The organism is Brevibacterium sp. LS14, from assembly GCF_012027885.1.
Classification (GTDB): domain Bacteria; phylum Actinomycetota; class Actinomycetes; order Actinomycetales; family Brevibacteriaceae; genus Brevibacterium; species Brevibacterium casei.
On sequence record NZ_SJXG01000049.1, the window covers coordinates 55,415 to 112,082 of the forward strand.

Consider the following 56,668-nt stretch of genomic DNA (forward strand, 5'->3'; position numbering starts at 1 on the left):
ACGCCTCGGCGATGAGCTGCATGTCCGCGTACTCGATGCCGTTGTGGACCATCTTCGCAAAGTGCCCGGCACCGTCGGTGCCGATGTGGGCGACGCACGGCACGGGCGCCTCGAGGCCGGCGACCTCGGCACGGGCGGCGATCGGAGTGAGCAGGGGACGGAGGCGCTGCCACGCCGCCTCGGAGCCGCCGACCATCATCGACGGCCCGAGCAGCGCGCCCACCTCGCCGCCGGAGATGCCGACCCCGACGAACTCGATTCCGGTGCCTTCGAGCTGCTCACCTCGGACGATGGTGTCGGTGAAGAGGGAGTTGCCGCCGTCGACGATGATGTCTCCGGGTTCGAACACCGCTGCGATGTCGGCGATCGCCGCGTCCGTGGCGGGTCCGGCATTGACCATGAGGATCGCCACCCGCGGGGTTGAGAGCATCTGTGCGAGCGCGGCCGGGGTCTCGGCGACGAGGAATCCGGCCTCGGGGTGGGCTGCGGCCACCGCGCGGGCGCGGTCGACGTCGAGGTCGTAGATCGCCACGCGGGTCTCAGGCTGCCGGGCGAGGTTGCGGGCGAGGTTCGAGCCCATCACTCCGGTCCCGATCACAGCGACATCGGCGTTCATCAGCAGTCCCTCCATCCGGACAGGGCGTCATCGTCCCGAGCTGTTGACACTCGCTCGAGTGTCCCATACGGTTCAATAACTCTGTTTTATTCTGCAGAGCATATCAATATCATCATATGTTTTCGAGAGGTTCTCATGGACCTGCCCCATTCCCTCCCACCGTTGGTCATCATGGGAGTGTCCGGGACCGGCAAGACGGCGGCGGGCCGCCAGGTGGCCGCCCTGCTCAAGGTGGCCTTCATCGACGGCGATGATCTCCATTCTCCGGCGAACAAGGCGAAGATGCACGCGGGCATCCCGCTGAACGATGCCGACCGGATCCCCTGGCTGCGGTCGATCGCCGTCGAACTCGCCCGCACCCCGCCCCCGCTCGTCGCCTGTTCGGCGCTCAAGCGCTCGTACCGGGACCTCCTGCGAGCCACGGCTCCGTCGACGTTCTTCATCCACCTCGACGGTCCGGCCTCGGTCATCACCGAGCACCTGGCCAAGCGGTCCCACGAATTCATGTCGCCGACGCTGCTTCAGTCCCAGCTCGCCACTCTCGAACCCCTCGAGCCGGATGAGGCGCACATGATCGTTTCGATCGAGCAGCCGCTCACCGAGGTGTGCCGGACCATCGTCGACCGCCTCCCCCACCATTTCGCGGCGCTGACACGCCCGAGTCCGACCCTCGACGACGAGGACGCATGACCGAGATCGACCTGGCCTGGACCCTTCCCGCACCCGCCCTCCTCGGCATCGCCGCCGCAGCGATCGGGCTCCTCCTCGTCCTCATCATCCGTCTGCGCCTCCACGCCTTCATCGCCCTCGTCGTCGTCAGCGTCCTCACCGCGCTTGCGGCGGGCATCCGCCCGGCCGACCTCGTCGACGTCCTCTACGACGGCTTCGGCTCGACCCTGGCCAGCGTCGCCCTCCTCGTGGGCCTCGGCGCCATGCTCGGTCGCCTCCTCGAGCTCTCCGGCGGAGCCGAAGTGCTCACCGACCGTCTCATCAGGGTCTTCGGTGAGAAGCGGGCACCGCTCGCGCTCGGGGTGACGTCCCTGCTCTTCGGGTTCCCGATCTTCTTCGACGCCGGCCTCGTCGTCATGCTCCCGATCATCTTCACCGTCGCCCGCCGCCTCGGCGGCTCCCTGCTCCTCTATGCCTTCCCTGCGGCGATCGCGTTCTCGGCGATGCACATCTTCGTCCCACCCCATCCCGGACCGGTCGCCGCCTCCGGCCTGCTCGGGGCCAACGTCGGCCTCGTCCTCCTCTGCGGGCTCCTCATCGCCGTGCCCTCCTGGTATCTGTGCGGCTACCTCTTCGGCCTCGTCATCGGCAGGCGCATCGACGTGCCCGTCCCGACGATCCTCTCCGGACGCTCAGATGAGTTCTCCGACTTCCGCTCCACGCCGAGGCTGGGCACCGTCATCGTCCTCCTCGCCCTTCCGCTCGTCCTCATCTCCTTCAACACTGGGCTCGGCTTCGCCGCCGAAGCCGGCTGGGTCGATCCGGAATCGACGCCGGTCACGGTGCTGCGGATGCTCGGTGAGACGCCGATCGCCCTGCTCATCACCGTGCTCACGGCGATGTGGCTGCTCGGGTGGCGCCAGCACAAGAGCCGTTCGCTCGTCGACACCGTCGTCGACTCCGCGCTCGGACCCGTGTGCTCGATCGTCCTCATCACCGGTGCCGGCGGCATGTTCGGCGGGGTGCTGCGCGCGAGCGGGATCGGCGACTCGATCGCCGACACGCTTGCCGCCCTCGGCCTGCCGGTCATCGTCGCCGGCTTCGTCATCGCCGCGATCGTCCGCGTCGCCCAGGGGTCGGCGACCGTGGCGCTGACGACCGCGGCCGCACTCCTCCAGCCGATCGTCGTCGGCAGCCCGGACTTCTCGGAGCTCCAGGTCGTCGCGATCGTCCTCTCGCTCGCCGCAGGCTCCGTCGTCGCCAGCCACGTCAACGACTCGGGCTTCTGGCTCGTCTCCCGCTTCTTCGGGATGGATACGAAGACGACCCTGAAGACGTGGACGGTCGGGCAGACGATCCTCGGCCTCGTCGGCTTCGCCTTCAGCCTCGCGCTCTTCGGAATCGTCAGCGCGTTCTGAGCGGCGGGCACCCCGTCACGGGCGGCGGGGTTCGCCCTCCCACACCGACGACATCTCGTCGTAGGCCTTGGCGACGATCTTCGCCATCGCCTCCCGTGCCCGCTGTGGCTGCTGCGAGCCGATCGCGTCGGCGACGTCGAAGTGCCACTGCAGCGCATCGGGGTGTGGGTACTGCGGCTGCAGGCCCTCGGCGGTGCGCCCGGCGAGGATCTCGGCGACGACCGTGTCGAAGGACGCGAAGAGCTCATTGCCCCCAGCGCGCAGCACCGCCCGGTGGAACGCCGCATCGGCCTCGAGGAAGGCCTCGACCTCACCGGTGCGCCCCGACGAGCGCATCCGGGCGGCAAGCCGCATGATCTCCTCGGCTTCGGCGGCGTCGGCGAAGGTCGCGGCGAGGCCCGCGGCCTCGGGTTCGATCGCCACCCGCAGCTCGGTGAGCGAGCGCAGCTGCCTGGCCGGGGTCTCGGCCATCCGCCAGCGCACGACGAGCGGGTCGAGGATCGTCCACTCGCTCATCGCGAGGATGATGAGCCCGAGGCGGCGCACCGGCCTGACCATCCCGAGGGACTCGAGGACACGCACGGCTTCGCGGACGACGGAGAGGGAGACGTCGTAGCGGGCGCGCAGCTCCTCGGCCTTGACGACGACACCGGGCGGCAGCTGCCCGGAGACGATGTCGCGTCCGATCGCGTCGAGGACCCGACCGTGGAGGTTCTCCCCCGCCCGGCCGGTCGGGGTCTCAGCCATCGGTGACCACGTGCGCGCCGGGTGCCGGTCCCGTCGTCCGCAGGGCTTCCTTGACCCCGCGGGTGGCCTGGAGGAGGACGGCCAAGTCAAGGGCGTGGCGGGCGTCGCGGGCGAGGAACCCGACGGTGGGACCCGACCCGCTGAGCAGAGGCAGCAACGCACCGGCCTCACGACCGGCCTCGATGACCTCGGCGAGTTCGGGGCGCAGGGACAGGGCCGCCTCGGTGAGGTCGTTGCCTGCGGCGGCGGCCAGCGTATCGACATCGCCGGCGGCGAGCGCCGTGAGCACCTCTGCGGGCACCTCGGCGGGGGCGGGATCGGGGGTGAGCTCGTCGAAGCGGCCATAGACCTCCGGGGTCGACAGCTGTCCCGCCGAGGTGGCCATGACCCAGTGGAACTGCCCGCGGGTGAGCACGGGGCTGAGCTCCTCCCCGCGGCCCCGGCCGATCGCCGTGCCCCCGCGCAGGAGGAAGGGCACGTCGGCGCCGATCTCGAGGGCGAGGTCGGCGAGGACCTCGGCGTCGACGCCGCCGATGAGGTGGGCGGCCCCGGTCAGGGCCGCCGCGGCGTCGGCGGATCCCCCGCCCATCCCGCCGGCCACGGGCACCTGCTTGTCGATGACGATGTCGAGGTCGCGCAGCACCTCGACGTCACGCTCGGCTTCGAACGCGGTGATGAGGAGGGTGATCGCGCGTCTGGCGAGGTTGGACTCCCCGACCGGCACGGTCTCGTCGGCGTACCGCCCCTGGACGAGGATCGTGCCCGTCCCACCGGGGATGAGGGTGAGCGTCTCGACCATGCCGAGGGCCTGGAAGACCGTGGCGAGTGTGTGGTATCCGTGCTCGTCGACGCCCCCGACGCCGAGGTGGACGTTGATCTTCCCCGGTGCCCGGACCGTGACCGGGGCCGGGGTTCCCGGGCGGAGCGGGGTCGGCGCACTCACGCGGTCTCCCCCGCCGCCTCGGCGAGGCGTTCGAAGTCGGACACGCTCAGGGCCTCACCGCGCGTGCGGGGGTCGATCCCCGCGGCGACGAGGATCTCCTCGGCCCGTTGGGGGCTGCCGGCCCACCCGGCCAGCGCCGCGCGCAGGGTCTTGCGTCGCTGGGCGAAGGCGGCGTCGACGAGGGTGAAGAGGCGGGTGCGGGACTCGGGGTCCCGGTCGGTGCGGGTCACGTCGATGCGCACGAGCCCGGAGTCGATGTTCGGGGCCGGCCAGAAGACGTTCTTCCCGATCCGCCCGGCCAGGGCCACCTCGCCGTACCACTGGGCCTTGACGCTGGGGACCCCGTAGGTACGGGAGCCCGGGGCCGCGGCGAGGCGTTCGGCGACCTCGAGCTGGACCATGACGAGGACGGTCCGCAGGCTCGGGAAGGTCTCGAGGAAGTGGAGGAGGACGGGGACGGCGACGTTGTAGGGCAGGTTCGCCACGAGCGCCTCGGGCGGGTTCGGCAGCTCGGTGACCCGCAGGGCATCGGCGCCCACGAGATCGAAGCGCTCGGCGGCCTCCGGGGCGAAGGCCGCGATCGTCGTCGGCAGGCGATCGGCGAGGACCTCGTCGATCTCGACGGCGGTGACGGCGTGGCCGGCCTCGAGGAGGCCCACCGTGAGCGAGCCGAGGCCGGGCCCGATCTCGACGACGTTCTGCGCCCCCTCAAGACCTGCCGCGGCGACGATCGAGCGGACGGTGTTGGGGTCGATGACGAAGTTCTGGCCCTTCTGCTTCGTCGGGCGCAGACCGATGTCAGCGGCGATGTCGCGGATGTCGCGAGCGGTCAGTAACGTCACACCCCACAACCTACCGCACGGATTCTCCGCCGCATCCGTCGAACACACCGGGTGGGTCGGGACGGGAATCCGACAGGGCAACCGGACGTCGGCCGGGGCGAACGGGACGATAGGCTGGCACGCATGGATCCGCAGACCCTCACCGAACTCCTCGACGTCACCGTCCTCGAGCGCCTCGAGACGATCGACGACCTTCCCGCGGACGATCTCGCCCGGTCCGCGGCCATGCGCAAAGAGGGCTTCTCCGCCGAGGTGACCGCGGCCCTGCTCACCCAGGCGCAGCTGCGGAAGGAGGCGGTGGTCAAATTCGGTCCCTACGCCGCCGAGATGCTCTTCACCCGCGACGGCCTCGCCCAGGCCACCCGCCTGCCCGTGGCAGCCCACCATGCCAGGCGCCTGTTGGCCGGTCACGACTCTGAAGACGTGCGCATCGCCGACCTTGGGTGCGGGATCGGGGCCGATGCGTTCGCGTTCGCCGGTCTCGGCGCCGAGGTGGCAGCCGTCGACGCCGACGAGGTCACTGCCGCGCTCGCGAGCTTCAACCTCCGCCACCTGCCCAGTGCCGAGGTCTCCCACGCCCGGGCCGAGGACGTCGACACCGCCGGCTTCGATGCCCTGTGGTTCGATCCCGCCCGGCGCCGGATCGGGCGGGCGAACGCCCGCGGGGCGACTTCGCGGATCTCCGACCCCGACGAATTCTCCCCGTCCCTGTCCTGGGTGCTTGAGACCGCGAGCGCGGCCCCGGCGGCCGGTGTCAAGCTCGGTCCCGCCCTCGACCACGACCTCATCCCCGCCGAGGCGGAGGCCCAGTGGGTCTCCCACGACGGCGACGTCGTCGAGGTCTGCCTCTACTTCGGCACCGCGAGGCAGCGTGCCGGACGCAGCGCGCTCGTCATGGGCGAGCGCACCCTCCTCGTCCACGAGGACGACGTGCCCGCGACCGACGAGGAGGGCATCGGCGAGCTCGGCTCCTACCTCCTCGAACCCGACGGTGCGATCGTGCGCGCGGGTCTCGTCACTGCGCTCACCGGTCCCCTGCAGGCCCGTCGCCTCCACCCGTCGATCGCCTACCTCACGACGGACACCGCCCCCACGGGACCGGCCGCTGCCGGGGTGAGCGCGTTTGAGATCGTCGATGTCCTGCCCGCGAAGATCCCGAGCCTGCGCAAGGAGCTCGTGTCCCGCGGCATCGGGTCCGTCGTCATCAAGAAGCGCGGTGCGGACATCGTCCCCGACCAGGCGCGCCGTCAGCTCAAGCTCCCCAAGGGGGACAAGGCGACGCTCGTCTTCACCCGCCTCGGCGACAAGCACATCGTCCTCCTCACCCGGCCGCTCGAGCGGTAGAGTCGAGACGCACAGACGCGAAGGAGATCCCATGTCCCGCTCCGATGTCCTCATCACCGCCGAGGAGCTCTCCGGGCTCACTGCCCGCCGGATTCCGCCGAGGCTGCTCGACGTCCGCTGGACGCAGCTCCGACCCGACGGGCGGGACGACTTCGCCCGTGGCCACCTGCCGCACGCGCTCTACGTCGACCTCGATTCTGAGCTGGCCGACCCCGACCGCAGCGATCCCCGCGCGGGACGCCACCCGCTGCCGAGTCCCGCCCGGTTCGAGGAGACCGTACGAGGTTGGGGCATCGACACGGGCACCGAGGTCATCGTCTACGACGACAACGCAGGCCTCGGGGCCGCCCGCGCGTGGTGGCTGCTCCGGTGGGCGGGGCTGAGCGCCCGTGTCCTCGACGGCGGCATCGACGCATGGGTGGCCGCCGGCGGTGACCTCGAGTTCGGTGCCGGTTCCCCCGTCGAACCCTCCTCCGTCGTCATCACTCCGGGGTCGATGCCCGTCATCGACGCCGACACCGCCGCCCAGTGGGACGGGGTGCTCCTCGACGCCCGCGCGCCCGAGCGCTTCCGTGGAGAGACCGAGCCGTTCGACTCCCAGGCCGGGCACATCCCGGGGGCGAAGAACGCTCCCGTGACGGAGAACGCCGAGGGCGGTCGCATCCTCAGTGAGGAGGCGCTGCGGGAGCGCTTCTCCGAGCTCGGGGCGCTCGACGATCCCGTCGCCGTCTACTGCGGGTCCGGGGTCACGGCCTGCCATAACGCGATGGTGCTCGCGAGCCTCGGAGTCGGCTCAAGCCTCTACCCCGCGAGCTGGTCGGGATGGTCGTCCGATCCCAGTCGCAGCGTCGCGACCGGGGCGTAGCTCACCCGCAGTCCGGGGCCTCGTCGCTGCCCTCGTACTCGACGGGCAGCTGTCCTGTGGCGCTGAGGTCGCCCTTGAGCCATTTCGCGACGGCCCCGAGCGCATACGGGTTCGAATCATAGGCCGTGACGGCGGACTTCGCAGGGGTGCCGCGCATCGTCCAGGGAGCGGCGGTGCCGACGGCCACCTCGGCGGAGGTGCCCGGGCTCAGGCTCACCGTCGTCCCCCCGCTGCCCACGCTCAGGCCCGCAGTCTCCGCGGCCCTGCGCAAGGCCGCCTTCTCCTTCTCGCTGCCGCCGACGATGGAGATCGCATCCGTGCCTGCGAACTCGCACTCGCCCTTGAGCACGGTGAGCGACTTCTCGGCGACCTCGGTGAGGACGGCCTCGGGATCGGCGGGGCTGGCGGCGGGGTCGTCCTGCTGCTGCGCTGCCGCGGTCGCGAGCTGCATCGCGACGACCCGTCGCGACTTCTCGACGAGGTCGTCGCGCTTGAGCGTCCCATCGCCGAGCGCCGCGGCGACCGCGTCCTGCGCGGCTGCCGCGTCAGGGGGCATGAGCGCGAGGTCGGCGCCGGCGGCGAGCGCGTTCACTGCCGCATCGCCGTTCGCGCTCTGTGTCACGGCCTCCATGTTGAGCGCGTCGGTGACGACGACGCCGTCGAAGCCGAGGTTCTCCCGCAGCGCCGTGTACGCCTTCGGGTTGAGGCTCGCGGGTGTCGTCTTCGCATCGGGCAGGCCGATGTGGCCCATCATCACCATGGGCACCCCCGCATCGACGGCCGACTGGAAGGGGAGGAGGTCGGAGTCCTCGAGTTCGTCGATCGACTTCTCCGACACCGGCAGACCCTCATGCGAGTCGACGGTGAGACGGCCGTGCCCGGGGAAGTGCTTCGCCGAGCTCGCCACCCCACCGGCGTCGTAGCCCTCGACGGCACGGGCGACCACCTCGGCGACGTCCTCGGCATCACCGCCGGCGGAGCGGACGTTGATGGCGACGTCCTTCGGTCCCACCGTGACATCGGAGTCCGGGGCGAAGTCGATCGTGAACCCGAGGTCTGAGAGGTTCTCCGCCTGCACCGTCGTCGCCGTCGTCGTCAGCTTCTCATCGTCCGCGGCGCCGAAGGCCATGAGCGGCGGGAACGGCAGGGCCGCGGTGCTCAGCCGGGAGACGGGCCCACCCTCCTGGTCGACGGCGATCGACACCGGCTGACCCTTCGTCCTCGCCCCGGCGATGGCCGTCGTCAGCTGCGTGACCTCCTCGGCGGTCGGAGTCTCGGAGAGGTTGTCCGCCATGACGATGACCCCGCCGAGGCTGTCCTTCTCCACCATGTCCACTGCGGTCTGCGGCCCCGTACCCGACCAGGTCCCGATGATGAGGGAGCCTGCGAGCTCGTCATCGGAGAAGGAGTCGACGATATCGGCGGCCTCGTCGGCGAAGTCGGCAGGAGTGGGGCTCGGGACGGCCTCGCTCGACGCAGGCGCGGACGTCCCCGAGCCCGCCGAAGGCTGCGTCCCTTCGTCCCCGGCCCCTCCCCCGCCGGCCGAGCAGCCGGTGAGGGTGAGGGCGAGTGCCGTGGTCAGAGCCGTCAGGCGCATGCGAGTTGGCATGCTCCCATGCTAGTCGGGGCGAAACACGTCCGTCTGCGAAGACCCCGCACGGACCAGTCGCCCTGCCCCACTAGAATCGGTCCATGGTCGATTTCGCTCACTCCGCCCGTTCCACCATCGGTGTCGAATGGGAACTCGCTCTGCTCGACGGTGAGAGCCTGGATCTCACGCCCGCAGCGGAGTCCCTCCTCGCCGACGTTGCCGAACGCGCTCCCGAGTTCGAGAAGCGGATCGTCGGCGAGATGCTCACGAACACGATCGAACTCGTCTCCGGTGTCCACACCACAGTCGCCGACGTCGCCGATGACCTCGCGACCTCGATGGGAGCGCTGCGCACGCTCACCGAGGCCCGCGGGATCGAGCTCATGTCGGCAGGCACCCACCCCTTCGCACAGTGGCAGATGCAGGAGGTCAGAGCGAAGGACCGTTACCTCGAACTCGTCGATCGCACCCAGTGGTGGGGCCGGAACATGCTCATCTTCGGCGTCCACGTCCACGTCGGCATCGACTCCCGGGACAAAGTGCTCCCGATCCTCAATGCGCTGCTCGCCTACGTTCCGCACCTCCAGGCGCTCAGCGCCTCCTCCCCGTTCTGGGGTGGGACGGACACCGGCTACGCCTCGAACCGCGCGATGATGTTCCAGCAGCTGCCGACCGCGGGCCTGCCCTTCCAGTTCGACTCGTGGGAGGCGTACGAGAAGTACGTCGCCGACATGCTCAAGACCGGCATCATCGACCACCTCAACGAGATCCGCTGGGACATCCGGCCGGCGCCGAACTGGGGCACCGTCGAGGTCCGCGTCTGCGACGGGCTGCCGACGATGGAGGAGATCACCGCGGTCACGGCGTTCATCCAGTGCCTCGTCGACGACTTCTCCGCCCGCCTCGACGCCGGGGAGACCCTGCCGACGATGCCCGACTGGTTCCATGACGAGAACAAATGGCGCGCCGCCCGCTACGGGATGGAGGCGATCATCATCGAGAACGCCGCCGCCGACGAGCGTCTCGTCACCGAATGCATCGCCGACGAGATCGAACGTCTCGCCCCCGTGGCCGAGCGTCTCGGCTGCTCCCGGGAGCTCGCCGGGGTCACCGACCTCATGGCCCGTGGTGTGCCCTATCAGCGTCTCGAGGACGTCTTCCACACAACGGGCTCGCTCACCGAGGTCACCCGGTCCCTCATCCGGGACCTGCGCACCTCGTACGTGTAGCGCTCAGTCCCGCAGGTGCGGGACCAGCAGCTCCTCGAGTTCGGGCAGGCTCGCGGCGACTCCGGGATGGAGGTCGAGATCGCGCAGCTCACCCAGCGGCACCCAGCGCAGCTCGATGCTCTCGGGGTCGCTGATGACCGGCTCGAGGGGACGCCGGGTGCGTGCGATGACCGTCGTGTACGTCCAGGTGTCGAGGTCGAGGACGTGGCAGTCGAGGATCTCGACGTCGTCCCCGTCCGGGTCGGGCACCCCGGCCTCTTCGAAGGACTCTCGGATCGCGGCGTCGATCGCCGCCTCGCCCATATCCCGCGCGCCGCCGGGGAAGCCCCACGTCCCGCCGGCGACCGACCACAGGGCCCGGTGCTGCATGAGCACCCCGCGCTCGGGGTCGACGAGCATGAGCCCGGCAGCTCCGTTGAGCCCCCAATGCCTCTCCCCGTCCGATCCGAGCGTCCAGCCGTCCCCGGAGCGCCGAGGCGGCAGGGAGTCCGGCAGGTGCCGCGAGCGAGCAGGTTCCTCCTCAGACGAGGACATCATCGACGTCCAGGGACGAGACGGCGGCGAGTCCGAGGTCGCTCGGTCCGGCACCGCGGGTGACGAGTTCGGCGCCGAGGGCTGCGACCATCGCACCGTTGTCCGTGCACAGGCTCAGCGGCGGCACCCGCAGGGTCACCCCCGCCTCGGCGCAGCGGGTCGCGAGCACCTCGCGCAGATGGGCGTTCGCGGCCACCCCGCCGCCGAGGACGACATGGTCGATGCCGGTGTCGGCCGCGGCGAGCAGGGTCTTGGTGACGAGGACGTCGACGACGGCGTCCTCGAACCCGGCGGCGATGTCGGCGACCCGCAGGTCGGTGCCGAGCGTCTCCGCCTTCGTCACTTCGCGCAGGGCGGCGGTCTTGAGCCCGGAGAAGGAGAAGCTGTACCGACGCTCGGGGTCGCGCAGGTCGCTCTTCTTCGCCAGCCCCCGGGGGAACCGCACGGCGCTCCGGTCCCCGGGCACCCCGGTGCCGTCGAGGAGGCCGAGCGCGGCCTTCGAGACGTTCGGTCCGCCCGGGTAGCTCAGGCCCAGCAGACGCGCGGTCTTGTCGAAGGCCTCACCGGCGGCATCGTCGATCGTCGCGCCGAGGAGCTCGATGTCGTCGACGATGTCGCCGATGCGCAGGATCTCGGTGTGCCCGCCGGAGACGAGGAGGGCGATCGTCGGAGTGGTCAGTCCGTCGATGTCATCGGCGACGAGGTCGACGGCGACGTGCGCGGCGAGATGGTTGACCCCGTAGAGCGGAAGTCCGAGGGCCGCCGCGAGTCCCTTCGCCGCGCCGACGCCGACCATGAGCGCCCCGGAGAGTCCGGGGCCGGCGGTGACGGCGACCGCGTCGAGCTCGGAGAGCTCGACCCCGGCCTCGTCGCACGCGGCGACGATCGCCGGGCCGATCGCCTGGACGTGGGCACGCGAGGCGACCTCGGGCACGACTCCTCCGAAGCGCACGTGCTCGTCCATCGACGAGGACACGGTGTTCGTCAGAAGCGTCCGGCCCCGGACGATCCCCACCCCCGTCTCATCGCACGAGGATTCGATGCCGAGGACGAGCGGGCCGCTCACCGCGGTCCCCCGTCGTCGCCGAGGTCGTCGTCGCCGAGCGCATCCTCGGCCTCATCGTCGACCTCGAGGTCGAGATCGGCGTAGACCGCCTCGAGGTCGTCCTCACTCGCCTCGGGGACGTCGAGGCCGAGGGTGCGGGCGAACATCCGCAGGTGCGTGTCCCACATCGGACCGAACTGCGCGGCCGTGCGCCTTGCCCTCTCCTCGTCGGCGGCCGACTGGGTGAAGACGAGCACGGTCCCCGCCGGCACGACCCCCATCGCGGAGACGGCGGCCGCCTCCGGGCCCGCCTCGACGGGCAGGTCGGGGACGACCTCGACGGGCAGGAGCTGGATCCCGAGCACCCCGAAGTCGGGGAACTCGACGAGGACGTGCTCGTCTGCCTCACAGCTGAGGATCTCCCCGACGAGGGCGGAGTCCGCGGACTCGGTCCCCTCGAGCTCGAGGGTGACGGTGTCACCGTCGACGGTGAAAGGCGCGAACCACTCACCGGCGCGGGTCCCGTCCGTCAGGACCGCCCAGGTCGCATCCGGGGCCACGGACAGCGGCATCTCGATGACGAGGTCGGTGCCGTTCTCCCAGGTCACCAGGCGGGGCGCGGGAGTGCTCATGCTTCGGTCCATGCGGTGTTCAGCTCTTCCACCTCGGCATCGGTGAGGACGAGCTCGGTGCCGGCGAGGAGCTCGGTGAGCTGGTCGGGCACCCGCGCCGAGGCGATCGTGGCGGGGATGAAGTCGTGGCTGAGCTGCCATGCGATGGCCGTCGCCGTCATCGAGGTGTCGTGGCTGCTCGCGATGTCGTGGAGGACCTCGAGGGCCCGCAGCGCCGCCTGGTCGTCGAGGAGGTCGGTGACCCGGTCCCCGCGGACGCTGCCGGTGGCGTCTCCGCCCGTGTGCTTGCCGGTGAGGAAGCCCGAGGCGAGCGAGTGGTAGGGCAGTTCGGCGATGCCGCGCGAGCGCAGGTACTCCTGCTTCTCCGCGTCGACGGCCGCCCGGGAGACGAGGTTGAATCTGTCCTGGACGACCCGGTAGTGGGCCAGCGAGTACTTCTCGCTGATCTTCATCGCCGACTTCAGCCGCGCCAGGCTGAAGTTCGAGGCACCGACGTAGCTCACCTTGCCCGAGCGCACGAGCGCGTCGAAGGTCTCGGCGACGGCGACCTGGTCGACCTTCTCGTCGTCGGTGTGCGCATAGTAGAGGTCGACGCGGTCGGTGCCGAGGCGACGCAGCGAGGCGTCGAGCGCCTCGCGGATGTTCACCGGGTCGAGGCCCTTGTGCTTCGGGTGCATCCCGACCTTGGTGGCGATGACCATCTCGTCGCGGTTGCCGCGGGAGGCCATCCATTCGCCGATGATCGTCTCCGACTCACCGCCGGAGTTGCCCTCGACCCACACCGAGTAGGCGTCGGCGGTGTCGATGAAGTTCCCGCCCGCCTCGGCGTAGGCATCGAGGACGGCGAAGCTCTCGTCGCGGTCGGCACCCCACCCGAACGGGTTCCCGCCGAGTTGGAGCGGGTGGACCATGAGATTCGTGTCAGCCAGTTGCACTCGTGTCATGTCTCCAGCCTACTCGTGGCGATAGAATCGATGCACCGGGCCACAGTGAGGAGCCGCCATGTCCGCCACGCAGTTCTCTGCGCACCTGAGGGAGGCGACCGCCGCCATCCATGACGATGTCGAGCACACCGACTTCATGGTCGATCTCATGGAGGGCAGGCTCGACGCCGAGGCGTACGCGACCCTGCTCACCCAGTACGAGGTGATCTACTCAGCGCTCGAGGACCGGGCACGCGCGTTCGCCGACGACCCCGTCTTCGCCCCCTTCCACGACCCCCGCCTCGACCGCCACGCGCGCATCGTCTCCGACCTCGAGGCGCTGGGGGCCGGGGACATCGCCGTCACCGAGACGGCCCTCGACTATGCGAGCGAGCTCGCCGCGATCACGACGCCCGAGGCGATGATCGCCCACCACTACACGCGCTACCTGGGCGACCTCTCCGGCGGGCAGGCGATCGGCACGCTCATGGGCCGGCACTACGGGATCGGACCGGAGGCCCTGACGATGTGGGACTTCTCCGCACTCGGGAAGACGAAGCCGTACAAGGACGCCTACCGGGCGCACCTCGACGGCATCGCCACGACCGGCGGAGACGAAGAGGTCGTGACCGCCGAGACGCTCGACGCCTTCGACCTCAACGGGACGCTGCTGACCGAACTCACCCAGGCCCGCGAGGAGTCCGTCGCCTGAGAGGGTCTCAGCGGGCGCTGCGGCGCATGAGGACGGCATCGGCACCGGGATAGTAGTCGGGTCTCCTCCCCCACTCCTCGAAGCCGAGCGAACGGTAGAGGCCGATCGCCGGCGCATTGCCCTCGGCGACCTCGAGGTGGATGAGACCGGCCCCCGCATCGACGGCCCAGTCGATGCCCGCGAGCAGCAGGGTGCGTCCGACTCCGCGGCCGCGGGCCGCCTCGGTGGTCGCGATCGTCATGACATCGCCCTCGGCGCCGACGGCGGACATGACGACCCACCCGGCGAGTGCGCCCGAGTCCTCGTCCCGGGCGACGAGCATCGCAGTGCCCGGCTGGGCGGCGACGGCCCAGTAGTACTCGAGGGTCCACGCGGTGGCCCCGAAGATGCGCGCATCGGCCTCGGCCACCTCGCTCAGCTCCCACCACGGCAGCGTGCGCACGTGCACGGTCATCGCAGCGTCCCTACTTGAGCTGGGTCTGACGAACGGGGGTCGCGGCGGCGTCGGGTTCGCGCAGGTACTCGGGGACCGGGTCGCCGAGCTCGCCCCCGGCCTGAAGCACCCGGGCCGCGGCGAGGGCGAGGTACTCGGCCCTCGGGTCGATGACGTCAGGATCCGAGGGGTCGCCGATCGCCTCGGGGTAGAGGGCGAATCCGCGCCCGAACCGCTGCCCCACGGCCTCGGGGTCGAAGTCGTGGGCGGCGAGTTCGCTCGCGAGCTCCGGGGGCTTGGCGACGAGGGGGCCTGAGAGCATCGTCTCCGCCGCTGCGTCCCACACGCTCGCGTAGACCTCCTTGCGGCGGGCGTCGCCGGCGATGAGGACGAGCCCGGCGTCCCCGCGCGCACGACCGCGGCGACGGACCTCCTCGGCGATGGCGGCCTGGGACTCGAGGCCGTGCACGGGGATGTCGCGGGCGAGCCCGACGGCGATGCCGGCGGCGATGCCGACCCGCAGGCCCGTGAACGGTCCCGGGCCGGTGCCCGTGACGACGAGGTCGGGGGCCTCCTCGCGGGCGAGGACACGGGCGAGCGCGGGGCCGATGAACTCGACGTGGTGGCGCTGGTCGGTGGCCTGCTCGGCGGTCAGCACCTCACCGGTGCCGCTGTCGATGAGGGCGACCGAGGCCGCCTGCGAGGTGTCGATTCCGAGAATGATCATCCGTCGTCCTCCGCGTCGGGTCCGAGTCCCGCCCTGATCGCGGCCGTGAGCGCAGGGAGGCGCTCGGCCCAGGCCTGTCCGTGTCCGGTGAGGTCGACGAGGCGCTCCTCGTCGACGAGGTACTCGTCGTCGGCGGGGTCCTCGTCGTCGAGGTCGGCGACGTCGTCTCCGCCGCCGTGGGTGATCGTCACCGCCAGGTAGTCCTGGCTCAGCTGCTCGGCGAGTCCCTCCCCCCATTCGACGACGGTGATCGAGTCCTCGAGGTCGGAGTCGAGGTCGAGGTCGGAAAGCTCCTCGGCGGCACCGAGCCGGTAGGCGTCGACGTGGACGAGAGTGGGCCCGCCCGTCCGGGACGGGTGTTCGCGGGCGATGACGAACGTCGGGGAGGTGATGCGCCCGCGCACCCCGAGGCTCGCACCCAGGGCCTGCGTGAACGTCGTCTTCCCGGCCCCGAGGTTGCCGGTGAGGATGAGGAGGTCACCGGCGCGCAGGTGGGGGGCGAGCGCCTCGGCGAGGGTGCGCATCTGCTCGAGCGTGTGGATCCGGATCCTCATCGGGCCTCCGTCCTCGTCGGGTCGGCCGGGGCAGGGGCTGGTTCGGCTGGGTCGGCCGGATCTGCCGTGTCGATGAGGACCCGGTCGACGCGGTCGCTGATGCGGGTGACGATCTCGTAGTTGATCGTCTCCGCCCAGTCCCCCCATTCGGCAGCGGACGGGCCGCCGGGGCCGAAGAGGACGACCTCGTCGCCGATGGCGATCTCGGCGTCGCCGACGTCGACGATGAACTGGTCCATGGCGATGCGCCCGACGACGGGGAACCGGCGGCCGCGGATGGTCACCTCGGCGCGGTTCGACGCCGAGCGGGGCACCCCGTCGCCGTACCCGCCGGGCACGAGCGCGAACTTCGTGTCCGCCTCGGCGGTGTACGTCAGCCCGTAGGAGGCGCCGTGGCCGGCGGGGATGTGCTTGAGGTTGACGACCTCGGAGACGAGCCGCATGACGGGTGCGAGCCCGAGGTCGTCGGGGCCCGCGTCGGCGAGCGGGGAGAGTCCGTAGAGGGCGAGCCCGACCCTCACCGAGGTGCCGGGCACGGGTCTGAGCGTGAGCGCGGCTGGGGAGTTCGCGATGTGGACGTCGAGGTCGGAGGCCTCGCCGAGGCGGCCGCGGGCCGCCTCGAGAAGCGCGGTGAGCTCGCGGCGGGCTGCGTCGAAGACCTCCTGCTGCTCGGCGGTCTCGGGGCGTTCGGGTTCGTCGGCGACGGCGAAGTGGCTCATGATCCCGGCGACGACGAGCGGCGGCTGCTCCTCCTCCGCGCAGGAGCGCAGCGTCGTGAGGACCGCGGCGATGTCGTCGGGGGCGAGTCCGTTGCGGCCGAGTCCGCTGTCGACCTTGAGGTGGACGCGGGCCCGGATGCCGGTGCTCCGCGCGGCCGCGGCGACCCGGTCGAGGGCGCCGGGGGTCGAGACGCCGAGGGCGATGTCCGCACGCAGGGGCGCCTCGAGGTCGCTGCCGGGACCAAAGAGCCACGCCATGATCTCGGCGTCGGGGCCGAGCAGCTCGCGCAGGGTCAGCGCCTCGGGCAGGGTGGCGACGCAGAACTCGCGGAAGCCCGCGGCGTGGAGGACCGGGGCGACGAGGTCGACTCCGTGGCCGTAGGCGTCGGCCTTGACGACGCACTTGAGCCGGGCGGGACCGACCACCTCGGCGAGGGCGGCGGCGTTGGCCCGCAGAGCGGACGCGTCGATCTCAGCCCTGATGAGGGAAGTGTCGCGAGAGGTCACTGGACAAGGATACCGTCAGCGGCCCCGCCTGAGTGGACGAGGGCGCACGTGACCTGCCCGACCGCGGTGACGAGCTGTTCGGCGTTGATCGACAGGTCTCCTGCCGCATTGTGGAGGAGCACGCCGAGGCCCGCGGTGTGGGCGGCCGCCCGGTCGGGCATCGGGCCGTCCTCGCCGGCGGTGCGCCGCTTCGCCTGCGCGGCCGCGAGCAGGGTGCCGATGATCCCGGTGAGCACGTCGCCGGAGCCGGCGGTCGCGAGGCTCGCCGGTCCCGGTGCGGGCAGGACCGCGAACCCGTCGGGGCACGCGATGACCGTGCGGGAGCCTTTGAGGAGGACGACGTGCCCGGTGTCCGCGGCCGCGCGCCGGGCCCACAGCAGCGGGTCGGCGGCGACCCGTCCGGCGGTGATGATCTCGCCGAGGAGGCGGCTGAGCAGGCGGGAGAGCTCACCGGCGTGCGGGGTGAGGACGACGGGCCGCCCGCGCAGCCGGCCTGCCGCGCCCGGGACCGGGGTCGCCTCGGCGTGGCCGACCATCTCGATGGCTCCGGCGTCGAGGACGACGGGGACGGGGGTGCCGTTGATCGCCGCGAGCCCCGTCTCGATCGCCCCGGCCTCGGGGTCCCCGGAGCCGACGACGAGGGCGTCGAGGCGTCCGGGGCCGAGCACCACCTCGGCATGGCGGTCGAGCACCCGCTCCCCGACGTCGTGGGCGCCGAGGAACCGGACCATGCCCGGGCCCGTGTTCACGGCGGATCCGGTCGTGAGCACACCGGCGCCCGGGTACTCGCGGGAGCCGGCGACGATGCCGAGGACGCCGCGGGAGTACTTGTGGGACTCCGGGCCGGGCCGGGGGAACTCGGCGGCGAGGTCACCTGAGTCGAGGAGTTCGGCGACGGCGGTCTCGGAGTCGAGGCCGAGGCCGATGTCGACGACGCGGACGGGTCCGGTGAACCGGGCGGAGCGGGGGTCGATGAGCTCGGCCTTGAGGCCGCCGAAGGTGAGCGTCGCATCCGCGTGGACCCGCGAGTCCGGCCCCGACGTCCCGTCGCCGGTCGCGGACTCGCCGGGGTCGAGGTCGGAGGGCATGTCGACGGCGATGACGGTGCCGGCGAAGTCCGATTCCCGCCAGTCGCGGATGAGGCGGGCGACGTGCTGGGGCAGTCCCCGGCGACCGCCCGTGCCGAGGATGCCGTCGAGGACGAGGTCGGCGCGGGCGAGTTCGCTCAGCGCATCGGAGCGGGCCATGTCCGCGTCATCGCTGTCGGCGGCGATGACGTCGGCACCCGCGCGCACGGCGTCGGCCAGTCCCGCCTCGTGCGTGGTGGCGAAGAGTCGGATGATCCCGACCCGGGCGCCGCGGCGGGCGAGGGCGGCTGCCGCGTGGAGGGCGTCGCCGGCGTTGTTGCCGGGGCCGGCGAGGACGCAGACCCGGGAGCCGGTGGCGAGTCCGCGGTCGGCGCGGAGCACCTCGGCGCAGAATCGGGCGAGCGCCGCGGCGGCGCGCGCCATAAGCGGGACGCCCGCCTCGAGCAGCGGGACTTCGGCGTCGCGCACGGTGCGGCTCGGGTACGCGTAGGTCGGCATCTCGGCCTCCTCTCTGCCTTGTCGGCTCTCCTGGTCTCAGTCCCCGGCGAGCCGGTCGAGTCTTCGCGCGGCGAGGTGGGCGAGGAAGAGCGCCTGGTCGGCAAGTCCCTCGTCGCTGTGCCGGGCCCGGGGCGAATGGTTGGCCTCCCGCTCCTCGACGGGCAGGGTGGGCAGGGCGGCGCCGAAGTGGCCGTAGGCGCCGGGCACCTCGGCGAGCACGCGGGAGAAGTCCTCGGACCCGGGCAGGGGGTCGGGCCGGGTCCACGTCCGGTCGGCGCCGAAGAGGTCGGCGAAGGTCTCGAGGAAGAAGTCCGCCTCGGCGTCGTCGTTGATCGTCGGCGGCAGGATCCGCTCGTAGGCGACCTCGGCCTCAAGCCCGTGGGCGGCGACGAGGGTGGTGACGAGGTGGGGCAGCTCCGCCTCGGCGCGGGTGGTCACGGTCTCGGAGAAGGAGCGGACGCTGACGACGAGTGTCGCGAGGTCGGGGATGACGTTGGGGGCGGTGCCGCCGTTGAACTGGCCGACGGTGACGACGATGGGGTCGAAGACGTCGAAGCGGCGGGTGACGTACTCCTGGAGCTGGCCGACGAGCATCGCCCCGACGGAGATGGGGTCGCGTCCGGTCGCCGGCCGGGACGCGTGGGTGCCCTTGCCGTGGACGGTGATCGTCATCTTCGCGAACGCCGCCATGTACGGTCCGCGCCGGCTCGACCCGAGGCCGAGGTCCTGGTCGGCGGAGACGTGGAGGCCGTAGGCGGCCTTCACGCGGGGACCGGCGGCGTCGAGGACGCCCTCGTCGATCATCCGCCCGGCCCCGTCGAAGCCCTCCTCACCGGGCTGGAACATGAAGACGACGTCGCCGGGCAGCTCGGCGCGGCGGTCGTGGAGGAGGCGCAGCGCCCCGACGAGGCCTGCGGTGTGGAGGTCGTGGCCGCACGCGTGCATGTTCCCGTTCGTCGCGGCGAAGTCGAAGCCGGTCGCCTCGGGCACCGGCAGGGCGTCCATGTCCCCGCGCAGGAGGACGGCGGGGACGACCCCGGTGGAGTCGGGGGCGCGTCTGCCGCCGCGGAGGACCACGGTGAGCGAGGACAGCGCGGTGCCCTCGGTGACCTCGACGTCGAGGCCTGCGATCGCCTCGCGGACGAGGGCCTGCGTCCTCGGCAGGTCGAGACCGACCTCGGGGGCGGCATGGAGGGCACGACGGAGGGTGACGAGGTCGGGAGCGAGGGCGGCCGCCTCGGCGGGGGTGGGAAGGGAAGCCGTGGGGAGACTCATGGGGAGAGTCTATGCCCCTGCGCGGCCGGTCAGCCGAAGTGGCGGGAGTCCCATTCGACGTCGGGGCTGAGCGAGGGCCCGTCGCCCTCGGCGATGACGAAGGTCATCGTCACGTTCGCGTCGTGGGTGATGGAGAGGTGGAGGTTCGTGCCGCCGATGGCGCGGAAGTGCTCGAGGACGAGCCCGCGGAGACGGAACGACGGAGCCCCGGAGCGGGCGGGGACGACCTCGGCGGACTGCCAGGGCAGCCATCCGGGGAAGCCGATCGCCTTCTTCAGGGCCTCCTTGGCGGAGAACCGGGCGGCCAGGGACGCGTCCGTGCGGCGCTTCCCATTGCGTTTGAGCTGCTCGGCGGGGGTGAGGAGACGGTCGAGGAGTTCGGGCACCCGTTCGATGTGCTCGGCGAAGCGGGGAACGTCGGCGATGTCGGTGCCGATGCCGAGAATGGCCATGGCTGCTCCTCAGACGCTCAGCGCTGCGCGGTCCCGGCGGGGTGCCGGGACCGCGGAGCGGGTGATCACTCGACGGTGACGGACTTCGCGAGGTTGCGCGGCTGGTCGACGTCGAGGCCCTTGGCCGTCGCGAGCTCCATCGCGAAGATCTGGAGCGGGACGGTGGTGAGCAGCGGCGCGAGCAGGGTCGACGTCTCGGGGACGTAGATGACCTCGGAGGCGAACTCGCGAACGTCCTCGTCTCCCTCCTCGGCGATGACGACGGTGTTCGCACCGCGCGCCCGGACCTCCTGGATGTTCGAGATCACCTTGGCGTGGAGCGAGTCGCGGCCGCGCTTCGACGGCACGACGATGATGACGAGCTGGCCGTCGTCGATGAGCGCGATCGGTCCGTGCTTGAGCTCTCCGGCGGCGAAGCCCTCGGCGTGGATGTAGGCGAGCTCCTTGAGCTTGAGCGCACCCTCCATCGCCACCGGGTAGCCGACGTGACGGCCGAGGAAGAGCACCGAGCCGACGTCCTCGTTGCGGCGGGCGAGCTCGAGCACCTGGTCCTTGCCCTCGTCGAGGATCCGCTGGATCTTCTCCGGGATCGTCTGCAGGTCCTTGAGGATGAGCGCGATCTCGTCGCGGAACTTGTTCCCGCGCAGCTGCGCGAGGTAGAGGCCGAGGAGGTAGCACGCGACGACCTGGGAGAGGAACGCCTTCGTCGAGGCGACGGCGATCTCCGGTCCCGCGTGCGTGTAGAGCACGGCATCGGATTCGCGCGGGATCGTCGAGCCGAAGGTGTTGCAGATCGCGATGACCTTCGCGCCCTGCTCGCTGGCGTGGCGCACGGCCATGATCGTGTCCATCGTCTCCCCCGACTGGGAGACGGCGACGATGAGGGTCTTCTCGTTGACGACGGGGTCGCGGTAGCGGAACTCGTGGGCGAGTTCGACCTCGACGGGGATGCGGCACCAGTGCTCGATCGCGTACTTCGCGACCTGGCCGGCGTAGGCGGCGGTGCCGCACGCGACGACGACGATCTTGTCGATGGTCTTGAGCACGGACTCGTCGATGTTCATCTCGTCGAGCGAGAGTCGGCCCTCGGTGTCGAAGCGCCCGAGCAGGGTGTCGCCGACGGCCTGCGGCTGGTCGTGGATCTCCTTGTCCATGAACGAGGAGAAGCCGCCCTTCTCCGCGGCGGCGGTGTCCCAGTCGACCTCGAACTGCTCACCGGGGACGACCTTGCCGGAGAGGTCGGTGATGACGACCGAGTCCGGGGTGATGGTGACGACCTCGTCCTGGCCGATCTCGACGGCGGTGCGCGTGTAGTCGATGAATGCCGCGACGTCGGAGCCGAGGAAGTTCTCGCCCTCGCCGAGGCCGATGACCAGCGGCGAGTTGCGGCGGGAGGCGACGACGGTGCCGGGGAGGTCGGCGTGGACGGCGAGCAGGGTGAAGGCGCCCTCGAGCTGCTGCGCGGTCATGCGCATCGCATCGGTGAGGTCGCCGCACTCGCGGTAGTTCTTCGCCAGCTGCGCGGCCGCCACCTCAGTGTCGGTCTCCGAGGTGAACTCGAAGCCCTCTTCGACCAGCGGAGCCTTGAGCTGGGCGAAGTTCTCGATGATGCCGTTGTGGATGAGCGCGAGGCGCCCGCCGTCGGCGAGGTGGGGATGGGCGTTGGCGTCGGTGGGGCGACCGTGGGTCGCCCACCGGGTGTGACCGATGCCCGTCTGCGCGAGCGGAAGCTGCTTCGCGTCGAGGTCATCGGTGAGATTGGAGAGCTTGCCCGCCTTCTTGGCGGTGGCGAGTTCACCTTCGGGGGTGACGAGCGCGACTCCGGCGGAGTCGTATCCGCGGTATTCGAGCCGCTTGAGCCCGGCGAGCACGACGTCGAGCGCAGTATGGTCGACATCGGTGACCGGCGCACTGGAGACATATCCTACGATTCCACACATGAGAGGAATTTTACTGGGCTGAGTCAACCCCGCCTCCCACCGGGGTCCCAGGCCGTCCGCCGAGGTGACCGGGGGCACTGCCGGCCTGTGACGGCGGCCGCATCGCCGGGGTGACGGCGGCCGCACCGCCGGGGTGTCGGGCCTGTGTGGGAGCGCCCATGACGCATGACACAATTGTCCCCATGCCTCATGTCGATCCGCAGCTTGACCGTGCGCGCCGCCTCGCCGGACTCAACACCGCGAGGAGGCCCGACGACCAGCCGAGCTCCCCGTTCTGGGAGTTCGACCGCGAGGTGTGGGGCACGCTCGCGCAGTCGACGCCGCTGCCGCTGACCCAGCGCGACATCGAGCGTCTGCGCGGCCTCGGCGATCGCATCGACCTCGACGAGGTGGCACAGGTCTACCTGCCGCTCTCGCGCCTGCTCAACCTCTACGTCTCCGCGCGCCAGGGCAAGCACCAGATGACGCGGGAGTTCTTCTCCCCCCTCCACGAGCTCGGCCTCGAACCGCAGGACGCCAAGCGCACGCCGTTCGTCATCGGCGTCGCCGGCTCCGTGGCCGTGGGCAAGTCGACGACGGCCCGCGTCCTGCGCGAACTCCTCGCCCGCTGGCCCGACACCCCCCGCGTCGAGCTCATCACCACCGACGGGTTCCTCTACCCCAACGCCGAGCTCGAACGCCGGCACTTGAGCGGCCGCAAGGGCTTCCCCGAGTCCTACGACCGCCGTCGCCTGCTCCGCTTCCTCTCCGCCGTGAAGTCCGGTGCCCCCGAGGTCCGCGCGCCTGTGTACTCCCACCACACGTACGACATCGTCCCCGGCGCCGAGGTGGTCGTCCGCTCCCCCGATGTCCTCATCGTCGAAGGGCTCAACGTCCTCCAGCCGGCGAGGCCCCGCAGCGACGGCACCGTGGGACTGTCGACGAGCGACTACTTCGACTTCTCCGTCTACGTCGATGCCCGCTCCCGCGACATCCGCGAGTGGTACGTCTCCCGGTTCCTCAAGCTCAAGCACGGCGCCTTCCAGGACCCCGACTCGTACTTCCACCGCTACTCGAAGCTCAGCGACGACGAGGCGATCACCCTGGCCACGGAGATCTGGGATTCGATCAACTTCCCCAACCTCCGGGAGAACGTCCTGCCCAGCCGCGGTCGCGCCGACCTCGTCCTCCACAAGTCCGCCGATCACACGATCCGCAAGGTCCAGCTGCGCAAGCTCTGATCCGCCGCCCGGGGGCGGAAATAGAATCGACCCCCGAACAGTTGCACTGAGTGCACAGTTTGTGATCCCCAAGGAGGCGATGCGCCTTCGTCCGGGTTCGAGCGCACCAACTCGGGCGAGAAGCAGGAGAGAGGCGACGATGAGTCTGCAGTCGGCACACAGGGTGATGTACACCTCGGTGAAGAACCAGCGCACCCCGCAGACGACGATCCAGAAGGGCACGTACCGGCGGATCGCCGGCTTCGCGAAACGGCACAAGAAGAAGCTCGCCGTCTTCCTCACTCTCTCCGTCGGCTCCGCCGTCATCGGCGTGCTCAACCCCGTCCTCGCCGGTGACGTCGTCAACGCGATCACCGGCGGCGGCCCCGTCGCGACCGTCGTGTGGCTGGCCGTGGCGATCGGCGGACTCGCGATCGCCGATGCGGCGCTGTCGATCTCGAACCGGTACCTGTCCTCGCAGATCGGCGAGGGACTGATCTTCGATCTGCGCACCGCCGTGTTCGAACACGTCCAGTCGATGCCGATCGCCTTCTTCAGCCGCACGCGCACCGGCGCGCTCGTCTCGCGTCTGAACACCGACGTCATCGGCGCCCAGCGGGCGTTCTCGAACACGCTCTCGGGGATCGTGTCCAACCTCGTCTCGCTCGTGCTCACCGTCGCCGTCATGGTGACGATCTCCTGGCAGGTCACGGCCCTGTCGATCCTCCTCCTGCCGCTCTTCATCATCCCCACGAGGATGCTCAGCGGGAAACTCGCCGCCCTCCAGTTCCAGGCAGCGGAGAACAGCGCGGACATGTCGACGCGGATGACCGAGCGCTTCTCCGCCGGCGGCGCCACGCTCATCAAGCTCTTCGGCAACCCGGCCACCGAGAACCGCGAGTTCGCCGACCGCGCCGGTCAGGTCCGCGACATCGGGGTCAAGGTCGCGATGCTCCAGTCGACGTTCGTCGCCTCCCTCACCCTCGTCTCGGCGCTCGCTCTCGCCCTCGTCTACGGCATCGGCGGCGCCCAGGCGGTCCTCGGCCACCTCAACGCCGGCCAGGTCGTCACCCTCGCCCTGCTCCTCACCCGCCTCTACACGCCGCTGACGATGCTCGCGAACGCCCGGCTCGACATCATGAGCGCCGTCGTCAGCTTCCAGCGCGTCTTCGAGATCCTCGACCTCGTGCCCTTCATCAGGCAGCCGAAGGAGCCCAAGGAGCTGCCCGAGGGCGGACTCGACATCTCCTTCGACCATGTCAGCTTCGCCTACCCGAGTGCCGAGCAGGTCAGCCTCGCGAGCCTCGAGGACGTCTCCGTGCTCGACGCCCGCGGCGGCCAGGAGGTCCTCCACGACCTCAGCTTCACGATCCCGGCCGGACACACGGTCGCTCTCGTCGGCTCCTCGGGCGCCGGGAAGTCGACGATCGCCTCACTGCTGCCGCGCCTCTACGACGCGACCGAGGGAGCGATCACGATCGGCGGGGTCGACGTCCGTGAGCTCTCGGCGGAGACGCTGCGCAGGACGGTCGGCGTCGTCACCCAGGACGGGCACGTCTTCCACGAGTCGATCCGGTCGAACCTCCTGCTCGCGAAGCCCGATGCCACGGAGGCCGAGCTCGCCGACGCCCTCGACCGTGCCCAGCTCCACGACGTCATCGCGGCCCTGCCCGACGGCCTCGACACGGTCGTCGGCGAGCGCGGCTACCGGCTCTCCGGCGGCGAGCGCCAGCGGCTGACGATCGCCCGGATGCTCCTCGCGGCCCCGGAGATCGTCGTCCTCGACGAAGCCACCTCGGCCCTCGACTCGACGAACGAGGCGGCAGTGCAGCAGGCGCTCGCGCATGCGATGTCGGGGCGCACCGCGCTCGTCATCGCGCACCGGCTCTCGACGATCCGGCAGGCCGATACGATCCTCGTCGTCGAAGGCGGGCGAATCGTCGAGTCCGGTTCGCATGCCGAGCTCATCGCCCGCGGCGGCCGCTACGCCGAGCTCTACGCGACGCAGTTCTCCGACAGCTGAGGGGTCTCCGACAGCTGAGGTGCGTTGGGATCTCCGGTCGGCCGCACGCAGTCTCTCGTTCCACGCCTGGCTCGAAAATCGACGCTCCGCCGACGCCGCTCGGCACCGATCAACGCCGGGCCGGAAATCCGCGTCGCCCGTGACGCGGATTTCAGGCTGCGCGTGGCTCGAGGGAGTCATCACCTGCGGGCGAGCGCGTCCTTGATGCGGAGGAACACGTCTGCGGCGAAGAGGTCGGCCCAGGTGATCCGGAAAACGGTGTATCCGAGGTTTCGGAGTGCGTACTCGCGGCGGCGTTCAAGTTCGAACGACCGCTTCGGGTCAGCCCCTTCGAGGTGGTACTTGCCCGCTCCGTCGAACTCGGCGATGACCTTCGCGGCCTCGTCGGCGAAGTCGGTGCGGGCGACGAAGGCACCCGTCTCGTCCCGGATGACGACCTGGGGTTCGAACCCGTCGATGGAATGCTCGACGAAGCGCATCGCGCAGATCGACTCCGCCACCGTCTCCCGTCGCCCGTCGGCGTGGTCGAGCACTAAGTCGATGCGCCCCTGATGGGTGCGCACGCGGTTGCGGACACAGTAGTCACGGAATTCGTGCAATGTCACGAGCGAGCACCGCAGGGCATCGTCGACGACTGCCACCGCGAACGCCAGAGGACAGTCCCGGGAGATGTCGAGCAGAGTGCGCAGCAGCGACGTGACGGGCACACCGTCGACCTCGACGATGTCAGCGGGCTCCAGCTCACGGCGTCTGATGACCATGGTAGGCCTCCGGACGGCATGGCGCGGATGCACGGTCTCCGCGCAGATCGGCTCATCATCGTCGAAGTAGGGGATCGGCAGGCCGTGGATGATCAGTGCGCTCCGGTGCGAGAAGACCGCCCGCGGCGGCAGCGTCTTCGCGTACGAGCGCACGAGTATCCGCAGATCCTCTTTGCGCTTGAGCAGTCCCGCTGATTCCTTCGGCAGGGTCGTGGTCTGCGCCGAGGCGAGCGCGGAGATGAATCGATGGTGCGGATCCGAACAGGCTGTGGTCACGACGTAGTGTCCGCGCCGAGATCTGCGCAGACAGCACTTCTCCGCCAAGGCGATCTGGTAGGTGGTCAGACCGGCGGCTTCGAGCTCGGCGACAGGCAGGCATGCGAACATGCGGACAGCATCGTCGATGCAGGTCAGGACAGGCAAGAGTCGGTTTCTGGCCTGTGGATGACTCGTCACTCGTGGTCACAACCCGGTCGCACTCGGGCCCCGACGACGGAGTTTCGATAACGCCTTCGACCACCTCGGCGAGTCGATTCGAACGACTTTCGGCGGGAGGGGCGGGGTCCTCGATCCACGCGCAGCACGAAAATCGACGCGGCCGTTGGCCGGGACCGCGCTCGATCCACGCGCAGCAGGAAATCCGCGTCACGGGCGACGCGGATTTCCGGCCTGGCGTGGATCGGTCTCGGACGGCGGTCGGGCGAGCCTGCCAGACGTGGAACGAGCGAGGAGGCGTGGATCGAGCTGGGTCGGTGGGCCGGTGAGCCGGCGCTCAGGCGCGAAGGCCGAGGAAGGCCGGGATCTCGGCGACTGAGGGCAGCGACTGCGCGCCGTCGAGGGTGGAGAAGTCGGCTGCGGTGAGCGCTCCGGTCTCGACGCCGAGAACGACCCCGGCCCCCGAGGCGGAGCCGGCTTCGACGTCGACGGCGGTGTCACCGGCGACGAGCACGGTGCGGACGTCCTTGGTGCCCGTGCGCTCCATCGCCCGCTGGATCATGTACGGGTAGGGGCGGCCGGCGGCCACCTCGTCGGAGCAGACGACGGCGTCGAGGTTGCCGCCCTCCCCCGTCGACCAGCCGAGGCCCTCGAGGAGGGGGCCGGCGACGTCGGTCGAGAAGCCGGTCGTCAGGGCCACCTTAACTCCGTTCCGGCGGAGCTCGGCGAGCGCCTCGGTGACGCCGGGCAGCGGTTCGGGAGGGGTGGCGGCGTAGAACTCGCGCAGCAGCGCCCGGAAGCGGTCGAAGCAGCCGGCGACGGTGTCCTCGTCCGCGGCATGCCCGCCGAGGCGGAGCAGGTTGCGGATGGCCTCGACCTTGTCGGTGCCCATCCAGGTCTGGAGGTTCTCCTCGGTCACCTCGGCGCCGGTCTCCTCGACGCACTGGCGCAGCGCCCGGTAGACGTCGCCGTGCTCGTCGAGGGTCGTGCCGGCCATGTCGAAGACGGCGAGGTCGATGGTCGTGGTCATTGCGGGTCTCCTTTGCAGAGGTGGAAGCGGGCGGCGGTGGTGCCGCCGGGGGTGGCACGTGGGTCGTGCCGGTGGTCGATGCGGGTGGTCGTGGGGTCAGTCCTCGGGGGTGGGTCAGTCCTCGGGGATGAGGCGGATGACGGAGCCGTTCGAGGCGGCCGTGTTGTTGATCGTGAACGTCACCTTGCCCGGCAGGTAGCGGTCGTCGGAGTACTCGACGGGGACACCGGCACCGGTCGAGGTGATGCGCAGCTCCCGCAGCAGCGGCGTGCACTCTGGCACCTCGAGCAGCTCGGCGTCGAGGCCGGCGGCGGTCACGGCGTCGAAGGTGTGGCGGGCGGCGACGAGTTCGACGCCGTTGCCCTTGAGGTGGGCGAAGATCGACCCGCTGTCGGTGTCGAAGTCGAAGAGGTGGCGTCCGGCTTCGAGGGTGAAGGCCGTGCGCTCGACCATCACCGGCACGTCGTCGAGGAGGCGCAGGCGGATGATCTCGACGACGAGCTCCCCGACGGGAACGGACAGGGCCGCAGCCACCTCCTCGTTCGCTGCGCGCCTGGCGAGCTCGACGGTGCGCTGCCCCGGACGCCGATGCGTCGACTGCGCCCACTCGGAGAACGAGAGGAAGCTCGTCATCGACTGCGTCGGCACGGAGCCGACGACGTGCGCGACCGCTCCCTGACCGCCGGCGATGATCCCCTCGGCCCGCAGCGCGGAGAGCGCCTGGCGGACCGGGCCGCGGGAGACGGAGAACTCGCGGCAGAGTTCAGCCTCGCTCGGCAGCGGCGCTCCGATCGGCAGCCGCCCGTCCGTGATCCGCGCTCGCAGCTCGTCACCGATGACCCGGTGGAGGGCCGCACGCGGCTCCATAGGTGAACGTGAACTTGTCATCATAGGTTCGACGATAACCTACCCGCCCCGGCTTTCCGGCCTCCGTGATTGAACGAGGGATGAACAGACACCCCGCGCCGACGCCCGGAGATGAACGGATCGCCAACTTATATATACATGCCCCGGATCCGCTTGTCTCAGGCCTCCCGGACACGGCAGTCTCAAGGCATGACCCATTCCGACATCATCGTCGTCGGGGCCGGAATCATCGGCCTCGCCCATGCTCGGGCCGCCGCTCGCCGGGGCCTGAGCGTGACGATCCTCGAGGCCGACACGGTGCCCCGCGGGGCGTCCGTGCGCAACTTCGGCCACGCGTGCATCACCGGGCAGACCGGTGAGTTCGCCGAACTCGCCGCCGCCGGCCGCCACCAATGGATCGAGGCCGCGAAGGAGGCCGACTTCTGGGCCCAGGCGACCGGCGCGTACGTCGTCGCCACCTCGCAGGCGCAGATGGCGATCCTCGAACAGGCCCGCGCCGAGAAGGGCGCGGCCGCGATCGACCTCCTCACCCCCGACCGCCTCGGCGCCGCCGTCACCGGCGACCCGCACGCCCGCCTCCGCGGTGCCGTCGGCGGGGCGCACCTGACCGCGGACCTCCGCGTCGACCCCCGCACCGCGGCACCCAGGCTCGCGCAGTCGCTGGCGGCCGCCTCGGCGATCGAGCTGCGCACCGGGGTCCGGGTGGGCCGGGTGGCAGACGGCACGGTCGAGACCTCGGCGGGCACGTTCACCGCCGACCACGTCATCGTGTGCACCGGGCACCACCTGCCCGCGCTCTTCCCCGAGCTCGCCGCCGAGGCGGAACTCGTCGAGTGCGCGCTGTCGATGACCTTGGCAGCGACCCCCGAGCACGTCCGCACCGACGCCGCGATCCTCTCCCGGACCTCGCTGCTGCGCTACGACGCGTTCGCGACGATGCCCGCCGCCGAGGCGGTCCGCGACGAGGTCGCCCGCAGCGCCCCCGAGCTCCTCGCCGTCGGCGCCAACGTCATGTTCGGGCCCCGCCCCGACGGGACGATCATCATCGGCGACTCCCACGAATACGGTCGCAGCGTCGACCCGTTCATCCCGGAGTCGACGACCGATGTCCTCCTCGCCGAGGCGGCCTGCGTCCTCGACCAGCCCACCGGGTTCTCCATCCGCCAGCGCTGGCAGGGCGTCTACGCCTCGAGCCCGACCCGCCCGCTCCTCGTCGAGACCGTCGACGAGCGCACCACCGTGGCCACCGTGGCCACGGGCATCGGGATGACGATCGCGTTCGGGCTCGCCGAGCGCACGCTCACCGCCCTCCGACCCTCCCTCCGTCCCGCCGCCTGACCGGGCGCGCGACCGCGCACCCGGGACGACCGCCCGTATCCAGCCGGATCCGGTTCCACCACAGACGTTCCACCGCAACCGCTCCACCGCAATACCGACCGTCCGCTCACCACAGAACACAGCCACGACTCAGCCACGCCATCACAGAAGGATCATCATGAAGCGCGTCCACATCGCCCTCGCCTCCGCCGCCGTCCTCCTCGCCCCGATCGCCCTCGCCGGCTGCTCGCCTGCCGCGAGCGCGGAGTCGGCGACCTGCCCGAACGGGCAGATCACCTTCGGCATCGAGCCGTTCGAGGACCCGAAGAAGCTCGAACCCGCCTACAAGACCGTCGCCGAGTCGCTGTCGAAGACCCTCGACTGCCCCGTCGAGGTGCAGGTCCTCGAGGACTACTCGGCCGAGGTGCTCGCCATGCAGAACGGCAAGCTCGACATCGGCCAGTTCGGCCCCCTCGGCTACGTCTTCGCCTCCGAGCGCGCCGGCGCCGAGCCGCTCGCGTCCTTCGGCACCGCCGAGGGCGAGCTGAGCTCGTACACCGGCGGCATCTGGGTGCCCAAGGAGTCCGACATCAAGACCCTCGAAGACCTGCGCGGAAAGGACCTCGCGCTCGGCAGCGTCGGCTCGACCTCGGGTGACGCACTGCCCCGCTACGCCCTCGCCCAGGCCGGCATCGCCGAGTCAGACCTCAACCTCAACTACGCCGGCGGCCACCCCGAGGCCCTGCTCGCGCTGACGAACAAGACCGTCGACGCCGCCCAGATCAACTCGCAGACGATGGGCACCGCGATCAAGGAGGGCACGTTCAAGAAGGAGGACTTCCGCCAGATCTGGGAGTCCGACCCCATCCCGAACGACCCGATCACCGTCGCCGAGTCCGCTGACCCCGAGTTCAAGAAGGCCGTCAAGGACGCCCTCCTCAACCTCCCGGCCAAGGACATCGAAGAGGTCGCCGGCTACCTCGGCGTCGAACCGGCCGGTCAGCTCATCGAGGTCGACAAGGAGACGTACCAGCCGCTGTTCGACCTCGCGAAGACGATGAAGCTCACCGAAGAGGACGTCTGATGACGCTGCGGACCACTCCCGCCGAGGCGGTCGCCGGGTCCCCGGCGACCCCGGAATCCGCGGCCGGGAGCGGAGGCACCGCCTCCCCCCTGCTGCGGGTCTCCGGGCTCGCCGTCGCCTACGGGTCGACGACCGTGCTCGACGACGTCAGCTTCGATGTCGCCCCCGGTGAGCTGCTCGCGTTCCTCGGTGCCAACGGGTCGGGCAAGTCGACGACCCTGCGCGCCGTCGCCGGTCTCACCCCGCACCAGGCGGGCGAGATCGAGATCGGCGGCGAGCACGGGCGCCCGGCGATGGTGTTCCAGAAGATCCACCTCGTCGCGCGCCGCACCGTGCTCGACAACGTCTGCGCGGGTGCGCTGTCGCGGATGCCGGTCGCGTCCTCACTCCACCCGTGGTTCTACCCGGCGGCCATCCGCCGGGAGGCGATGGTCGCCCTCGACCGGGTGGGCCTGGCCGACAAGGCGCCGCTGCGGGCGGGCACGCTCTCGGGCGGTCAGCAGCAGCGTGTGGCGATCGCCCGGGCGCTCTGCCAGGGCGCCGAGGTGCTGCTGGCCGACGAACCCGTCGCCGCCCTCGATCCCGAGGCCGCCCGCACGGTCATGGGCCTGCTGCGCGACCTCGCCCACGAGGAGGGACTCGCGGTCGCCGCGGTCCTCCACCAGCCGGACCTCGCCCGCGAGTTCGCCGACACGGTCATCGGTCTGCGCTCGGGTGAGATCGTCCTGCGCGGGCGCGCCGACGAGGTGCCGCCCGCCGACATCACCGGCCTCTACACCCCCGTGACGAATTCGGAGAGCAAGTGAAGACGATTCCCGACACGCGCGGCACCACCCTGCGCACCGTGCCGCTGAGCCAGTCCCCGACCGCGCTGCAGCCGCCGATCCGCCGCTTCGGCGGGTGGCAGCTGGCGACGGCGATCGTCGTCATCGTCCTCCTCCACGTCGTCGCCCTCCGGGAGACGGACTTCTCGCTCGTCACCCTCGTCGACGGCCGGCAGGGGATGGCGAACTTCCTCTCCGAGGCGTTCCCGCCCGACCTCGCGTGGACGGAGACCGTGTGGCCGGGCATCCAGGCGACCGGGATCACCCTGTGGATCGGCCTGCTCGGCACGACCCTGTCGATCCCCACCTCGGCGCTGCTCGCCGTGCTCGGGTCCCGGACGACCTCGCCGCACCCGGTCGTCTACCAGGTCGCCCGCGCGATCATGTCCTTCCTCCGCGCGGTCCCCGACATCGTCTTCGCCCTCGTCTTCGTCACCGCGGTCGGCCTCGGGCCCTTCCCCGGTGTGCTCGCGCTCATCTTCCACAACACGGGAGTCATGGGCAAGCTGTGGTCGGAGGCGATCGAGGAGATCGATCCGGGTCCGTCGGAGGCGCTGGCCACGGCCGGGGCGAAGCGCTCGCAGATCGTCGCCAATGCGACGTTCCCGCAGGTCGTCCCCCAGCTCTTCGGCCTGCTCCTCTACCGCTTCGACGTCAATGTGCGGTCCTCGCTCGTCCTCGGCCTCGTCGGCGCCGGCGGCATCGGCCTGCTCATCAACCAGTCGATCAAGTCCTTCCAGTTCGACTCGATGCTCACCTACATCCTCATCGTGCTCGTGCTCATCATCGCCGTCGACCTCTTCTCCGCCGGAGTGCGCAAGAAGCTCGCGCTCTGAGCCGAGCCCTGCCGGACCGCCGCGTCCGGCACCGGGAGTTGCCGAAGGCCCGGGACGATTCCTCGTCCCGGGCCTTCGTGGTGCCGTACGTCCCCGCCGAGGCGGGGCTCCGATGTGTTGGTCAGGCTCGCTCGCCGAGGCGGTGCCCGGGTCGGTCAGAGCGCGAGGTGCTCCTTGACGACGGCGGCGAGGCGCTCGGCCTGCTGCCGGGAGATCTCCTCGGTCTCGGCTTCGACCATGACGCGGATGAGCGGCTCGGTGCCCGAAGCGCGCAGGAGGACGCGGCCGGTGCCGTCGAGTTCGGATTCGACGGCGGCCACCTCGGCGGCGACCTCCGGGTTGTCGACCCGGTGCTTGTCGACGCCCTTGACGTTGACGAGCGACTGCGGCAGCTGCGGGATCTCCGCGGCGAGGTCGGCGAGCGTGCGCTTGGCGTCGGCCATGCGCTTCATGAGGTGCAGGGCCGTCTGGACGCCGTCGCCGGTCGTGCCGTGGTCGAGCATGAGGAGGTGGCCGGACTGCTCTCCGCCGAGGGAGTAGCCGTCGGCGAGCATCTTCTCGAGCACGTACCGGTCGCCGACGGCCGTCTGCACGGTGCGGATGTCGTAGCGGTCCATCGCCAGGCGCAGACCGAGGTTCGACATCACCGTGGTCACGAGCGTGTTCCCCCGCAGCTCGCCGAGCTCCTTGAGCCCGATCGCGAGGATGCCCATGAGCTGGTCGCCGTTGACGACGCGTCCGAGCGAGTCGACGGCCAGGCACCGGTCGGCGTCGCCGTCGAACGCGACGCCGAGGTCGGACTGGGTCTCGACGACGAGGCGCTGGAGGGGTTCGAGGTGCGTGGAGCCGACGCCGTCGTTGATGTTGAGCCCGTCGGGTTCGGCGGCGGAGACGATGACCTCGGCACCGGCCTGGCGCAGGGCTGCGGGACCGACGATCGAGGCGGCACCGTGGGCGCAGTCGACGACGACCTTGAGACCCGAGAGCGGGCGCACCCCGTCGGGGGCGATCGAACGCACGAGCTTCTCCGTGTACTCGTCGGCGGCGGCCGGGTAGCGGGAGATCCGTCCCACCTCGGCGCCGGTGGGACGCTCCCAGTCCTCGTCGAGGATCGCGAGGATCTCGTCCTCGACGGCGTCGTCGAGCTTCGTGCCGCCGGCGGCGAAGAACTTGATGCCGTTGTCGGGCATCGGGTTGTGGGAGGCGGAGATGACGACGCCGAACGCGGCGCCGGTGTCCCGGACGACGCTGGCGATGCCGGGCGTCGGGAGCATTCCGGCGTCGAGGACGTCGACTCCGGCAGAGGCGATTCCCGCGCTCGTCGAGGCGGAGAGGAACTCACCGGAGACGCGGGTGTCGCGACCGACGACGGCGAACGGACGCTTCTCGCCGCTCCACGTCCGGGTGAGCACACGGGAGGCGGCGACGGAGAGCTGGAGCGCCAGCTTCGCCGTGATGTCCCGATTGGCGAGGCCGCGCACCCCGTCGGTTCCGAAGAGTCGTGCCATGGGCAGGTCCTTTCTCACAGTTCTGTTCGATCGTAGTGCATGGTCATCGGCGCACCGCGGAGGTCGGTGATCCGGCTGGGCGGGCCCGCGGGCCGTGAATGCACGAAGTGCGGCCCCGAACGGGTTCGGGGCCGCACTTGCGACAACCGGTCGCGCATCAGTGGCAGACCATGCGCGGTCGGTCGAGCCGGATCAGCGCTTCGAGAACTGCGGCGCCTTGCGGGCCTTCTTGAGACCGGCCTTCTTGCGTTCCTTGACGCGGGCGTCGCGGCGCAGGAAGCCTGCCTTCTTGAGTTCGGGGCGGTTCGACTCGGCGTCGATCTGGTTGAGCGAACGGGCGATGCCCAGACGGACGGCACCGGCCTGTCCGGAGGGTCCGCCGCCCGAGATCCGCACGACGACGTCGAAGCGGCCTTCGAGGTCGAGCAGGCGGAAGGGCTCGTTGACGAGCTGCTGGTGGAGCTTGTTCGGGAAGTACTCTTCGAGAGTGCGTCCGTTGATCGTCCACTCGCCCGAGCCGGGGATGAGGCGGACGCGGGCGATCGCCTGCTTGCGGCGGCCCACTCCGTTGCCGGGGGCGGTGAGGGACTGTCCGCGTCCACCGGCGGTCTGGTCGCCCAGGCCGGCGTCTGCGGGGGTCTCGGAGGTGTATTCGGTCAGTTCTTCGACTTCGGTCGCGTTGGCGGTGTCAGCCACGGTTCTCCTCGGTTGGTCTGGGGCCGGCGGCGCTTACTGCGCGACCTGGCTGAGTTCGTACGGCTGCGGGTTCTGCGAGGCGTGCGGGTGCTCGGCACCGGCGTAGACCTTGAGTTTCCGCATCTGGGCACGTCCGAGACGAGTCTTCGGGACCATACCGGCGACAGCCTTCTCGACTGCGCGCTCGGGGTTGGAGGCGAGCAGCTCGGCGTAGTTGACGCTCTTGAGGCCGCCCGGGTAGCCCGAGTGGTGGTAAGCGCGCTTCTGCTCGAGCTTCGCGCCGGTCAGCGCGACCTTGTCGGCGTTGATGATGATGACGAAGTCACCGGAGTCGATGTGCGGTGCAAAGGTGGTCTTGTGCTTGCCGCGCAGCAGGCGGGCAACCTGGGTGGCAAGACGACCGAGCACGACGTCAGTGGCGTCGATGACGTGCCACTGGCGCTCGACTTCGCCGGGCTTGGGGGTGTACGTACGCAAAAGTAGCCTTCTTTTCGTATCTGTGTTGCTGGGGCCAGCGGCCTGCGGACTCATCGGGTCGTGAGGCTGATTCGTCCGCGCGCTGATTGTCTTCGATCGGGTACGTCCGTCAGCTGCTTCCCCACCTACGGGCCTGCAACGCAAGAGGCTATGCAAGGGAGCACGACGAGCGCACACAACGACAATCAAATATACATGCCCGCGCGCCCGCTGAGCAAACGTCCAGCCCGATGCCAGCGGGGTGAGATGCGCTACCCGATACCATTGACCTGTGCCGCCTGACTCCTTCCTGCCCATTCGCCTTCCCGCCGCCCGAATCCTCGTGCTGGGAATGGTCGTCGGGCTCCTGGCACTCGTCGGAGCTCTTCCGGCGACCCCTGCCTGGTCGTCGACGACGCCGGAGCAGGGCACCGAGGAGTCGTCGCAGCCGAGCCCTCCGGCGGCCGGGGCCGACGATGCCGCGACCGCCGGGAATCCGACGGTCGTCTTCGGAATACCGGGTCTGACCATCGGCGACATCGACCCGGAGCGCACCCCCAACCTCTTCGAGCTCGCCTCAGGCGGGGCGATCGCCAACCTCAACGTCCGCACGATCGGCTCGGCCACATGCCCGGCCTCCGGATGGCTGTCGCTCGGTGCCGGTGCCCGCGCCGTGGCGGGGCCGGAGCACGAACCCGACCTCGACAACCCCGCGCGCTGCCCCTCCCTCATCGCGCCGACGTCGGCCGCAGGTGCCACCGCCGAGGCCGAGGGAGCCGACCCGTCCGCGGCCGGTGGTGACGAAGATCTCGCCGAGGCGGCCCGCATCCCCGACTTCGCCTCCGTCCGGGAGCCGAACGAGGGCACCGGGTACACCGTCGACTACGGCATGCTCGCCCGCCTCGTGCGCGAGGCCCCGGCAGCGCCGAGCGGCCTCGACGCGTGCGCGGCCGCCCAGGGTCCGGGTGCCGCGTACGCCGTCGCCGACGAGGGCGGAGCGGTGCGGAACTACACCGACGATGCGATCGGCGCGGGATGCCGTCTCTCGCTCATCGACCTCGGGTCGATCGGCTCACGGTCCTGGCCCTACGACCCGATCCCCAACTACTCCTACACCGTGCCCGTCGACTACGACCGGCGCACCGCCGTCGCCGAGGCCGACCGTCGCCTCGGCGCCGCCCTCGGCGAACTCCGGGAGCAGTCCGAGGGAGAGCCGACCGTCATCGTCGCAGGCCTCGGCGACAGTTCGGGATCGCCGAGGCTGCGGGCATTCATCGGCTCGGGACCGGGGTTCGCCGCCGGGACCGTGTCCTCGGCCTCGACGCGCAGCCCGGCACTCCTCCAGCTCACCGATCTCGCGCCGGGCATCCTCGAACACCTCGGCATCGATTCGCCAAGCGGGATCACCTTCGACGTCTCAGCGTCCTCGGCGTCGACGGAGGACAGGCTCCTCGACCTCGAGACCGAGGCGACGAAGGCCGAGACCGTCTACGAGAACCTCTCGACGTTCTCCCTCACCCTCGACATCGCGTTCTACGTCCTCGTCGTCCTCTGCGGTCTCCTCCTCTCCACGGCCGTCGCCCGGGCCTGGGTGCCGGGTCTGGCGCGGGTGCCGGGGCTGCGGCGGGTGCCTGGCCTGCGCCAGTCGCCAGGGGCCAGCGGCTTCGAGCGCGTGCAGGCCGGTGCCGAGAGCCTGTCGGTCCACCGGCTGCTCGGATGGATCGGCTTCGTCCTCGCGACCGTGCCGATGGGCGCCTTCCTCGCCGGGCTCCTCCCGTGGGCCCGCTTCCCCGAGCCCGACCTCGGACTCGGGGTCTCGGTGGTCATCGGCTCCGCAGCGATGCTCGTCATCGCCCTCCTTCCGCCGTGGGGACGGACCTGGCGCGGTCGGGTCGGGGCGCTGACGTCCGTGACCCTCCTCGTCATCGCCGTCGACCTCGCGACAGGCTCCCGACTGCAGGCGAACTCGCTGCTCGGCTACAACCCGATCGTCGGCGGCCGGTTCTACGGCCTCGGCAACCAGGGCGCGGCGATCTTCATCGTCAGCCTCTTCATCCTCCTCGGTCTCGTCGTCTCGCGCCTGCGCGCTGCCGGCCGGACGCGCGCAGTCGTCCTCGTCCCCGCCGTCGTGGGACTCCTCGCGGTCTTCGTCTCCGGGAACCCGTCCTGGGGGGCGAAGTTCGGCGGCACCATCGCCACCCTGGCCGGACTGCTCGTCCTCCTCGCGCTCGTCAGCCGGATCCGCCTCTCGCTCTTCCGCCTCGGACTCATCGGCCTCGCCTCGCTCGGCGTCCTCCTCGGCATCGCGTTCCTCGACTGGCTGCGACCGGCAGGCAGCCGTTCGCACTTCGGGAACTTCTTCGATCAGCTCGTCACCGGCGAAGCCCTCCAGGTCGTCGGCCGCAAGCTCGGCGCCAACCTCCACATCATCCAGATCAACCCCGCGCTCGCGATCGTCACCCCGCTCGCGATCATCGCGATCCTGTTCTTCCTCCGCTACCTCCTCCACTTCCCCCGCTTCCGCGGGCGGACCCGCACCGCTGCGGTGCTCGACCACTGGCAGGGGCGCCTTCCCGCCCTCTTCACCGACGAGGACGTCCACTCGGGATTCCTCGCCGCGGTCACCGGTCTCGCCGTCGGGCTCGTCCTCACCGACTCCGGCATCGCCGTGCCCTCGACCGGGGCGATGGTCCTCCTTCCCTATCTCCTCGCTCTCTGCGCCGACCGTGGCCTCAGCGGTGCCGGCCCGGACCTCGCCGAGAACGGTCCGGACCGCCGCGCCTCCGCCGGCCGGGTCGGATCCGCTGGCCGAACTGCGGACCGTGGCACCAGTGTGACCCCCGGCACTGACACGAACGGGTCGGTGCGATGACCGTGCTGCCGCGCTCCTGGTTCGTCCGGGTCCTCTTCGGCCTCCTCGCCGCCGCCGTGCTCGTCGTCGGCCTCCCCCAGGCCGGTCAGGCGGCCGACGCCCCGACACCATCCGCGGGCCGGTCGGCATCCGCGACCCCGCCTGCGGGCTCCTCGCCGCCGGTCGACTCCTCGCCGCCGACCGACTCCGGAGCGACCTCGACGAGCACCGGCGACCGTGGAGCGATCCTCATCGGCACCTCCGGCTTCGAGTTCGAGGACCTCGACCCGCAGACGACGCCGAACCTCTGGGCGATGATGCAGTCCGCGCAGATCGGGACGATGACCCCGCGCAGCGTCCGCTCGGTCAGCTGCCCCGTCGACGGCTGGCTCGCGGTCGGCTCGGGCAGGCGCGCCGCCGACGAACCTCGTCCCCAGTGCCGGGTGCCGCAGCCGCCGCTCGACGGTTGGGTCGCCGACTGGGACGTCTACGCGCAGGTCGCTCGGGGCGACAACTACGATGCCGCGCTCGGCGGGCTCGCCGAGGCGGTGCCGTCGATCTCTGCGTTCGGTCCCGGTGCCGCGATCGCCGCCGCCGACCCCACCGGCCGCATCGAGGCGTGGTCCCCGATCGGCGACGACATCGGTCCGCGGGCCGCCGCCGCCTCCGAGGCCGGGGAGCTGACGATCGTCGACCTCGGCAACTCCGCCGCCGACGGCTATTCGCTGCGTGACCTCGACCGTCGGGTCGGAGCGGTCCTCTCAGCGACCGGGTGGATGACGGCCGACGCCGCCGACGGCATCGGCGAAGGCACCTCCCCGGTCATCTTCGCCTCGATCGCCGACGGCACCCACGACGGTTCGTCGATGCAGGCGACGATGATGCTCCAGCCCGGTGAGAAGCCGGGACTGCTCACCTCGTCCTCGACCAGGCAGCCGGGTCTCGTCCAGGTTCCCGACATCGCGCCGACGCTCGTCCAGCTCTCCGGCGGGGAGCCGATGGGCAACGTCGCCGGTGCTCCGATGAGCTCGACCCCCGGCGGGTCGTGGGAGTCGCGCTACCAGTCGGTGCTCGACCGGCAGGTCGCGGTGAAGACGCAGAACGAGATCTCGACGTGGTTCTTCCCCGTCGTCGCCACCCTCATGGTCGTCCTCCTCGTCCTCGCGTGGTTCCTCCGCCGGCGGCACGCGGAACTCGTCCGCTCCGGGGCGTATCGGCTCGGCATCGTCTTCGCGGCGATGCCCGTCTCGACGTACCTCGTCAACACGGTGCCGTGGGAACGGGCGACGAACCCCGACATCGCGATGCTCGGCGCCCTCGTCGGATGGGCACTCGTCCTCGGGGCCCTCGCCCTCCTCGGACCGTGGAGCAGACACCGTCTCGGTCCGGTCCTCTTCGTCTGCGTCGTCACCGTGACCGTCCTCGGCTACGACGTCGTCACCGGTTCGCAGCTGCAGATGTCGACGCTGCTCGGCGAACCGCTGCTCATCGCCTCCCGCTTCTACGGGATCGGCAACTCCGCGCTCGCACTCTACTGCTGCGCCCTGCTGCTCGCCGTCGCGGGCTTCGCCTCAATGACGAAACGGCCGATGGCGCGCCTGTCGATCGTCCTCATCCCCGTGCTCGTCTCGTGCGCACTGCTCGCCGCCCCCGGCCTCGGGACGAAGTTCGGGTCCGTGCCCACGCTCATCATCGGCGTCGCCTACCTCGCCCTCGCCTCGGCGGGGATCCGCTTCTCGCTCAAACGGCTCGGCCTCACCGTCGGCATCGCCGGGTTCGTCATGCTCCTCGTCCTCTTCCTCGACTGGCTGCGACCGGCGAACCAGCGCACCCACTTCGGCCGCTTCTTCGACTCCCTCATCAGCGGTGAGGCGCTCGGCGTGCTCGCGCGCAAGATCGACATGAACATCGACATCCTCACCCAGTCGTGGATGACGGTCATCCTTCCGCTCGTCATCATCGCCGTCTTCTGGGCCGCGCTCATGCCGCAGCGGTTCGGCCTGCGCGGGCTCGTCGACGCCTACGCCCGGATCCCGCTGCTGCGGGCCGGGATGATCAGCCTCGCGATCCTCCTCGGCGTGGGCACGATCATCAACGACTCCGGCATCGTCGTCCCCGCCGTCGGCATCCTCTTCCTCGTGCCCGTCCTCGCCCATCTCGAGACGTTCCGCACCCCGTCCTCCCCCGCCGAGGCGACCGCCGCCACCCGTCTCACCTCCCCCGCGGGTCCGCCCCCGGCCGATGCCGAGGATGCGGCCGGTGCCACGGCTGCGGCCGATGCCGAGAATCCGTCCGGTGCCGAGAGTGCCCCGGATTCCGGGCCCGCGGCCTCACGATCGACCACCGCAGACCGGACCGCCCGTGACGGTGTGTCCCCGACCGACCCGCGCCGGCTCAGCGACCGGTCACACGAGCGCCGAGGCGGCGCACCCTCCTGAGGACCCGAGGACACTCCGGTCCCGGGACCGGACACGCGGACGGGCCGGGGAGTCGCCTCCCCGGCCCGTCCGAACTCTCACACAACGCCAGGTCACACCTCGGCGTCGGCCTTCTTCCTGCGGATCGCGGTGACGACGGCGCCGCCGGCGATGATGAGGGCGAGCGCCGCGGCAACGAGGTTCATCGCTTCGAAGCCGGTGCGCGGTAGGTCTCCCCCGTCCTTGCCCGCGGAGGCCTCCGAGCCGCCGCCGGCCGACGAGGCCGATCCGCCCGCCGACGACGATCCGCCGGCGTTCGAGCCGCCGTCAGAGCCCTTCGCGCCACCCGAGGCATCGGCCGAGCCGCCGTCGGCGCCCGCACCCCCGTCGGCACCCGCATCAGCGCCACCTCCGTCGGCACCCGCATCGGCGCCGGCACCGGCGGTGACGTCCGCGGTCGCCTCGAACGCGTGCGGCAGCGGCAGCGGGTTGTCATCCCACCATTCGGCCTCACCGGCGAGGAGCGTCGCGGTGGCCGTGACCTCCCCGGAGGCGTCTTCGGGGGCGCTGACCGTGATGGGCACCTCTGACTGGCCGGCCGGGATCGACTCGAGGGTGATCGTCGCCTGACCGGCCTCCTGCTTCACGGTCGCCGCGGGCGCCGTTGCCGACTGCGCCTTCCCCGCCTCGACGGTGAAGCCCTCGGGCACGTCGACGGTGACGTCGACTGGACCGGGCACCTCGGCCTTCGCGTCGGTGGTGAGGAGGAATTCACCCGAGCCTCCCGCAGCGATGCCGTCGGCAGGAGCCGTGAAGTCGACATTGAGTTCGCCGTTCGCGATGACGTCCTTCGCGGCGTCGGCCTGCCGCTCGGTCTTGTCGGGGGCGACCGGCGAGTTGTCGTTGAAGTACTTCGTCCACGTCTCGAAGTCGGTGAGTCCGGACTGTTCGAACGTCCCCTTCGCGAACGAGGAGAAGTTGTCGCCGCCTGCGGCGAGGAAGCTCAGGGTCGCGACCCGGTAGTCCCGGTTCGGGTCGATCTCCTCGCCGTTGACCTTGACCGACTTCACGCGCTTCCCGGCCTCGGCGCTCGAATCGTAGACGACGTCGAGCTCCTTCGAGATGCCGAGGTGGAGGAACGGCCGCGAGGCGCCTGCGGGCTGCCACTGCTCCTCGAAGAGACCGATGACATCCGCGCCCTTCATCGTCACGACGCCGTGGTCGTTGGCGAACGGGAGGACCGCGTTGAGTTCGGCAGCGGTGACCTCGCAGCGCTTCTCCGTGTTGTAGATGTCATCGCACTTGAGGTCCGTGCGCAGACCCCCGGGGTTCGTGATGCCGAAGTCCGCGGGCGCGAGCTGGGAGTCCCCGACGCCGTCCTTGAGCGCATCGGCGACGAGGTTGCCGAGCGTGCTCTCGGCACCGCGGTCCTCCGAATCGTCCTTGAAGGCGCGCGTGATGTCCTCGGTGATCGTGCCCGCGACGACGGATCCCGGTCCCTTGGCCTTCTCGTCGGCGTCGGCGATGATCTGCTTGACCTCGTCGACGACCGGGGACGCGTAGTCCTTGTCCTCGGTGGAGAGGAGCTCCGAGGTCGCGGTCGTCCAGTCGCCGTTGCCCAGGGATTCGAGCTGGAGCTGACCGACGACCGATCCGTAGTTGCCGGCCTGGATGACCGGGCGCGTGCGCTCGGGATCACCCGGCACCGGGGCGTCGAAGGACGACGGCAGATGGGTGTGGCCGGTGAGCATCGCGTCGACCGAGGGGTCGGCCTCGGTGACGAGCTTCTTGAACTCGGCGTTCGAGGCCTCTGCCGCCTCGAGGCTCTCCGTCGACGAGGCGCCGAGGTGGGCCTCGACGACCGTCATGTCCGGCTTCTCCTCCTCCGGCAGCGCCTCGAGTTCGTCGGCGACCCGGTTGACCGCGTCGGTGGGGTCACCGAAGTCGACGTCGGCGATGCCGTCAGGTGAGACGAGCGAGGTCGTGTCCTGCGTGACGACGCCGATGACGGCGACCTTGACGCCTCCGACGTCGAGCGTCGTGTAGGCGTCGAGCCCGTCGACGACGTTCGTCGTGCCCTTGTCGTAGACGTTCGCGGCGAGGTAGGGGAAGTCGGCTTCGGCGGACACCCGTCCGGTGAGGTCGTCGATGCCCTTGTCGTATTCGTGGTTGCCGGTCGCCGAGCCCTGGAGTCCGATGGCGTTGAGCACGTCGATCGTCGGCGAGTCGTTCTGTGAGGAGGAGACGTAGGTCGAGGCGCCGATGCTGTCGCCGGCGGAGAGGAAGGCCGTTCCGGCGGCACCGGGAACGTCGGCGAACTTCGCCCTCTCCTCCTCGACGACCGAGGCGACCTGAGATCCGGCCTCGACGATGCGTCCGTGGAAGTCGGTGATGCCGAGCAGCTGGACCTTGGTCCCGGCAGGAGCGGCGTTGGGGTCAGCGCTCGGAGCATCGGTGGGGGCGGCGGACTCAGCGGGGGCCGGCGACTCCGGGGCCGCCTCGGCGGGGCTCGTCGGCGCGCCGATCGAGGACTCCCGGTCCGGGTTCCCCTGCGACGCCGAGGACTCCTCGGACGGGTTGCCCAGCGGTGCCGCATGGGTCGGCGCGATGCCGGGCAGGGTGAGCAGCGTGACGGCTGCGCCGGCGGCGAGCGCCTTGGTGACGAGTGTCGACATAGATTCGCATCCTTTGGTCATGACGTCCGCCGCGGACGGCGGGCTGAGAAGAGGATCGAGCGAACTCATCGTGTCGCAGGGAAGCGAACGACGAGTGACGTACACGTGAATCTACACAGGAATCTCACACCTGGGAAGAGGTTCCCTCTCAAACTCCCAGAGAATGACGACAAGGCAGGCGTCCGGAATGCGTCGGCGGCGCACGTCCCGGGGATCGGGTCGTGCGCCGCCGTCGACGTGCTGATATCGCGGTGAGGCGGTGCGCTCAGAGCTTCGCCTTGATCTTGGCGATGCGCTCCTCGCGCTTCTCCTTGCGTTCGGCCTTCTTCGCCTCCTTCGCCTTCTCGCGGGCGGCGTCGGCGGCGGCGATCGCCGCGTCCTCGGCGGCGGCGACCTCGTCGAGGACCTCGTCCTCGGGCCGACGCAGGAGCTCGGCACCCGTCGACTTCGCGAAGTCGTCGAGAACGGCGGGATCGGTCTCCTCGACTTCGGCGATGACGCCGGTCCTGCCGGCGGGCAGGGCGCTGCTGAACACGGTGAGGGCGTCGTCAGCGTCGAACGTGCGCTCGGCGTCGACGGTCGAGCCGATGAGGGCACCGGTGGCGAATCCGAGGAGGACGCCGAGGGGGCCGCCGAGGATGCCGATGAGCGCCCCGATGCCGCCTCCCCCGAGAGTGGAGAGTCCGAGGTCGTTGTCCTGCCCGTCGGTGACACGCAGCTGACCGCGATCGTTGCGTTCGACGACGGCGGAGGCGACGATCGTGATCGCTGCGGAGTCGAGGTCGCGGAACTTGCTGAAGGCCTCATAGGCGGTGCTCGAGTTGTCCCAGGTGAGGAGGACGATGTTGGTTTCTGACATGGCGCTTCCCTTCGCAGATGGCGGATGGGTGGGGATGGCGGTCGGGGAAGGCTCGGCTCGCCGGTGCCGGGTCACCCAGACAACCACCCCTGCGATGAGGGGTCCAGAGCACGATCGTTTTCACAGGACTCCCTCAGATCCGAGCGGACGATCGACCGAGGCCGCGTGGGAGGTCGAGGGCGGCGGTCAGTCGAGGTCGCGGCGGGCCATCGTCTGGGCCGCGCGTGCCGCGTAGTCCTCAGGTGCCGGGTAGCCGACCCCGGTGAGGACGAGTCCGTGGGCGGGGGTGACGAACATCGGCCCCTCGGGGGCGATCCCGGCATCCGCCTCGGCGAGGAGTTCGGCGGGACGGGTGACCGGCCACGCTCCCGACCCGACCCGGATGAGCCCGCCGACGAGCGCCCTGACCATGTGATGGCAGAACGCGTCGGCACGCAGGTCGATGGTGATCACGGCGTCGTCGTCGCGGACGACGTCGAGGTCGTGGAGGGTGCGGATCGTCGTCGCCCCCTCCCGCGGTTTGCAGAAGGGAAGGAAGTCGTGGAGTCCGCGCGCCTCGTCGGCGGCCTCGGCCATCGCCTCGGCGTCGAGTTCGCCCTTGTGGCGGGGGGTGACCGCGGTGAGGAGCGGATCGACGAAGGACCGATGATCGGCGAGGCGGTAGCGGTAGGAGCGCCACAGCGCGGAGAAGCGCGCGTCGAAGTCCGCGGGAGCCTCGCTCACGGCGTGGACGACGAGGTCGTCGGAGCCGTCGGCGGTGAGCACCCCGCGCAGACGCGAGAGCAGCGCCGTCTCCGCGGTTCGGGACGAGCGTCCGACGAGCCGGGCGATGGCCTCGTCGCCGAGGTCGAGGTGGACGACCTGGCGCCTCGCGTGGACGCCGGCGTCGGTGCGTCCGGCGACGACGGCGGCCACCTCGGTGCCGGCGACCCGGGCCAGACCGTCCTCGAGCTTGCCTTGGACGGTGCGCAGGCCCGGCTGCTTCGCCCAGCCGTGGAAGTCGGTGCCCCGGTAGCCGAGGTCGATGCGGAACCGGGTCATGCCTCGACCGTTCCCCGGCCGGTGCGGTCCCCGGTGCTGGTGCGGCCCTCGGTGCCGGCAGGACCGTCCGCCTCGGCGCGACGGGGGTCCGTGCCGTCTCGGGAGGAGTCCTCTGTGAAGTGCTCCCGGGGGCGGAAGACGCGGCCGAAGAGGCGGGAGAGGAAGCGGGCGCGCTGCCGGTGGTAGCGGTCGACGTTGGCGTTGTAGAGCCGGCTCACGGCGACGATCCGTTCGGAGAGGACGGTGAGCTGGCCATGGAGGAGGAGGACGGTGGTCTCGAGCTCGTCGCGCATCCCCGCCTGCACCGAGGTGGCCGCGTCGGCGCCTCCGCTGGGGGTGGTCGGGATGAGGGCCGCACCGTCGATCGCCGTGGACAGGGCGTTCTCGGCGGCCGCTCCGCGCGGGCCGAAGACGGCGCGCTCGGCTGAGGCGAGGGCGAGTTCGAGGCTGCTCAGGTCCCGGGTGGTCACCTGCTGCAGGGTGCCGATGTAGGCGGGGACGAGGGCGTGCCGGGCCTTGAGTTCGACGACGAGCTGCCGTTTGGCCTCGTCGCAGAGGGAACGGGCCATCGAGAGCTGGTTGAACCGAAGGATGGTGAGCATGACCGCAGCGACGAGGAGGACGGAGACCGCAGCGGCGGCGATGATGGTCCAGACCACGCGCAGTCCTCCCCTCTCGTGCCGGCCGCGCCCAGCCCGCGGGCGCGGTACAAGTTTACGTGGGGTTCACCCCCGCCGCGAACGGGTCGGTCACCGGTCACCGGACGTCTGCCTGAGTGAACTGATTTCGGCAACTCGTCGCCGACACTTCGCCTCCGAGTCGTCGCGTCTTCACCATGGGAGCGTCCACTGGGTGGTGTGAGAGTAGCGATCATTGCAGAATCCTTCCTCCCCAACATGAACGGGGTCACCCACTCACTGCTGCGGGTCCTCGACCACCTGTCCGATCGCGGCGACGAGGTCCTCGTCATCGCTCCCGGCACCCGACGCGACGGACCCAAAGAGGTCTCCGGCGCGAAGATCGTCCGGGTCCCCTCGATCGCCCTGCCGAAGTACCGGCGCATCCGCGTCGCCCCGGGCGGCGTCACCCGCATCCGCCGCCTCCTCGAGCGGTTCTCCCCCGACGTCGTCCACCTGGCCAGCCCCTTCGTCCTCGGGTGGCGCGGTGTGCTCGCCGCGCAGAGCCTCGGTCTGCCGACCGTGGCGATCTACCAGACCGAGGTCCCCGCCTACGCCGCCCGCTACGGCATGCACGGCATCGAGGCGGTGCTCTGGACCCACGTCCGCAACCTCCACCAGCACGCCTCGCTCACACTCGCCCCGTCGTCGTACACGATCGATCAGCTGCGCAGGCTCGGCGTCGCCGAGGTCGACCACTGGGCGCGCGGCGTCGATTCGACCCGTTTCGACCCGTCCCACCGCTCCGAGCAGTGGCGACGGTCGGTGGCACCGAACGGGGAGCGGATCATCGGCTTCGTCGGCAGGCTGGCCGCCGAGAAGCAGGTCGAGGACCTCGCGGTGCTCGCCGACATCCCCGATGCGAAGCTCGTCATCGTCGGTGACGGTCCGTGGCGGGCGAAGCTCGAGCGGCTCCTGCCGAGCGCCCACTTCACCGGGTTCCTCGGCGGCGACGCACTCGCCCAGGCGGTCGCGAGCTTCGACCTCATGGTCGCCCCCGGCGAGCTCGAGACGTTCTGCCAGACGATCCAGGAGGCCATGGCCTCCGAAGTCCCGGTCATCGCCCCGGCCCGCGGCGGTCCCCTCGACCTCGTCGACTCCTCCCGCACGGGATGGCTCTACACGCCGAAGGATCTCCCTGCCATGCGTGCCCACGTCGTCGACCTCCTCGGCGACGAGGCGAAGCGTCGGGCCTTCGGCATCGCCGGCCGCGAGCAGGTCCTCAGCCGTTCGTGGAAGAGCGTGTGCTCACAGCTCGTCGGCCACTACTCGCGGGCGATCGAGAACCCGGCCCCGCAGGTGATGGGTCGCAGCTTCACGGTCCTCTCCTGGGCCGGTGCCGAGGGCACGACCGCCCGCTGAGAACCCTCCTCGCGCCGAGCCGGACACTTCGCGCCGGGACCGACGCTTCTTAGTGTCGGTCTCGACGGTCTCGGTGGCTCAGGGCGTCACTTCCCCGTCCATTCCGCGACGGTGAGGACGTCGGACTGCCACGGGAAGACCTCCTCGGTGAGCACGCGATGGACCTCCGGGTCGGGATCGGCGCAGGCATCGGAGAGCACCGTGACGCCGAAGTCGAGGTCGGCGGCCTGTCGCCACGTCGCAAGCACGACACCGCGGGTGGCCACGCCGGTGAGGACGAGGTTCGTCGCCCCGAGGCCCGCGAGGACGGTGGCGAGGTCGCTGCCGGAGAATGCGCCGACGCGGCGCTTGGTCACGAGCGGTTCGTCCTCCTTCCGGCCGAGCACCTCGAGGATCTGCGTCGAGTCGCTGTCCTCGCTGAGGTCGCCGAGCGCGGCGATGCGCTGGAACGGCGAGGTCTCTGGCAGCTCGGGGTACCCCGGGCGCAGGGCCACCCGGACCCACACGACGGGGATCCCGGTCTCCCGGGCGTGGGCGAGCGCTTCGCGCACGCGGTCCATGATCGGGGCCTCGGCGAGGCCGCCGGCGATGCCGTTCTGGAAGTCCATGGCGAGCAGGACAGTGCCATCGGTCATGATTCGCTCCTCTTCTGCAGGTCAGGCGGCCTGCATGCCCGAGGATACCCCTCCTGCGCGACGCTGAGGCGAACGTCAGTCGACGATGCCGCGGGCGTCGAGCGCCCGCCCGGTGTCCTGCGCGTACTTGACCGAGCGGAGGATCGCGGGGACGACCCGCGCCTTGAGGCTCGTCTCGAGGCCACGGGCGCGGGCTGCCCGGTCCGCCTCGGCGAGCAGACCCGAGAGATGGGAGATCGCCCGGACCATGAGGCTCGCCGTGAGCGCAATGACCTCGGGGTCGACACCGAGGCGGCGCAGCGGGGAGACGATGACCGCGAAGGCGTCGAGGAGCTCGCCGATCGTCGTCGTCAGGGTGAGCAGGAGCGCCGCCTGGACGCACGCGAAGACGGTGCCGGCGACGACGAGCCCCGCCTCGAGGGTGCCGAAGAGGTACTGGAGTCCGATGACGATGGCGACGAGGACCGCCGCGTAGGCCCACGGGATGAGGAAGCGGCGCAGCGGGAGCCGCGCGCTCAGTCCGAGGACGACGAGGACGACGAAGATCGACCAGTTGACGACGCCGTTGCGGAAGACGAGTGCGGTCAGCCCGATGACGGCGATCGCCGCGAGCTTCCATCCCGTCGGCACGCGGTGGAGCCACGTCGACGTCCGCACGACCCGGCCGAAGAGCTGGGGACGCGTTCGGATGCCGGTGCGCCTGCCCGCGCGGCGGCTCGGCGTCGGCCGCGAACGCGTCGGGGGAGCCTCACTCATGGGTCTCGCTCATGATGATCTCCCGGTAGGCGGCGACCGCCTCGGCGGGGGTGGAGTCCCAGGCGATGCGTCCGTCGTCGACGACGATCGCGCGGTCGGCGATCGAGGCGAACTCGAGGTCATGGGTGGAGAAGACGATGCGCACCCCGCGCCGCTCGACGAGGTCGGCCAGACGGGTGCGCAGGCGCTCTCGATTGCGCAGATCGAGCAGGGTCGTCGGCTCGTCGAGGACGAGGATCTGCGGGTCGACGGCGAGGACGGCGGCGAGCGCGACGAGCTGACGCTGGCCTCCGGAGAGCTCGTAGACGCTGCGGTCGGCGAGTTCGGCGATCCCGAGTTCGTCGAGGACGGTCAGTGCCGCCGCCCGCCGCTGCCCGCGGGGCACCCGCCTGCGCAGGGAGAGCTCGATGTCCTCGAGCGGGGTGGGCATGACGAGCTGAGCCGCCGGATCGGTGAAGACGAACCCCACCCGGGCACGCACCTCGGCGGGGTGCCTGGCCGGATCGAGGCCGTCGATGAGGACCTGCCCGGCGCTTGCGGTGACGAGGCCGTTGAGGAGCTGGAGCAGCGTCGACTTGCCCGAGCCGTTGGCGCCGATGACGGCGACCGAGGGTTCGCTCAGCCGCAGGTCGACGCCGTCGAGGATCGACCGGTGCGCCTCGCCGTCGGGGGTGTCGTCGATGACGCCGACGGACACCCCGGTCAGGGCGATCTCCCGGACCCCCGCCTCGGCGGACGCGGCGGACCCGGCCCCTGCCTCGGCGGGCGGAGGGGAACCGGCAGAGCGCTCGGGTCGGCGGCGCAGGATCACTGCTTCTCCGGCACCTGGGGGCGTGCGCCTCGGCGACGGAGGATGTCGGGGAAGGCGCGGTGGATGAGGAGGGCCACGGACACGGAGAGGACGGTCTTGACGATGTCGCCGGGCCAGTAGATGAGGTCGGCTGCGGCGGCGACGCCGAGCGGGAGGTCGCCGTTGATCGACATCCCGAGGATGCCGAGGGGATGGACGATGAGCAGGCTCGCGGCCAGGGCGCCGACGAACATCGCGGCCCACAGGCGGCCGCCGCGGAACCGGCGCAGCGCCCAGCGGGCGGCGAATCCGGCGGCGAGCGCGTAGAGGGTGAAGGCGAGGATGTAGCCGGCGCTCGGGCCGGCGAGGACGGCGATGCCCCCGCGCATCCCGGAGAAGATCGGGAGTCCGATGAGGCCGAGGACGACGTAGAGGCCGGTCGCGGCCGCAGCCCGCCACGGTCCGAGGACGAGTCCGGTGAGCGCGATCGCGAAGGTCTGCAGGGTGATCGGCACCCCGAGCGGGCCGACGGGGATGGGCGGGAGCATCGCGAACGCGGCGATGAGGGCGGCGAAGACGGCGATGAGGGCGATGTCACCGGCCCGGCTCGCGGGCTTGGGCGAGACGGATGCCGCCGAGGCGGGGCTGGACGATGCGTGTGTCATGAGTTCTCCGTGGGTCGGGTCTGGCCCGGGTCCCACCCGGGCTGACCCCACCCTAACTGAACACCGTTCAGGAGTTGTCGGCGGGGCACAGTTCGCGCCCCGACTCCTTGGACTCCTGAGCGGTGCTCACTCCCATTCGATCGTGCCCGGGGGCTTCGAGGTGACGTCGAGGACGACGCGGTTGATGTCGTCGACCTCGTTGGTGATCCGGTTCGAGATCACCGAGAGCGTGTCGTAGGGGATCCGCGTCCAGTCGGCGGTCATCGCGTCCTCGCTCGAGACGGGGCGGAGGACGACGGGGTGGCCGTAGGTCCGGCCGTCGCCCTGGACGCCGACGGAGCGGACGTCGGCGAGGAGGACGACGGGGCACTGCCAGATCTCGGCGTCGAGGCCGGCCTTCGTCAGCTCCTCGCGGGCGATGGCGTCGGCCCGGCGGAGGATCGCGAGACGGTCCTCGGTGACCTCGCCGATGATGCGGATGCCGAGTCCCGGTCCGGGGAACGGCTGGCGGGAGACGATCGCCTCGGGCACGCCGAGCTCGCGGCCGATCGAGCGCACCTCGTCCTTGAACAGGGTGCGCAGGGGTTCGATGAGCTGGAACTGGATGTCCTCGGGCAGACCGCCGACGTTGTGGTGGCTCTTGATGTTCGCCGTGCCCGAACCGCCGCCGGATTCGACGACGTCGGGGTAGAGGGTGCCCTGGACGAGGAAGCCGATCTCCTCGCCCTCGTCCTTGGCCTCGCGGACGAGTTCGGCAGCGGCCTGCTCGAAGGTGCGGATGAACTCGCGGCCGATGATCTTCCGCTTCTCCTCCGGGTCGGTGACCCCGGCGAGCTGGGTGAGGAACCGCTCCCGGGCGTCGACGGTGACGAGCCGGACGCCGATCGAGTCGACGTAGTCGTTCTCGACCTGTTCCCGCTCGCCTTCGCGCAGCAGTCCGTGGTCGACGAAGACGCACGTGAGCTGGTCGCCGATGGCCTTGTGGACGAGGGCGGCGGCGACCGAGGAGTCGACTCCGCCCGAGAGCGCGCAGATGACCTGCTTGTCGCCGACCCGGTTGCGGATGAGTTCGACCTGCTCGTCGATGACGGACTCGTTCGTCCAGTCGGCGTCGAGGCCGGCGACGCGGTAGAGGAAGTTCTCGAGGATCTTCTGCCCGTTCTCGGAGTGGAGGACCTCGGGGTGCCACTGGACGCCGGCGAAGCGGCGCTCGGGGTGCTCGAAGGCCGCGACCGGGGTGTCGGGGGTCGAGGCGAGGACCGTGAAGTCCGCGGGCGCCTCGGCGACGGAGTCCCCGTGGGACATCCAGACCTTGTAGGCGTCGGGCGTCTCGGCGAGCAGCGCCCCCTGGTCGGCGACGGTGACCGGGGTCGACCCGTACTCGCGCTTGTCGGTCTTCGCCACCCGTCCGCCGAGGCTCGTCGACATGAGCTGGAAGCCGTAGCAGATGCCCATCGTCGGCACCCCGAGGTCGAAGACGGCCGTGTCGAAGGGCGGGGCGGCCTCGTCGTTGACGCTCGAGGGTCCACCGGAGAGCACGATGGCCACCGGGTTCTTGGCCGCGAACTCGGCCGCCGGGGCGTCATGGGCGATGATCTCGGAATACAGTCCCGCCTCGCGGATCCGGCGGGCGATGAGCTGCGCGTACTGCGCGCCGAAGTCGACCACGAGGACAGGAGGCACCTGTGTGCTCTGGGTTTGCGTCATGCGCCCAATTCTAGACGGCGTCGGCGCACCTCCCGAACCGCGGGTTCGGGCGCACTTCGACGCCTGCTCCGAGGCTCGATGCCGGGACTCGGCTCAGCTCTTCGGGGCGGGTCTCAGCTCTTCGGGGCGACGACGACCGCTGCGGCGAGTTCGGCTTCGACCTGACGGTGGATGCGGCGTTCGAGGATGAACGACATCACGGGCACGACGCCGGCGAGCGCGAGGACGAGGTAGCGGCCGAGGCTCCAGCGCATCTGCTGGTTGAGCCAGAAGCAGCCGATGAGGTAGACGACGTAGCACCAGCCGTGGCTGATGGCGATCGCGGCGGCGAGGTTGAAGTCGCCGAACATCAGCGCGGTCTTCGGGTCGGCGGCGATGAGGTACTTGTAGATCATCTCGACCGTGAGGATCATGAGCATGGTCCCCGTGATGATCGCCATCACACGGTAGAACTTCAGCGCATTGCGCGCCGAGGTGAAGCGCTTGACGCTCCACACGTTGGCCTCATCGATCTCGGGGCGGGAATCGAGGTTCGGGTCGTCGCTCACGCTTCGGGTCCTCCGGTCGGTGTTCTCTGGTCTCGGTGCCTGCGCGGCTTCGTCCCGCCGTGCCGGTGTGCGGGCAGTCCGGTGAGCCCGGACATCACCTCGGGGTCGATCCGCGACTCGCCTGCGGGCTTGACGACGACGTACTCGACGTCGCCTGTCGAGCCCTGCGGATCTCCGTCGCCGAGGCGGCGGCCGAGGTAGTCGTCACGGAGCAGCTGCCACCACATGTAGAGGGCCATCGCTGCGAAGATCAGCCATTCGATCGCGTAGACGGCCGACTGGATGTCGAATCCGCCCTCGTCGCGGGTCGTCGTCGTCGGCACCTGGACGAGTCCGCCGGTGCCCACCGAGGCGCCTGCGCCGGCCTCGGTCTCGGGAATGAGGAATCCCGAGTAGGTGAGGAGGTCGGGGAAGAGGTTGATCAGCTGCGAGGTCGAGACCGTGCGCACCTGCCCCTCGGGAAGGTCCGATCCGGGTTCGGGACCCTCGACGGGTCCGATCCGGGCCTCCATCTCGACCGACCCCTCCGCGGCACGGGAGTTCATCGCCGTGGTCTCATCGGTGGTGAAGCCGCGCACGACGGGGATGGCGATCGTCTTGCCCTCGGTCTCCGCGACCGCTCCCTCGCCGAGGCGGGCGCCGTCGGGAGCGAACATCGTCACCACCCAGTAGCCCTCCTTGCCGTCCTGGACCCGTCCGGGCAGGACGACCTGGGCGTCGGGCAGCCACCGGCCGGTCAGCGAGACCCGCTGGTCGGCGAGTATGCCGGGCATCGGCGCCTGCGCGCCCATGACGTCGTTGAACGGTTTGAGCTCATCGACGTCTGCGGCCGCGACGACGTCGTTCTTGTGCTGCGCCCGGTCGACCTGCCACGCCGAGAGGCCGACGAAGCAGCTGACGAGGACGAGCACGAAGAGCAGCGACCCCAGCCATTTGGGAGTGAGGGCCAGACGGAACAGATCAGACCACCGATCCAGGCTGGTAGGGCGAGACGGTGACGTCGACGCGCTGGAACTCCTTGAGGTCGACGTAGCCGGTGGTCGCAAGCGCCCGGCGCAGAGCACCGGCGAGGTTGAGCTCGCCGATCGCCGTGCGCCCGGGGCCGAAGAGGACCTGCTCGAGGCTGCCGACGGTGCCGAGCTCGACGCGGTGGCCGCGGGGCAGCTGCGGGTGGTGGGCCTCGGCACCCCAGTGCATCCCGCGCCCGGGCGCCTCGGTGGCGCGGGCGAGGGCGGTGCCGAGCATGACGGCGTCGGCGCCGACGCCGAAGGCCTTGACGATCTCCCCGCTCGTGCCCAGTCCGCCGTCGGCGATGACATGGACGTAGCGGCCGCCGGACTCGTCCATGTAGTCACGCCTGGCAGCGTGGACATCGGCGATGGCCGTGGCCATGGGCGCGTGGATGCCCAGCGTGCGCCGCGTCGTCGCCGCCGCTCCCCCGCCGAAGCCGACGAGGACGCCGGCCGCACCGGTGCGCATGAGGTGGAGGGCGGCTGTGTACGTCGCGGCGCCGCCGACGATGACGGGGACGTCGAGTTCGTAGATGAACTGCTTGAGGTTGAGCGGCTCGGCCTGCGAGGAGACGTGCTCGGCCGAGACGGTCGTGCCGCGGATGACGAAGATGTCGACGCCGGCATCGACGACGGTCTTGTAGAACTGCTGGGTCCGCTGCGGGGTCAGGGCACCGGCCACGGTGACGCCGGCTTCGCGGATCTCCTCGAGGCGGGCGGTGATGAGGTCGGCGCGGATCGGCTCCGAGTAGAGCTCCTGCATCCGGGCGGTCGCCATGTCACCGGGCAGCTGGGCGATCTCCGCGAGCAGGGGGGCGGGATCCTCATAGCGGGTCCACAGGCCTTCGAGGTCAAGGACGCCGAGGCCGCCGAGCCTGCCGAGGGAGATCGCAGTGTCCGGGGACATCGCGGAGTCCATGGGAGCGCCGATGAAGGGGAGATCGAAGTGGTAGGCATCGATCTGCCATGACAGGGAGACGTCCTCGGGGTCGCGTGTGCGACGTGCGGGGATGATCGCGATGTCGTCGAGCGAATACCCGCGCCGACCGCGCTTGCCTTTGCCGATCTCGATTTCAGAACTCACGCGCACAGCCTATCCCACCGGGACTCAGCCGGGTCTCAGGCAGCTGTGAGGCTCGGGGTCACGCGCGGCCGCGTTTCGGGGGCCGCGCTGGGATCACGCTGCGGCCGCGCCTTGGCCCGCTCGCGGCCGCGCCGGCGCCTCCCCGAGGAGGATCCGATGCGATTCTGAGCCCGGTTTCGGCTCGGATCCACCTCGTGGGCACCGCTGCGGGGAGGACGTGCGGTGCAGCGGAGGACGTGCGGTCACAGGTGCGACGTGCGGTGAGAGGTACGAAGCGCAACCCGCGGTGTGACGCGTGAGACAGGGCGCGGGGCACGGATGGCAAGGCGGACGACGCAGCTCCAGGTAACGGTGCGGGCTGGTTCTCAGGGGACGCGGTCGGCGGCGACCGCCTCGGCGGCGGAGGCGAAGGCCCGCACATGCGGCAGGTGCGCTTCCCGGTCGCGGACGTGCATGACGACCCGGCGGACGGGGACCGGATCGGTGAGGTCGACGGCGGTGAGACCGGCGGGCAGGTGGACGGTCGAGAGCCGAGGAAGGACGGTGATGGCGAGATTCGCGCCGACGAGGGCGAGGGCGGCGTCGTCGTCCTCGGAGGCGGCGAACATCGTCGGTTCGAACCCGGCGGCGGCGCACGCGAGTTCGACGACGCGGCTCGTCGGCCCGCTCCACAGGTCGTAGTCGACCCACCGTTCGGCGGCGAGTTCGTAGAAGGGCACGGACCCCCGCTGTGCGAAGGGATGGCGGGTGGAGACGACGACCCGGTAGTCGTCGTCGAAGAGCACCGTCCGCGACATCCCCGGCAGGTGCACCTCCTCATCCTGGGGGACTTCGTTGCGGATCTCGATCGTGCAGTGGCTGCGCCGGACCTTTGCGGGCTCGTTGAGCTGGATGTCGAAGCGCAGGTCCTCATGCGCGAGCGCGACGGGGGCGATGATGTCGGGCAGGAGGACGGCGTTGAACGAGGTGAAGGCCGCGATGCGCATGCGTGGACGCGAGACCGTGCGGTAGCTCTCGACGAGGCTGTCGAGGCGACCGAGGCCGGTGAAGACGTCGGCGGACTCCTCGGCGAGCCTGCGACCGAGCTCGGTCACCTCGATGCCCCGGCCCGATCTCCGATAGAGCGGGGCGCCGACGGCCTTCTGCAGCGTCGTGATGTGCTGACTGACGGTGGCCGGGGTGTAGTTGAGGCTGCGCGCGGCGGCGACGACGGAGCCCGTCGCGACGACGGCCCGCCACACGCGCAGACGCTGGAGATCCCACATGGGAGACAGCCTATCCGAGAATCGTTCGGTTCGGCCTGATGATCATTCGTCAATGATTGCTTTTCCTGACGCGTGACATGGGTGAGAATGATTCAGGCGCGGTCGACGACCGCGCCCATCCCCGCCTGTCCCCGCAGCACCCCTCGCACCACCGCACGATCGGCAACACGCACGATCAGCACCACCGCACGTTCCGCACCACCATTCGGAGGAGTCCCATGACCGGTCCTGAGCTCATCACCATCGCCGGAGCCGCCACCGTCCTCGCCGTCACCCCCGGACCCGAGACGATCCTCACCGTCAGACTCTCGGCACTGCGCCGCAAGGCGGGGCTCATCTACTCCCTCGGTTCGGCCACGGGCATGACGATCTGGATGGTCGCGGCGCTCACCGGCATCTCCGCACTGCTCACCGCCTACCCCTCGGCGCTGCTCGTGCTCAAGATCGTCGGCGGCGCCTACCTCTGCTTCCTCGGCGTCCTCGCCGCCCGGCAGGCGCTGCGGATCCGCTCCGAGCTGCGTGGGGCTCCCCTCGGCCCGGTCGGTGAGATCGCCGCGGCCAGCGACGACATCGTCTCGGACGGCTCGCTCGTCGAGGCCCCGGTCACTGCCGGACACCCGTGGGGCCAGCTGCGATCGGTCATCTCCTACCGCCGCGGCCTGCTCTCCTCCCTGAGCAACCCGAAGGCGGGACTCTTCTTCCTCGCCGTCATGCCGACCCTCGTTCCCGCATCCCCGGCGGGCACCGACTACGTGCTCCTCGTCGCGATCGTCGTCGGCCTCCTCCTCGCCTACCAGATCATGCTGGCCCTCATCGCCGGTCTCGCCGCGGCCGCCCTCCAGCGCCGCAGCACCGACTTCTGGATCGAGGCGGTCTCCGCAGGCATCCTCGTCGTCATGGGCATCACCGTCGCCGCGCTGCCGATGTGACGCAGGCTGCGGGGCACTCACCCGCCCGCCACGGGGCGCGGGCCAGCCACTCGCAGCA

General features: G+C 70.6%; 52 protein-coding genes (1 of these 52 only partly in view). 16 read left to right on the forward strand and 36 right to left on the reverse strand.

Annotation, left to right across the window (positions count from 1 at the left end; translation table 11 throughout):
• Positions 1-616: the 5' end (the start) of an NADP-dependent phosphogluconate dehydrogenase gene (gene gndA, locus EZE58_RS09695; protein ID WP_100227382.1), read on the reverse strand. It extends 911 nt beyond the left edge of the window; only the first 616 of its 1,527 coding nucleotides appear in the window; it begins with the start codon at positions 614-616; its stop codon lies off the left edge, out of view.
• Between the two features lie 135 nt (positions 617-751).
• On the opposite strand from gndA, the gene EZE58_RS09700 reads away from it, so the two are divergent.
• Complete coding sequence (locus tag EZE58_RS09700; protein WP_040341214.1) at positions 752-1,306, forward strand: gluconokinase; 555 nt, start codon at positions 752-754, stop codon at positions 1,304-1,306.
• Positions 1,303-2,703: a GntP family permease gene (locus tag EZE58_RS09705; RefSeq protein WP_009376070.1), complete on the forward strand. Its 1,401-nt coding sequence runs from the start codon at positions 1,303-1,305 to the stop codon at positions 2,701-2,703. Before EZE58_RS09700 ends, EZE58_RS09705 begins: the two co-directional genes overlap by 4 nt.
• 15 nt (positions 2,704-2,718) lie before the next feature.
• Here the strand turns inward: EZE58_RS09705 and EZE58_RS09710 are convergent, their stop codons facing one another.
• The 3 genes from EZE58_RS09710 to rsmA are packed head-to-tail and all read right to left on the reverse strand — an operon-like array spanning position 2,719 to position 5,235.
• Complete coding sequence (locus tag EZE58_RS09710; protein WP_167560417.1) at positions 2,719-3,450, reverse strand: FCD domain-containing protein; 732 nt, start codon at positions 3,448-3,450, stop codon at positions 2,719-2,721.
• Positions 3,443-4,393: a 4-(cytidine 5'-diphospho)-2-C-methyl-D-erythritol kinase gene (locus tag EZE58_RS09715; protein WP_009376074.1), complete on the reverse strand. Its 951-nt coding sequence runs from the start codon at positions 4,391-4,393 to the stop codon at positions 3,443-3,445. The genes EZE58_RS09710 and EZE58_RS09715 overlap by 8 nt, the downstream gene beginning before the upstream one ends.
• The gene (rsmA, locus tag EZE58_RS09720) at positions 4,390-5,235 is read right to left on the reverse strand and encodes a 16S rRNA (adenine(1518)-N(6)/adenine(1519)-N(6))-dimethyltransferase RsmA (RefSeq protein ID WP_095376454.1); all 846 of its coding nucleotides are present in this window, start codon (positions 5,233-5,235) and stop codon (positions 4,390-4,392) included. Before rsmA ends, EZE58_RS09715 begins: the two co-directional genes overlap by 4 nt.
• Before the next feature lie 123 nt (positions 5,236-5,358).
• Here rsmA and EZE58_RS09725 point away from each other — a divergent pair, with 123 nt between their 5' ends.
• The gene (locus EZE58_RS09725) at positions 5,359-6,579 is read left to right on the forward strand and encodes a class I SAM-dependent methyltransferase (RefSeq protein WP_167560419.1); all 1,221 of its coding nucleotides are present in this window, start codon (positions 5,359-5,361) and stop codon (positions 6,577-6,579) included.
• 31 nt (positions 6,580-6,610) lie between these two features.
• Entirely contained in the window at positions 6,611-7,444 is an 834-nt protein-coding gene (locus EZE58_RS09730; RefSeq protein WP_063249322.1) for a sulfurtransferase, read from the forward strand.
• Position 7,445: 1 nt separating this feature from the next.
• Here the strand turns inward: EZE58_RS09730 and EZE58_RS09735 are convergent, their stop codons facing one another.
• On the reverse strand, positions 7,446-9,053 hold the full coding sequence (locus EZE58_RS09735; RefSeq protein WP_227007011.1) for a glycoside hydrolase family 3 N-terminal domain-containing protein: 1,608 nt from the start codon (positions 9,051-9,053) through the stop codon (positions 7,446-7,448).
• Positions 9,054-9,136: 83 nt separating this feature from the next.
• On the opposite strand from EZE58_RS09735, the gene EZE58_RS09740 reads away from it, so the two are divergent.
• Positions 9,137-10,264, forward strand: coding sequence for a glutamate--cysteine ligase (locus EZE58_RS09740; RefSeq protein WP_101624650.1), 1,128 nt, complete (start codon positions 9,137-9,139; stop codon positions 10,262-10,264).
• Positions 10,265-10,267: 3 nt separating this feature from the next.
• Here EZE58_RS09740 and EZE58_RS09745 read toward each other — a convergent pair whose 3' ends face one another.
• Genes EZE58_RS09745 through EZE58_RS09760 form a run of 4 tightly spaced genes read right to left on the reverse strand, consistent with a single transcriptional unit; the run spans position 10,268 to position 13,419 of the window.
• Positions 10,268-10,798: an NUDIX hydrolase gene (locus EZE58_RS09745; RefSeq protein WP_095376445.1), complete on the reverse strand. Its 531-nt coding sequence runs from the start codon at positions 10,796-10,798 to the stop codon at positions 10,268-10,270.
• A complete protein-coding gene (gene tsaD, locus EZE58_RS09750) occupies positions 10,785-11,864 on the reverse strand; it encodes a tRNA (adenosine(37)-N6)-threonylcarbamoyltransferase complex transferase subunit TsaD (RefSeq protein ID WP_095376444.1) in 1,080 nt (359 codons plus the stop codon). Before tsaD ends, EZE58_RS09745 begins: the two co-directional genes overlap by 14 nt.
• On the reverse strand, positions 11,861-12,475 hold the full coding sequence (locus EZE58_RS09755; RefSeq protein WP_009376087.1) for a hypothetical protein: 615 nt from the start codon (positions 12,473-12,475) through the stop codon (positions 11,861-11,863). The genes tsaD and EZE58_RS09755 overlap by 4 nt, the downstream gene beginning before the upstream one ends.
• A complete protein-coding gene (locus EZE58_RS09760) occupies positions 12,472-13,419 on the reverse strand; it encodes an aldo/keto reductase (protein ID WP_240941243.1) in 948 nt (315 codons plus the stop codon). Before EZE58_RS09760 ends, EZE58_RS09755 begins: the two co-directional genes overlap by 4 nt.
• 58 nt (positions 13,420-13,477) lie before the next feature.
• Between EZE58_RS09760 and EZE58_RS09765 the strand changes: the two genes are divergently transcribed.
• The gene (locus EZE58_RS09765) at positions 13,478-14,110 is read left to right on the forward strand and encodes a biliverdin-producing heme oxygenase (RefSeq protein ID WP_167560421.1); all 633 of its coding nucleotides are present in this window, start codon (positions 13,478-13,480) and stop codon (positions 14,108-14,110) included.
• Positions 14,111-14,117: 7 nt separating this feature from the next.
• On the opposite strand, the gene EZE58_RS09770 is transcribed toward EZE58_RS09765, so the two are convergent.
• The 8 genes from EZE58_RS09770 to glmS form a co-directional block, all read right to left on the reverse strand.
• A complete protein-coding gene (locus tag EZE58_RS09770) occupies positions 14,118-14,564 on the reverse strand; it encodes a GNAT family N-acetyltransferase (RefSeq protein ID WP_167560423.1) in 447 nt (148 codons plus the stop codon).
• Between the two features lie 10 nt (positions 14,565-14,574).
• The gene (tsaB, locus tag EZE58_RS09775) at positions 14,575-15,270 is read right to left on the reverse strand and encodes a tRNA (adenosine(37)-N6)-threonylcarbamoyltransferase complex dimerization subunit type 1 TsaB (RefSeq protein ID WP_167560425.1); all 696 of its coding nucleotides are present in this window, start codon (positions 15,268-15,270) and stop codon (positions 14,575-14,577) included.
• Positions 15,267-15,824 carry a tRNA (adenosine(37)-N6)-threonylcarbamoyltransferase complex ATPase subunit type 1 TsaE gene (gene tsaE, locus EZE58_RS09780; protein WP_167560427.1) on the reverse strand — a complete coding sequence of 186 codons (558 nt, stop codon included), beginning with the start codon at positions 15,822-15,824 and terminating at the stop codon, positions 15,267-15,269. The genes tsaB and tsaE overlap by 4 nt, the downstream gene beginning before the upstream one ends.
• The gene (gene alr / locus EZE58_RS09785) at positions 15,821-17,050 is read right to left on the reverse strand and encodes an alanine racemase (protein WP_167560429.1); all 1,230 of its coding nucleotides are present in this window, start codon (positions 17,048-17,050) and stop codon (positions 15,821-15,823) included. Before alr ends, tsaE begins: the two co-directional genes overlap by 4 nt.
• On the reverse strand, positions 17,047-18,636 hold the full coding sequence (locus EZE58_RS09790; RefSeq protein ID WP_167560431.1) for a bifunctional ADP-dependent NAD(P)H-hydrate dehydratase/NAD(P)H-hydrate epimerase: 1,590 nt from the start codon (positions 18,634-18,636) through the stop codon (positions 17,047-17,049). Before EZE58_RS09790 ends, alr begins: the two co-directional genes overlap by 4 nt.
• Positions 18,637-18,672: 36 nt before the next feature.
• Complete coding sequence (locus EZE58_RS09795; RefSeq protein WP_167560433.1) at positions 18,673-19,911, reverse strand: M20 family metallopeptidase; 1,239 nt, start codon at positions 19,909-19,911, stop codon at positions 18,673-18,675.
• A 29-nt stretch (positions 19,912-19,940) separates the two neighbouring features.
• The gene (locus EZE58_RS09800) at positions 19,941-20,363 is read right to left on the reverse strand and encodes a holo-ACP synthase (protein WP_167560435.1); all 423 of its coding nucleotides are present in this window, start codon (positions 20,361-20,363) and stop codon (positions 19,941-19,943) included.
• Positions 20,364-20,428: 65 nt separating this feature from the next.
• Positions 20,429-22,303, reverse strand: a complete 1,875-nt coding sequence (glmS, locus tag EZE58_RS09805; protein ID WP_167560437.1) for a glutamine--fructose-6-phosphate transaminase (isomerizing) — start codon at positions 22,301-22,303, stop codon at positions 20,429-20,431.
• A 182-nt stretch (positions 22,304-22,485) separates the two neighbouring features.
• Here glmS and coaA point away from each other — a divergent pair, with 182 nt between their 5' ends.
• Together coaA and EZE58_RS09815 are read left to right on the forward strand one after the other, a co-directional pair.
• A complete protein-coding gene (gene coaA / locus EZE58_RS09810) occupies positions 22,486-23,523 on the forward strand; it encodes a type I pantothenate kinase (protein ID WP_063249342.1) in 1,038 nt (345 codons plus the stop codon).
• Between the two features lie 139 nt (positions 23,524-23,662).
• The gene (locus EZE58_RS09815) at positions 23,663-25,525 is read left to right on the forward strand and encodes an ABC transporter ATP-binding protein (protein ID WP_063249344.1); all 1,863 of its coding nucleotides are present in this window, start codon (positions 23,663-23,665) and stop codon (positions 25,523-25,525) included.
• Positions 25,526-25,704: 179 nt separating this feature from the next.
• Here EZE58_RS09815 and EZE58_RS09820 read toward each other — a convergent pair whose 3' ends face one another.
• The 3 genes from EZE58_RS09820 to EZE58_RS09830 form a co-directional block, all read right to left on the reverse strand.
• Positions 25,705-26,709: a hypothetical protein gene (locus EZE58_RS09820; RefSeq protein WP_063249345.1), complete on the reverse strand. Its 1,005-nt coding sequence runs from the start codon at positions 26,707-26,709 to the stop codon at positions 25,705-25,707.
• Between the two features lie 349 nt (positions 26,710-27,058).
• On the reverse strand, positions 27,059-27,751 hold the full coding sequence (locus EZE58_RS09825; RefSeq protein ID WP_063249346.1) for a phosphonatase-like hydrolase: 693 nt from the start codon (positions 27,749-27,751) through the stop codon (positions 27,059-27,061).
• 114 nt (positions 27,752-27,865) lie between these two features.
• Complete coding sequence (locus EZE58_RS09830; RefSeq protein WP_167560439.1) at positions 27,866-28,618, reverse strand: GntR family transcriptional regulator; 753 nt, start codon at positions 28,616-28,618, stop codon at positions 27,866-27,868.
• 189 nt (positions 28,619-28,807) lie between these two features.
• Here EZE58_RS09830 and EZE58_RS09835 point away from each other — a divergent pair, with 189 nt between their 5' ends.
• From EZE58_RS09835 to phnE, 4 genes are all read left to right on the forward strand, one after another.
• Complete coding sequence (locus EZE58_RS09835) at positions 28,808-29,956, forward strand: TIGR03364 family FAD-dependent oxidoreductase (protein ID WP_063249350.1); 1,149 nt, start codon at positions 28,808-28,810, stop codon at positions 29,954-29,956.
• 157 nt (positions 29,957-30,113) lie between these two features.
• Positions 30,114-31,019 carry a phosphate/phosphite/phosphonate ABC transporter substrate-binding protein gene (locus EZE58_RS09840; RefSeq protein ID WP_144588681.1) on the forward strand — a complete coding sequence of 302 codons (906 nt, stop codon included), beginning with the start codon at positions 30,114-30,116 and terminating at the stop codon, positions 31,017-31,019.
• Positions 31,019-31,825: an ATP-binding cassette domain-containing protein gene (locus EZE58_RS09845; RefSeq protein ID WP_144588683.1), complete on the forward strand. Its 807-nt coding sequence runs from the start codon at positions 31,019-31,021 to the stop codon at positions 31,823-31,825. Before EZE58_RS09840 ends, EZE58_RS09845 begins: the two co-directional genes overlap by 1 nt.
• Entirely contained in the window at positions 31,822-32,679 is an 858-nt protein-coding gene (phnE, locus tag EZE58_RS09850) for a phosphonate ABC transporter, permease protein PhnE (RefSeq protein ID WP_144588684.1), read from the forward strand. Before EZE58_RS09845 ends, phnE begins: the two co-directional genes overlap by 4 nt.
• A gap of 155 nt (positions 32,680-32,834) precedes the next feature.
• Here the strand turns inward: phnE and glmM are convergent, their stop codons facing one another.
• The 3 genes from glmM to rplM all read right to left on the reverse strand — a co-directional run bounded on the left by glmM (position 32,835) and on the right by rplM (position 35,360).
• On the reverse strand, positions 32,835-34,187 hold the full coding sequence (gene glmM, locus EZE58_RS09855) for a phosphoglucosamine mutase (RefSeq protein WP_144588686.1): 1,353 nt from the start codon (positions 34,185-34,187) through the stop codon (positions 32,835-32,837).
• Positions 34,188-34,379: 192 nt separating this feature from the next.
• Positions 34,380-34,808 (reverse strand): 30S ribosomal protein S9, encoded by a 429-nt coding sequence (rpsI, locus tag EZE58_RS09860; RefSeq protein WP_171007042.1) that lies wholly within the window; start codon positions 34,806-34,808, stop codon positions 34,380-34,382.
• Between the two features lie 108 nt (positions 34,809-34,916).
• Positions 34,917-35,360 carry a 50S ribosomal protein L13 gene (gene rplM, locus EZE58_RS09865; RefSeq protein WP_009376130.1) on the reverse strand — a complete coding sequence of 148 codons (444 nt, stop codon included), beginning with the start codon at positions 35,358-35,360 and terminating at the stop codon, positions 34,917-34,919.
• 271 nt (positions 35,361-35,631) lie between these two features.
• Between rplM and EZE58_RS09870 the strand changes: the two genes are divergently transcribed.
• Positions 35,632-38,211: a hypothetical protein gene (locus EZE58_RS09870; RefSeq protein WP_231882189.1), complete on the forward strand. Its 2,580-nt coding sequence runs from the start codon at positions 35,632-35,634 to the stop codon at positions 38,209-38,211.
• Positions 38,208-40,628: a hypothetical protein gene (locus tag EZE58_RS09875; protein WP_063249354.1), complete on the forward strand. Its 2,421-nt coding sequence runs from the start codon at positions 38,208-38,210 to the stop codon at positions 40,626-40,628. The genes EZE58_RS09870 and EZE58_RS09875 overlap by 4 nt, the downstream gene beginning before the upstream one ends.
• Positions 40,629-40,720: 92 nt before the next feature.
• Here EZE58_RS09875 and EZE58_RS09880 read toward each other — a convergent pair whose 3' ends face one another.
• The 4 genes from EZE58_RS09880 to EZE58_RS09895 form a co-directional block, all read right to left on the reverse strand.
• Positions 40,721-43,282, reverse strand: a complete 2,562-nt coding sequence (locus tag EZE58_RS09880; protein WP_063249356.1) for a bifunctional UDP-sugar hydrolase/5'-nucleotidase — start codon at positions 43,280-43,282, stop codon at positions 40,721-40,723.
• A 265-nt stretch (positions 43,283-43,547) separates the two neighbouring features.
• Positions 43,548-44,141: a DUF1269 domain-containing protein gene (locus EZE58_RS09885; protein WP_009376141.1), complete on the reverse strand. Its 594-nt coding sequence runs from the start codon at positions 44,139-44,141 to the stop codon at positions 43,548-43,550.
• 186 nt (positions 44,142-44,327) lie between these two features.
• A complete protein-coding gene (gene truA / locus EZE58_RS09890) occupies positions 44,328-45,182 on the reverse strand; it encodes a tRNA pseudouridine(38-40) synthase TruA (RefSeq protein WP_063249358.1) in 855 nt (284 codons plus the stop codon).
• Entirely contained in the window at positions 45,179-45,841 is a 663-nt protein-coding gene (locus EZE58_RS09895; protein ID WP_063249360.1) for a hypothetical protein, read from the reverse strand. Before EZE58_RS09895 ends, truA begins: the two co-directional genes overlap by 4 nt.
• A 237-nt stretch (positions 45,842-46,078) precedes the next feature.
• Here EZE58_RS09895 and EZE58_RS09900 point away from each other — a divergent pair, with 237 nt between their 5' ends.
• Entirely contained in the window at positions 46,079-47,221 is a 1,143-nt protein-coding gene (locus EZE58_RS09900) for a glycosyltransferase family 1 protein (protein ID WP_101624640.1), read from the forward strand.
• 86 nt (positions 47,222-47,307) lie between these two features.
• On the opposite strand, the gene EZE58_RS09905 is transcribed toward EZE58_RS09900, so the two are convergent.
• The 9 genes from EZE58_RS09905 to EZE58_RS09945 form a co-directional block, all read right to left on the reverse strand.
• A complete protein-coding gene (locus EZE58_RS09905; protein ID WP_063249363.1) occupies positions 47,308-47,856 on the reverse strand; it encodes a cysteine hydrolase in 549 nt (182 codons plus the stop codon).
• Between the two features lie 75 nt (positions 47,857-47,931).
• On the reverse strand, positions 47,932-48,612 hold the full coding sequence (locus EZE58_RS09910) for a CbiQ family ECF transporter T component (RefSeq protein WP_101624639.1): 681 nt from the start codon (positions 48,610-48,612) through the stop codon (positions 47,932-47,934).
• Positions 48,605-49,423: an ABC transporter ATP-binding protein gene (locus EZE58_RS09915; RefSeq protein ID WP_082834880.1), complete on the reverse strand. Its 819-nt coding sequence runs from the start codon at positions 49,421-49,423 to the stop codon at positions 48,605-48,607. Before EZE58_RS09915 ends, EZE58_RS09910 begins: the two co-directional genes overlap by 8 nt.
• A complete protein-coding gene (locus EZE58_RS09920; RefSeq protein WP_009376164.1) occupies positions 49,420-50,067 on the reverse strand; it encodes a biotin transporter BioY in 648 nt (215 codons plus the stop codon). The genes EZE58_RS09915 and EZE58_RS09920 overlap by 4 nt, the downstream gene beginning before the upstream one ends.
• Before the next feature lie 126 nt (positions 50,068-50,193).
• Positions 50,194-51,774, reverse strand: a complete 1,581-nt coding sequence (guaA, locus tag EZE58_RS09925) for a glutamine-hydrolyzing GMP synthase (RefSeq protein ID WP_063249367.1) — start codon at positions 51,772-51,774, stop codon at positions 50,194-50,196.
• Positions 51,775-51,887: 113 nt separating this feature from the next.
• Positions 51,888-52,322, reverse strand: a complete 435-nt coding sequence (locus EZE58_RS09930) for a DUF3817 domain-containing protein (RefSeq protein ID WP_009376168.1) — start codon at positions 52,320-52,322, stop codon at positions 51,888-51,890.
• The gene (locus tag EZE58_RS09935) at positions 52,319-53,233 is read right to left on the reverse strand and encodes an SURF1 family protein (RefSeq protein ID WP_009376169.1); all 915 of its coding nucleotides are present in this window, start codon (positions 53,231-53,233) and stop codon (positions 52,319-52,321) included. Before EZE58_RS09935 ends, EZE58_RS09930 begins: the two co-directional genes overlap by 4 nt.
• 49 nt (positions 53,234-53,282) lie before the next feature.
• On the reverse strand, positions 53,283-54,416 hold the full coding sequence (locus EZE58_RS09940) for a GuaB3 family IMP dehydrogenase-related protein (protein ID WP_009376170.1): 1,134 nt from the start codon (positions 54,414-54,416) through the stop codon (positions 53,283-53,285).
• Positions 54,417-54,781: 365 nt separating this feature from the next.
• Positions 54,782-55,681, reverse strand: coding sequence for a LysR family transcriptional regulator (locus tag EZE58_RS09945; RefSeq protein WP_009376171.1), 900 nt, complete (start codon positions 55,679-55,681; stop codon positions 54,782-54,784).
• A gap of 218 nt (positions 55,682-55,899) precedes the next feature.
• Here EZE58_RS09945 and EZE58_RS09950 point away from each other — a divergent pair, with 218 nt between their 5' ends.
• A complete protein-coding gene (locus EZE58_RS09950) occupies positions 55,900-56,610 on the forward strand; it encodes a LysE family translocator (protein ID WP_063249370.1) in 711 nt (236 codons plus the stop codon).
• The last annotated feature ends 58 nt before the right edge of the window (positions 56,611-56,668 follow it).

Bases quoted from the DNA above. Each gene is read 5' to 3' on its own strand.
- EZE58_RS09700 (WP_040341214.1), top strand. From the start codon at position 752: ATGGACCTGCCCCATTCCCTCCCACCGTTGGTCATCATGGGAGTGTCC.
- EZE58_RS09705 (WP_009376070.1), top strand. From the start codon at position 1,303: ATGACCGAGATCGACCTGGCCTGGACCCTTCCCGCACCCGCCCTCCTC.
- EZE58_RS09710 (WP_167560417.1), bottom strand. From the start codon at position 3,450: ATGGCTGAGACCCCGACCGGCCGGGCGGGGGAGAACCTCCACGGTCGG.
- EZE58_RS09725 (WP_167560419.1), top strand. From the start codon at position 5,359: ATGGATCCGCAGACCCTCACCGAACTCCTCGACGTCACCGTCCTCGAG.
- EZE58_RS09730 (WP_063249322.1), top strand. From the start codon at position 6,611: ATGTCCCGCTCCGATGTCCTCATCACCGCCGAGGAGCTCTCCGGGCTC.
- EZE58_RS09735 (WP_227007011.1), bottom strand. From the start codon at position 9,053: ATGCCAACTCGCATGCGCCTGACGGCTCTGACCACGGCACTCGCCCTC.
- EZE58_RS09740 (WP_101624650.1), top strand. From the start codon at position 9,137: ATGGTCGATTTCGCTCACTCCGCCCGTTCCACCATCGGTGTCGAATGG.
- EZE58_RS09745 (WP_095376445.1), bottom strand. From the start codon at position 10,798: ATGTCCTCGTCTGAGGAGGAACCTGCTCGCTCGCGGCACCTGCCGGAC.
- EZE58_RS09755 (WP_009376087.1), bottom strand. From the start codon at position 12,475: ATGAGCACTCCCGCGCCCCGCCTGGTGACCTGGGAGAACGGCACCGAC.
- EZE58_RS09760 (WP_240941243.1), bottom strand. From the start codon at position 13,419: ATGACACGAGTGCAACTGGCTGACACGAATCTCATGGTCCACCCGCTC.
- EZE58_RS09765 (WP_167560421.1), top strand. From the start codon at position 13,478: ATGTCCGCCACGCAGTTCTCTGCGCACCTGAGGGAGGCGACCGCCGCC.
- EZE58_RS09770 (WP_167560423.1), bottom strand. From the start codon at position 14,564: ATGACCGTGCACGTGCGCACGCTGCCGTGGTGGGAGCTGAGCGAGGTG.
- tsaB (WP_167560425.1), bottom strand. From the start codon at position 15,270: ATGATCATTCTCGGAATCGACACCTCGCAGGCGGCCTCGGTCGCCCTC.
- tsaE (WP_167560427.1), bottom strand. From the start codon at position 15,824: ATGAGGATCCGGATCCACACGCTCGAGCAGATGCGCACCCTCGCCGAG.
- EZE58_RS09790 (WP_167560431.1), bottom strand. From the start codon at position 18,636: ATGCCGACCTACGCGTACCCGAGCCGCACCGTGCGCGACGCCGAAGTC.
- EZE58_RS09795 (WP_167560433.1), bottom strand. From the start codon at position 19,911: ATGAGTCTCCCCACGGCTTCCCTTCCCACCCCCGCCGAGGCGGCCGCC.
- EZE58_RS09800 (WP_167560435.1), bottom strand. From the start codon at position 20,363: ATGGCCATTCTCGGCATCGGCACCGACATCGCCGACGTTCCCCGCTTC.
- glmS (WP_167560437.1), bottom strand. From the start codon at position 22,303: ATGTGTGGAATCGTAGGATATGTCTCCAGTGCGCCGGTCACCGATGTC.
- coaA (WP_063249342.1), top strand. From the start codon at position 22,486: ATGCCTCATGTCGATCCGCAGCTTGACCGTGCGCGCCGCCTCGCCGGA.
- EZE58_RS09815 (WP_063249344.1), top strand. From the start codon at position 23,663: ATGAGTCTGCAGTCGGCACACAGGGTGATGTACACCTCGGTGAAGAAC.
- EZE58_RS09825 (WP_063249346.1), bottom strand. From the start codon at position 27,751: ATGACCACGACCATCGACCTCGCCGTCTTCGACATGGCCGGCACGACC.
- EZE58_RS09830 (WP_167560439.1), bottom strand. From the start codon at position 28,618: ATGGAGCCGCGTGCGGCCCTCCACCGGGTCATCGGTGACGAGCTGCGA.
- EZE58_RS09835 (WP_063249350.1), top strand. From the start codon at position 28,808: ATGACCCATTCCGACATCATCGTCGTCGGGGCCGGAATCATCGGCCTC.
- EZE58_RS09840 (WP_144588681.1), top strand. From the start codon at position 30,114: ATGAAGCGCGTCCACATCGCCCTCGCCTCCGCCGCCGTCCTCCTCGCC.
- EZE58_RS09845 (WP_144588683.1), top strand. From the start codon at position 31,019: ATGACGCTGCGGACCACTCCCGCCGAGGCGGTCGCCGGGTCCCCGGCG.
- glmM (WP_144588686.1), bottom strand. From the start codon at position 34,187: ATGGCACGACTCTTCGGAACCGACGGGGTGCGCGGCCTCGCCAATCGG.
- EZE58_RS09875 (WP_063249354.1), top strand. From the start codon at position 38,208: ATGACCGTGCTGCCGCGCTCCTGGTTCGTCCGGGTCCTCTTCGGCCTC.
- EZE58_RS09880 (WP_063249356.1), bottom strand. From the start codon at position 43,282: ATGTCGACACTCGTCACCAAGGCGCTCGCCGCCGGCGCAGCCGTCACG.
- EZE58_RS09885 (WP_009376141.1), bottom strand. From the start codon at position 44,141: ATGTCAGAAACCAACATCGTCCTCCTCACCTGGGACAACTCGAGCACC.
- truA (WP_063249358.1), bottom strand. From the start codon at position 45,182: ATGACCCGGTTCCGCATCGACCTCGGCTACCGGGGCACCGACTTCCAC.
- EZE58_RS09900 (WP_101624640.1), top strand. From the start codon at position 46,079: ATGAACGGGGTCACCCACTCACTGCTGCGGGTCCTCGACCACCTGTCC.
- EZE58_RS09905 (WP_063249363.1), bottom strand. From the start codon at position 47,856: ATGACCGATGGCACTGTCCTGCTCGCCATGGACTTCCAGAACGGCATC.
- EZE58_RS09910 (WP_101624639.1), bottom strand. From the start codon at position 48,612: ATGAGTGAGGCTCCCCCGACGCGTTCGCGGCCGACGCCGAGCCGCCGC.
- EZE58_RS09920 (WP_009376164.1), bottom strand. From the start codon at position 50,067: ATGACACACGCATCGTCCAGCCCCGCCTCGGCGGCATCCGTCTCGCCC.
- guaA (WP_063249367.1), bottom strand. From the start codon at position 51,774: ATGACGCAAACCCAGAGCACACAGGTGCCTCCTGTCCTCGTGGTCGAC.
- EZE58_RS09945 (WP_009376171.1), bottom strand. From the start codon at position 55,681: ATGTGGGATCTCCAGCGTCTGCGCGTGTGGCGGGCCGTCGTCGCGACG.
- EZE58_RS09950 (WP_063249370.1), top strand. From the start codon at position 55,900: ATGACCGGTCCTGAGCTCATCACCATCGCCGGAGCCGCCACCGTCCTC.